The sequence below is a fragment of the Nocardia sp. NPDC058058 genome (assembly GCF_042885355.1).
In the GTDB taxonomy this organism is placed as follows: domain Bacteria; phylum Actinomycetota; class Actinomycetes; order Mycobacteriales; family Mycobacteriaceae; genus Nocardia.
Window position 1 is genome coordinate 1 of the sequence record NZ_JBHVSA010000003.1, and the last position, 56,992, is coordinate 56,992.

Genomic DNA, 56,992 nt, shown 5'->3' on the forward strand with positions numbered 1-56,992 from the left:
GTTTCCGAGGCCACCGCGACCGGTATCGACATCTTCCGCATCTTCGACGCGCTCAACAATGTCGACCAGATGCGCCCGGCCATCGACGCGGTGTGTGAAACCGGCACCGCCGTAGCCGAAGTCGCGCTCAGCTACACCGGGGATCTGTCCAACCCGAACGAAGACCTCTACACCCTGGACTACTATCTCGAGCTCGCCGAGCAGATCGTGCACGCCGGTGCCCATGTGCTGGCCATCAAGGATATGGCCGGACTGTTGCGTCCCCCGGCCGCGCACACCCTGGTTTCCGCACTGCGCCGCGAATTCGATCTCCCGGTACACGTGCACACCCATGACACCCCCGGCGGGCAGCTCGCCACCTACCTGGCCGCCTGGCAGGCCGGTGCCGACGCCGTCGACGGTGCGAGCGCACCCATGGCGGGCACCACCAGCCAGCCCGCGCTGTCGGCAATCGTTGCCGCAGCGGCACATTCGCCGCACGACACCGGCTTGAGCCTGCGCAATGTCTGCGATCTGGAGCCGTACTGGGAAGCGCTGCGAAAGGTGTACGGGCCCTTCGAATCCGGGCTGCCCGGCCCGACGGGTCGCGTCTACCACCACGAGATCCCGGGCGGCCAGCTCTCGAATCTGCGCCAGCAGGCCATAGCTCTGGGCTTGGGCGATCAGTTCGAAGAAGTCGAAGCGAAATATGCTGCGGCGGATCGGCTCCTGGGCCGCCTGGTCAAGGTCACACCCTCGTCGAAGGTGGTTGGCGATCTGGCCCTCGCCTTGGTCGGCAAGGGCGTGGACATCGACGAATTCGCCGCCGACCCAGCTCGATTCGACGTTCCCGACTCGGTGATCGGCTTCCTGCGCGGCGAACTCGGCACCCCCGCCGGCGGCTGGCCCGAACCCTTCCGCACCCGCGCCCTGGCCGGTCGCGGTCCCGACAAACCCGAAGCCACCCTCACCGCCGAGGACGAGGCCGCCCTCCTCGGCGACTCCGCCACCCGCCGAAACACGCTGAACCGCTTGCTGTTCCCCGGCCCCACCGCCGAATTCCAGGCGCACCGTGACAAATACGGCGACCTATCCCGCCTGTCCGCGAACCAGTTCTTCTACGGTCTGCGCCACGACGAGGAACACCGCGTCCAACTCGACAAGGGCGTCACCCTCCTGATCGGCCTGGAAGCCATTTCCGAGCCGGATGAGCGCGGCATGCGCACCGTCGTCTGTCTGCTCAACGGCCAACTCCGCCAGGTCGTTGTCCGCGATCGCGGCATTGCCGACCACACCCCACTCGCGGAGAAGGCGAACCCGGCCGATCCCACCCACCTCGCGGCCCCATTCTCCGGTGTCGTCACTGTTGCCGCCGCACTCGGCGACCAGGTGGACGCGGGGGACACCATCGCCACCATCGAAGCCATGAAGATGGAAGCCGCGATCACCGCCCCCCGCGCCGGAACCATCGACCGCATCGCCATCGGCACGATCCAACAGGTCGACGGAGGTGACCTCTTGCTGGTCATCACCTAGCCGGGCGCGTCCCCGAGGCCCGCACTGCCGCACCCGTCCACGAGGGGGACGGGTGCGGCACCGTGCCTACGGTCCGGCCAAGTCGAGCAGTTGTGCGCCGATGGCGATCAGCGCGGGTTCCAGGCGATGGCGCGGCCAGCCGTGCGGGGTGAGGCCCGCGTCATTGATCATGGTCAGGGTTGCCTGGACTCGGATGCGGGTGCTGATCGCATCCCAGTCGGGGTGCACCTGGTGCACCAGGTGCACCCATTCGCTGATGTAGGTGTGTTGTGCGGCTCTGGTGCGGTGGCGGTCGGCGTCGAGAAGGTGGGCGGTTTCGGAGATCAGGACCTGCATCAAACGCGGATTATCCTGTGCGACAGCGCAATAACCGGCGAGCAGGCCGGTCAAGCCGGTGCGGGGGTCGCCGGTGCTCGCGAACGTGCGATACATGTCGATGCGGAGCCATTCATCGCCTCGGATGATGGCGGCGGCGAGGATTTCGGCCTTGGAGTCGAAGTGGTTGTAGACGCTGGAGCCGGTGATGCCGATGGCCGCGCCGATATCGTCCATGCTGACCGCGGTGAAGCCCTTCATGGCGAACAGGGGGACCGCGTGGGTCAGGATCAACTCGCGCCGGGACTGCATCACTAATCGGGGAGTGTCGGTCACGGGTTCGGAATCGCCTGCGGCAGCTGGTATCTCGGCCTCGAAGGTGATCGTGATGAGCTGAGCCAGCAGCGCGATGAATTCCGGCTCGGGCAGGGTCAGACTGTGGAACGAGATGCTGTTGGCCACCGCTATCGCGCACCAGGCGAGCAGGTTACTGTCGGCTTGGCCGAGGCTCGGACGCCGGATGCGGATCAATTCGGCCATGGTGGCGGCGATTCCGCGTGCGGTGGCCCGGAACGCCGCCGCGTCCTCGGGACGCAGGTTGCGCGCCTCCCGGCGCAGCAGCACACCCACGCCGCGATGGGCGAGCATCATGGCGGCGAGTTCGGTCGCGGCGTCGCGGGTCGGATCGGCGGCGCAGGCCCGCACCACGGTCGCGAACCGGGTGAGTTCATCGTCGATGACGACCGCGAGCAGATCCTGTTTGCCGCGGAAGTGGCGATACAGCGCGGACGGGCCGATCGCGACCGCGCTCGCCACATCGCCCATGCCGATATCCGCGAAGCCGCGCTGCGTGAACAGGTCGTTGGCCGCGTCGATGATCAACTGCCGCCGATTCGACGGCCGGGTGCCACGGGCCGGACGGAGCAGTTCCGACTCGGTCGTCATCAATATCCTTTCGTGGCCGACCTCGTATGCTACCGATTCGCCGCACCCATCGCGGACTCAGGACACGCTGGTGTCCGTGCTATCCCAATAGGGTTTGCGCAGTTCGCGTTTGAGGATCTTGCCCGCGCCGGACATGGGCAGCGCGTCGACGAACTCGGCGCTGCGCGGCACCTTGTACCCGGCGATCAGCGCCTTGCAATGCTCGCGCAGTTCCTCCTCGGTGACGGTGCGACCGGGTGCCGGCACCACGACCGCGTGCACGCGTTCACCCCAGCGCGGGTCGGGCACCCCGATCACCGCGGCGGCCGCCACCGCGGGGTGCTCGAGCAATGCGTTCTCCACCTCCGCGGAGTACACGTTCTCCCCGCCGGTGATCACCATGTCCTTGATGCGATCGACGATGAACACGTAGCCGCGGCTGTCCATGTACCCGCCGTCACCGGTGTGCATCCACCCCGCGCGCACCGCGGCCGCGGTGTCCTGCGGGCGATCCCAGTAACCGAGCATGACATTGTCCCCGCGCACCACCACCTCGCCGACGGTTCCGCGCGGCACCTCGTTGTCATCGGGATCCACGATGCGGATCTCACAGTGCGGGGCCGAACGGCCCGCCGCCCGCAGCAATCGGGGTTCATGGTGATCGGCGTCGCTGAGCAGCGCCGCCACCGGTGACAGCTCGGTCATACCGTATGCCTGGGTGAATCCGGCGTTCGGGAACGCGGCACGCGCGCGCTTCAGTATGGACTCCGCGATCGGTGAAGCGCCGTACAGGACTTGGCGTACTCCGCTGACGTCGTACTCGTCGATGCGCGGGTCGTCGATGAGCATCTGCACCATGGTAGGAACCAGTAGCATGTCGGTAATGCGATGCACCGCAATGGCTTCGAGTACAGCGGCCGGGGTGAACGCGGGCACGAATGTATGAATCGCCGCACCCGCGTTGCCCAGCGACCAGTGACAGATGGCGGCCAGGTGGAACATCGGCGCCGAATGCAGCAGCCGTCCGCCGCCCGAGAGCGCGTCACCGCCGGCGAGCACACCCAGGGTCGAGGTCATCAGATTGTCATGGCTGAGCATGACCCCCTTGGGATGTCCGGTGGTGCCGCCGGTGTAGAACACCCCGAGCAGCGCGTCCCCGCCGGTGCGAGAGTCCTCGATCGGCAGGCTCTGCTCGATCAGCGTCTCGTAGTCGAGCATGCCCTCGGGATGTGCGCCGTCGCCGCAGAAGATCACCGTCTCCAGCTCCGGAAACCGCTGGCGCAGTTCGGGTATCAAGCCCGCGAACATATCGTCCACCAGCAGGGCGCGGGTATCGGATTCGCGCAGCGAGTACGCGATCTCGGTGGCGCTCCAGCGGATATTGACCGGGTTCACCACCGCCCCCAGCCACGGCACGGCCAGCAGATACTCGTGATAGCGATCGGAGTTCAAGGCCAGGATGGCAACTCGGTCACCGGGTTTCACCCCGAGCCCCGCCAGCGCACCGGCGAGCCGGGCGATGCGGTCGGCCGATTCGGCGACGGTGCGCACCCGGTCCCCGGAGATGGTCATGATCCGATCCGGATCGTGTTGCAGGCTGCGGTGCAGCGACTGTGTCACATACATTGTCGGTTCCTTGCTTGTCGCTACAGCGAGCGAGCGATGAGTTCTTTCATGACCTCGTTGGCGCCCGCGTAGATGCGCTGCACGCGCGCGTCGGCGTACATGCGGGCGATCGGATACTCGAGCATGTAGCCGTAGCCGCCGAATAGTTGCAGGCAGCGGTCCACGACCTGACCTTGGATATCGGTGCAGTACGCCTTGGCCATCGAGGCCGTCGCGCCGTCGAGCGCCCCGCGCAGGTGCAGTTCGATGCAGCTGTCCACGAATACCCGGGATACCTGGGCGAGCGTGGCGCATTCGGCGAGTTCGAAACGGGTGTTCTGCATCTCGAACAGCGGCGCGCCGAAAGCCTTGCGCTCCTTGGTGTATCGCACGGTGGCCGCGACCGCCGCCGCGGTCGCCGCGGCGGCGCACACCGCGACGATGAGGCGTTCGTGCGCGAGCTGGGTCATCAGATAGCCGAAGCCCGCGTTCTCCGCGCCGAGGCGATGTGCGACCGGAACTCGGACGTCGGTGAACGAAAGCTCGGCTGTGTCTTGGCCTTTCATGCCGAGCTTGTCGAGCAGGCGGCCCACTCGGTAACCCTCGGCGTGCGCGGTTTCCACCACGATCAGCGAGATCCCCTTCGCGCCCGCGCCCGGATCGGTCTTGCACACCACGATCACGATGTCGGCGTGCTTGCCATTGGAGATGAACGTCTTCGAGCCGTTGATCACATAGCTGTCGCCATCACGAACAGCACTGGTGCGCAACGCTTTCAGGTCCGAGCCCGCGCCAGGTTCGGTCATCGCGATCGCACCGACGATGGCGCCGCCGGCCATACCGGGCAGCCAGCGTTGCTTCTGCTCCTCGGTGCCGTACGCCAGCAGGTAGTGCGCGACCAGGCCGCTGTGCACCATATTGCCGAATCCGGAGTCCCCGAGCCCGTATTGCGCGTCGAAGACGGCGAAGTCGTGGGCCACGGTGCCGCCCCCGCCGCCGTACTCCTGCGGGATCGAGGCGCACAGCAGGCCCAATTCGCCTGCCTTGTTCCAGAATTCGCGATCGACGTACTTCTGGCTCTCGAACCGCTCCTGGTTCGGCATCAGTTCGGCCTCGAAGAATTTGGTCGCCATCTGCTTGAGCGCGGTGACCTCCTCGTCGACCCAGGGTGAGGTGTATCCGGTGATGTTCATGCCTGTCCTAACTGCTGGGTATTCACTTATCTTGCACAGCGCACATCGTCAAAGCAACATGCCGGGGCAATATCGCTGCAAAACAGATTCTTTCGGATGGGTTGCCTAGCGATGGTGACGTGGAATACATTTCTGGTCGTTCACATGTTGCGCCGGGACGGCGGTGTCGGAGAGACGCGAGCCGCACCAGTTAGAGCGCTCCAACCAGTCGGCCGGGAGGCGATCCGGGCCGCTGGCACGTTCAGAGGATGGCAATGCTCGACCCTGAAATCTCCACCGAATCCGCTCGCGCCGGCGAGCTCCGGCGGCTGCTGATCTTCCTGCTACCCGCAACGACCGCCATGTACGCCGCCTTCAACGGCGTGCAGCAGATCCTGGTGCCCGCGCAGGTAGAGGCCTTCGACCCCGGAGCCAAGGTGGGCAATCTGGCGCTGATCACCACCGTCGGCGCGCTCGCCTCGATGGTGGCGCTGCCGCTGGGCGGCGCGGTCTCGGATCGGACGCGCACCCGATTCGGGCGGCGCTCGCCCTGGATCGTGCTGATGTCGGTGCTGACGGCGGTGCTGTTGCTCGGCATGGGATTGAGCACCGGCATCGCGATGCTGGCCGTGTCCTGCGCCGCGGTGTGGTTCACCGCGAACTTCTATCAGGGGGCGTTCGCGGCGATCCTGCCCGATCGGGTGCCCGTCGCGCGCCGTGGCCTGGCCGCGTCGGTGATCGGGCTCGGCACACCCCTGGGCATCATGTTCGGGGTCAATCTGGCCAGCCGCGCCGGGCAGCAGTGGAGTTACGCGATCTTCGGGGTCATCTTCGTGGTGACCAGTGCGGTGCTGGTGCTCAGCGCCAGAGAAGAATCATCCATAGGAATCGCTGTGCCACAACGGATTCCCGGGCGCACCTCCGATACCGTGCGGGCCTTCTTCGAGGCATTCCGCAGCACCGACTTCACCCTGGCGTTCGCGAGCCGGGCGAGCCTGTCACTGGCCTACTTCACCGTGAGCGGCTACCTGTTCTATTCGATGCAGGACTACATCGGCGCGGAGCACATTCCCGGCGGCGATGTGGCGGTCGCGGTCAGCACGCTGGCCACCCTCTCGGTTCTGACCTGGTCGGTGGTGGCGACCTGCACCGGCTGGCTGGCCGACCGCCTGGACCGGCGCAAACTGTTCGTCGGCATCTCATCGGCCGGACTCGCCCTGTCGATGCTGGTACCGATCCTGAGCCCGACCTGGACCGGAATGATCGTGTACTCCTTCCTGTCCGGGGCGTTCATCGGCACCTACTTCGCGGTCGACCTCGCCGTCATGTCACTCGTGCTGCCGGACAAGGCGAATGAGGGCCGCGACTTCGGAATCCTCGCGGTCGCAACCGGTCTGCCGCAGGTGCTGTCCTCGGTGATCGCCGGGGCGCTGATCACCGTCTTCCACAGCTATATCGCCCTGTTTGCCTTCGCCGCGGTCTGCGCGTTCGCCGCCGGTTTCATCATCATGCGAATCCGCGCGATCCGCTGAGCCACCACGAAAGACAGGTCAATGCCCCACATCGACACCCCAGGCGGAGTGCGCCTGTACTACGAAACCCTCGGCGACCCGGCAGCGCCACCGCTGGTGCTGATTCAAGGTCTGGGCGGTCACCTGCTGGGCTGGCATCGGGAACTGTGCGCGGGAATCGCGGCCACCGGATTCCACGTCATTCGCTTCGACAATCGCGATGTCGGGCTGTCCCAGAAGTTCCCGGCGGGCGGATATCAGATATCGGATATGGCGGCAGATGCCGCCGGGCTGCTCGATGCGCTGGGCATCGCCTCCGCGCATATCGTCGCCCAGTCCATGGGCGGAATGATCGCGCAGGAGTTGGCGATCGGCTATCCCGGGCATGTCCGTTCCCTGGCGCTGATCTACACCGCTCCCGGCAATGCGGCATTCTTCGCGGGAGCCGATCTGATCCACGCGCGAATGGGGTTGCCGGAGGCGCGAAACCGCGCCGAGGCTGTTGAGCTCTACCTGCGCAACGAGGCTTCCTGTTCTTCGCCCGGGTACCCCGCCGATCTGAACTGGCTGCGTGAACTCGGCGGACTCATGTACGACCGGGGCTACGACCCGAGCGGAACCGCGCGGCAACTGGCCGCCCTGCTGGCGTACCCCGATCGCGCCGAATCGCTTGCGTGCCTGGATATTCCGACCACGATTCTGCACGGCGACAGTGACCAGCTGATCGATCCGGCGGCCGCCCGCGCACTGCACCGGGCGATCCCCGACTCCACCCTCACCGTTTTCGCGGGGATGGGACATGAACTGCCACGTCCGCTCTGGCGCGACATCGTGGCCCTGATCCAGGAAAACACCTGCGGCGCATAGGCGCCGGGACATCACAAACGAATCGGAGTTCAACGATGAACCGTTCCCTCATTCGCTGCCTGTTGATCACGGCCGCGCTCGCCACGCCGATCTCACTCCCCGGTGCCGTATCAGCCGAACCCGTTGTGGCGCAACCGGTATTGACTCCCGACAAGGATCCGTTCTACGCGGCACCGCCTGATCTGGGCGGGTACGCCAACGGGGCGATTCTGGGCTCACGGCCCTCGGCCGTGTACGGACTGCCGCTGCCGATCAAGGTGTGGCAGGTCCAATACAAATCGACCGATGCCGCGAACCGGCCCACCACCGGTGTCACCACCGTGATCGTGCCCGATACCCCGTGGACCGGCCCCGGCACCAGGCCGGTGGTCAGCTATCAGATGGCCGAGGACGGACTCGGCATCCAATGCGCGTCCTCCTTTGTCATGCGTGCGGGTGTGCAGGCCGGGTTGCAGAACGGCCAGGACCAGGAGACTCCACTCACAGCGCTACTCGTGCAACGCAATTGGGCCGTGGTGGTGTCGGACTACGAGGGTCCGCAGGAGCGGTTCTACGACCGAGACCAGGCCGCGCACAGCGCGCTGGACGGAATTCGCGCGGCGCTGGCCTTCGGACCCGCCGGACTCTCCCCATCCTCCCCGGTGGCCGCGTTCGGCTACTCCGGCGGCGCGTTCGCCACCGTCGCGACCATGCAGCGCCAGCCCCGCTACGCTCCGGAACTCAATTTCACCGGCTTCGCCGCCGGGGGCATCCCGGCCGATATGCTCGCCGCCTTCACCATGGACAACGGCACCGACAACAGCGGGCTGGGAGTGTTCGGCCTCGCCGCCCTCAATCGCCTGAACCCCGAAGCCGATATCCTCGCCCAATTCGACGAACCGAGCCGAGCCGCCATCGCCACCGCCGGAACCCAATGCGTGCAAACCGTGGTGAACGCGAACAAGGGCCGTCTGCTGCGTGACGCCTCCGGAAACCCCGACATCGCAAGCAATCCCGTGATTGCGGCGGCCGCCGACAAACAGAAACTCGGCGGCGAAGTACCCGGCGTGCCCATGTACGCCTGGCACAGCAGCCGCGACGACGCCCTGCCGCAACCCCCGACCGACGCTCTTATCGACCGCTACTGCGCCGCCGGGGCGACCGTCACCTATCACCGCACCGAGGTGGCCGGGCACGCTCCGGCGGCAATCGCCGAACTCCCCGCCATGTTCGACTACCTGGGCGATCGCCTGGCCGGGGTACCGGTCCAAACCGGCTGCCACAATCTGTGATTCGTTTTGTCGCGGTCAGGCCGGGGTTGCGCCGAGCTGCGCCAGAACCGCGGGAAGGGCGCGGCGCAGGGCGGCGCGGGTGTCGGTGTCGAGCTGCGCGAAGGCTGCGGATTCGGCTGTGGCGGTGAGCTGTTTGGCTTGTCGCAGTAGGTCGTGTCCGGCCGGGGTGAGCTCGAGCCGGGCGCGTTGGCCCTTGCCGCCTGCGACGGTGGCCACCGCGCCGAGTTCCTCGAGGTGGGCGGCGGTGGCGCGCATGCTCTGGGTCGTGACCCCGGAGCGGCGGGCGAGGTCGCTGTAGGAGAGGTCGCTGCGGTGGGCGAGGTGGCCAAGGGCGCTGAAGTGGCGCATGGTGATTCCGATATCGGCGAGTGCTTCGTCGAGGCGCTCCCGCAACCGGCGGCCCACGATGACCAGCAGCAACGCGGTGCCACCGGCTTCGGGGTCGGGGCGGTCCTCGGTCGGGGAGCGTAGCGACAAGATCGATCTCCGTTCCTGCTGCGTCACCGGGGACGCATCGTTGTCAGTGCACTTCAGATAACCACCCGGAGTGCACTCAGATAACCACCCGGAGGCCGATGCGCCGCGCGCCGCCCGATCGAGTCGGGCTTTCGGCATAGGTCAGCTGAACGATCGGCGATAGCTGTTCGGGCTCACGCCGGTGGTTCGCTTGAAGCGATCGCGGAAGGCGGTCGGTGACCCGAAGCCGACCTGCGCGCCGATGCGTTCGACCGAATGCGTGGTGGATTCCAGCAGGTGTTGTGCGCGTTGGATTCTGGCGTGGTGCAGCCATTGCAGCGGGGTGGTGCCGGTCTGTTCGCGGAATCTGCGGATCAGGGTTCGTGTGCTCAGGCCCGCGTGGGCCGCGATATCGGCCAGGGAGAGTTCGGCGTGCAGGTTTTCGTGTAGCCAGGCCAGCAGCGGTTCGAGGGCGGAGCCGCTCGGGGCGGGGGCGAAGTCGTGCACGATGAATTGTGCTTGTCCGCCTTCGCGTTCCAGCGGCATCACCGACAATCTGGCCGCGTCCGCCGCGACGGCTGAGCCGTAGTCGCGGCGGATCATGTGCAGGCACAGGTCCAGGCCCGCCGCCGCACCCGCGGAGGTGAGGAATTGGCCGTTGTCGACGTACAGGACATCGGGATCGACCTCGACCCGCGGGTACGCCGCGGCCAATGCCGCCGCGGCAAGCCAATGTGTGGTGGCGCGCAGGTCGTCCAGGAGCCCGGTGCTCGCCAGGGCGAACGCACCGGTGCAGATGGAGGCGATTCTGGTGCCCGCCCGGGCCGCGGCGAGCAAAGCCGCCGTGACGGCCGGGGACAGCGCGATGGCGGGTTCGGCGGTACCGGGGATGAAGATGGTGTCCGCGCTCGCGAGCCCGTCCAATCCCCATGGCGCGCGCACGGTGAACGCGCCCGCGTCGATGTCCGGCCGCTCGGCGCAGACGCGAACTCGGTACCCGGGTCGGCCGTCGGGCAGGCGCGTGCGAGTGAAGACCTCGATCGGGGTGGACAGATCGAAGGGGATCACGTGATCCACCGCGAGAACTGCGACGGTGTGCATGGCAGGAAAGTACTTGATCGCTGGATAGCGACAGGGCTGATGCCGCGACGAATGTGCCGATCCTCACTGGTCAAGGCTGGTCGGAGACTTCTTGTCACTAATCCGTTGATTCGTGTCGCTATTGCCACTGGGGGCATGGCCGGCCGCGCCATAGCGTCTGGGGCGACCCGGTACGGACCGGGGGAGTCCGATCGAGGAGAGCACCCATGCACGTTCAGATCGTCTTGTTCGACGGCTTCGACCCGCTCGACGTCATCGCCCCGTACGAAGTGCTGTACGCGGGCGGCACCGCATCGGCGGGCGCGGTGAGCGTGGAACTCGTTGCCGCCGAGGGACCGCGCGAAGTGATCAGTGGCACAGGGGGATTGGCGCTGCACGCCACGGCGGGCCTGGATCCGGACCGTGCGGGAGTGGTCCTGGTTCCGGGTGCGTCGGGCCGCGTCGGCGAGCCCGGGGAGGTGCCCGATCAGGATGTGGGAGAGGGTGAATGGCGTCAGGATGAATTCATCCCGGTGCTCTTGGGTCGCACACTCACCACGAAATTGCCCGCGCTATTGGCGGCCGCGATGGGCAACCCCGAGGTGACCGTCGCGGCCGTATGCGGTGGATCGCTGGTTCTGGCCATGGCGGGACTCCTCGAAAACCGCTATGCCACAACCCATCACCTGGGCTTGGACATGCTCGATGCCACCGGTGCGCACGCCGTCGATGCCCGCGTCGTCGACGACGGTGACCTGGTGACCGGCGCCGGCGTCACGTCCGGACTGGATCTGGGTCTCTATCTGCTCGAACGCGAAGTGGGCCCGCGTATCGCGCACGCGGTCGAGAAACTGTTCGCGCACGAGCGCCGCGGCACCGTATGGAGTCGGCGCGGTCCCGAGCCCGCCGCGCTCTGAAACCTCTCCCATCTCGACAACTGTGAGGAAATCAAGCATGTCCATCGAAGGAATCTGGGACCTGACCATCTCGACCCCGATCGGCAGGATCAAAGCGGAGGTCGACCTGCGCCGACAGGGCGAGCTACTGTCCGGAACCGCTCGGGGTGCGGGCGAACAGGTGCCGCTGCACGATCTCGCCCTCGACGGCGACCAGCTCACCTGGAAACAGGCGGTGACCAAACCCATGCGCTTGAACCTGGCCTTCGCGGTCACGATCGCGGGCGAGAACCTCAGCGGCACAGCGAAAGCCGGACGTCTTCCTGCATCGAAAGTGATCGGTCAGCGGCGTGTGCTTCCCGCATGACAAGCAGCTTGTAGTGAATCATGTTCAGGCGATGGCGGTTTCGGGGCCGAGCCGTTTCATGATCTCGGCGGCGATCTCATCCAGGGATGTCCTCGCCTCCCGGATGACGCCCGGCAGTACCAGGAAGCCGTGCGGCATATTGTCGTAATGGCGGTGCCGCGTCGGTACTCCGGCCGCGCTCAATGCCTCGGCATAGCGAATGCTGTCGGTGCGCAACGGATCGTGTTCGCAGGAGATCACCATCGCCGGCGGCAGACCGGTCAGATCCGCGCGCAGCAGGTCGATCAGTGGGTTGTCCTTCTCGGGGCCCGCGTATAGCCGCACCATCAATTCCCCTGCGCTGCGGTCGGTTCCGGGCATACCCGAGGTATCCCAATCGGTCGACGCGAGCGTGGTGTCGGTGAACGGATACACGATCGTCTGATGCAGGATGCTGTGCCGCGCACCGTCCCGGTTCGCGATCACCACCGCGGCGGCAAGGTTCGCGCCCGCGCTCTCCCCGGCGATCGCGAGCCGCCGCGGATCCAATCCCCGGGGCTGTTCCTCGGCCATCCACCGCAGCACATCCTGGCAATCCTCGAACGCGGCCGGGAACGGATGCTCGGGGGCGAGGCGGTACGACGCGCCGACCACGACGTATCCGGTGCGCGCGGCGAGTGCGCGCTGTAGGTGGTCGGTGTGGTCGAGACCGCCCTGGATGAAGCCGCCGCCGTGCAGGAACAGGATCGCCGGTGCGCCGGGCTGGGAATCAGGGCGGGCGTAGACCCGCACGGGAATCGGGCCACCGCGGCCTTTCACGGTGTCGTCCCAGGTCCGGATATCGGTGTCGACCTTGCCGACCATGAAGCCCGGGGGTTTGCCCGCGAGGCGTTCGGCCTGCGGGACCTCGACCGCCGCGGCTGGACCGGGCATCAGGCGCGTTTTGATCAGCACCCGGTAAATGCCGAAAATCGTGCGAATCGGTTGGGGGAGAGGGCGTGCCACGGGCGCTCCTTCGTCGAGTCGGTGTAGCGTGCCAGCCGACAGGCTAATTGGTCAACATAGACTAGTTTTCTGTGTCTATTATGAGGGGATGTCGACGAACAACTCCGGGGCCGGGGTATCGCTCCCGGTCCAGGAGCGCGCCTGGAACACCCGCGTCCGCATCCTCGATGCCGCCCTGTCCTGCCTGGTCGAGCTCGGCTACGCGGCGACGACGGTCGCTCAGATCCAGGCTCGCGCGGGTGTGTCCCGCGGCAGCGTGCTGCATCAATTCCCCTCCCGGGACGCGCTGCTGGTCGCCGCTGTCCAGCACGTGGCGGCGAAGGCAACGACCGAAATCGCCGCACAGCCCGAGTTCGCGCCGGGGCCCGATGCGATCGATTCGGGCGTGGAGCGACTGTGGGCGACCATGCAGGGGCCGTTGTTCGCCGCCACCACCGAACTGTGGGTCGCTGCGCGCACCTCGCCCGAATTGCAGGCGGTGCTGGAACCGCAAGAGCGCCAACTCGGCCGGGCCATTCGGGAGCCGATCGCGCGAATGTTCGGGACCGAGATCAGTTCCTCGCCGCACTTCGGCGAACTGCGCACGCTGCTGGTGTCGAGCATGCGCGGAATCTCGCTGACCTATGCCTTCGCTCCGCGCGATCCGAGCACGGAGCCGCACTTGGAAATCTGGAAGCGCTTGGCGCGCCGCTACGTTCAGTCCGGAGGGTGATGCTGTCCAGGAAGGCGACACCATGAGTGCGATCGTGCAAGCTCCGCAGAAGTCCGGAATTCGGCCGCACCCGATTGCCGGTGTCATGCTGATCGTCGCGCCGGTGCTGTGGTTCTGCCTGGAGGCGCTCGTGGCCTCGCGGTTCCGTCCGCCATATAGCTACGCGCACAACTACATCAGCGATCTCGGGGTGCCCGATCCGGGCACCTTCGAAGGGCGTGCGATGGACTCGCCGCTGGCGGGTGTCGCGAATTTCATGTTTGTCTCGCAGGGCATTCTGTTCCTGCTGGCGGCGCTGCTGCTCACGCGCGCCGTTCCGCCCAGCCCGAGTCGCCGGGCATTTCGGTTGCTCGCGATCGGTTATGCCGTCGGGTACGCGTTGATCGCCACCTTCCACGGTTCCGAGCAGGCGGCCGCGAATGGGACGGCGAAGTTTCACGTGCTCGGTGGCGCGATCGCCGCGATCTGTGGAAACGGGGCGCTGATCGTGGCGGGGTCTCACCTTCGTAAGACGCACGGGCACAGAATATTTGGTCTATTCACCGCGAGCGCGGGTGTCGTGGGGATCCTCGCGCTGGTGCTGCTGCTGATCGACCGGTCGAGCAGCTCGTTCAATCTGCTGCCGGATGGAGTCTGGGAACGCGGCGGCTGCTACCCGATCCTGATTTGGGAGTTCGTCACCGGCGCGCTGGTGCTCATGATCGCTCGACAACGGCGAGCCGGTGAGCCTCAACACAACTGACAGTCAGACTGTCACTTCTCGCTATGCTTCAGTCGAACTGAAGGGCGGAAGGGAAGCGATGCAGAAAGCGCTGCTGTCGATACATGTGCTGGCCGGGATCATCTTCGTCGGAGGGTCCGCCGTCGCGGCGAGCCTGTTCCCGCGTTATGCGCCGCTGGCGTCCACTGCCGGGGATGGGGAGCGAAATATCAATGTGGCCAAGGCATTTCACCGCATCACCGGACGTTATGCGGTACTGGCCCTGATCGTTCCCGTCGTGGGCATCATCCTGGCGTTCCTCCAGGGCCGCTCGGGCGAAATCTGGATCACGGTGGCGATGGCGCTCACCTTCTCCGCCGGTGTACTGCTCGCTGCCTTCATCCATCCCATCCAGCGCGAGGCGCTGAACAAGCCCGATGACGGGCAGCGCCTGCGCACGCTGGGCATGCTGGCGGGAATCTACAACCTGATGTGGACGGTCGTCGTGGTGCTGATGATCGTGCGACCCGGCGCGCATTGAGCGGCTGGGCTCTTCACGATCAGCGGTAGAGCGTCGGCTCGATCACCAGATCGAAGATCGGGGTATCCACCCGAACAGGTGCGAGCGCCGTCGCGTCCAGTGCCGCGGGGTCGGTGCCCGGCCCGGCGAACACGCAGTGCCCATTGGGATTGATCACCAGCGAACGGCCCACGCCACCACCGGCATCGGGAATCTGCACCCGCACCGCACCTCGCAGCTCCACCGCCGTGCCGGACGGCACCGGAACCACCTCGTGCACCCACGGCGCGATGAACGGATGGGCGATGATCGCGGTCGCACCCGGAGTGTTCTCCACCGCGACCTGCGGCACCTGAATCGGTGAGAAGCCCGGGGTCAGTAGCTCACCCGGCGTGTATCCCTGGCCGTTGGCCACCTGGGAGTAGTCGGGCTGAAAGGTGTCCGCGGCGGCATTGCCCGCCGCGAGCACCAGTGTTGCCGTGCCGAGCCCAACGATCCCACCGGCGATGATTGCTCGTCTCATGGTCCCGATTCTGCGGAACCGCCCGCCGCCGGCACAGACTTGGACTCGAGACGATTTATCCTCTCGAGAACGGGCGGATCCGAGGCGCGCTACGCCAGTCGGGTCGGGAGCGGGGCGAGGGTGTAGTTCTGCCAGATGTAGTTGTCCATCTGGTGTTGATCGCCCGAGAGGTTCACGACGCGATCGACCTTGCCGTCGGAGTTGAAGTGCCACACCAGCGCCCAGATGGTGTCGACCGCGCCCTCACCCGCCGTGGAATACCCGCGGTGGATGTCGACGACGTATTCGTCATTGGCTTCGAGGAAGAAGGTCTCGGCTTTCATTCCGGCCGTTGACAATTCGTTGAAGAAGGCGACGACCTCGTCGATGCCGTGTTTGGTGCCCGAGAGCGCGTGGTGGCCGGGGATGGTCCAGGCGATGTCATCGGTCAGTACCGCGCGCATGCCGTCCAGGTCGTATTCGGCGTAGGCGGCGAAGAAGGCGGAGATGGCGGCGATCTTCGGATCTTGTTCGGTCACAACGTATCTCGATCTATTCAGTGCGCCATGGCGCGGAATTCGGTGTGCAGTGCGTCCTGGAGCCGCTCGAAGGTCTCATCGACCGATTCGGGGAGGCCGAAGCCGCCCGCGGATTCCAGGGTGACCATGCCGTGGCAGAGGGTGCGCACCATGCGCACGGCGTGGACGAGGTTGGCGTCGGACAGGTGGTAGCCGCGCAGCGCCGAGGTGAGGACTTGGTAAGCGCGAGTGGCGGTTTGGATGTAGGCATCGTCGCCGGTGGCGGGTGCGACGATGCCCGCGGTGTAGCGGCCGGGGTGAGTGCGCGCGTAGTCGCGGTAGGCGGTGCAGATCGCGCGCAGGGCGTCACGGCCGGACAGGCCCGCGGTGGCATCGGCCAGTACGGTGGCCAATTCGCCGACCGACAGGACCGCGAGGTCACGTTTCACGGCCTCGAGATTGTCGATGTGTTTGTACAGCCCCGGTAGGGAAACGCCGCAGCGCTGGGCCACCGCCGCCAAGGTGAGCCGTTCCAGGCCCACCTCGTCCGCGACGAGCGCGGCTTCGGCGATGATTCGGTCGGGGGTGAGACCGGCGCGCGGCATGGGGCTACCGGTCCTTCCGGCTCAGGGCCACACCGGTACCGGTGATGAAAACGAGCAGCAGGGGTCCGGACACGTAGGCAAGAGTAGCCAGCGGCTGAATCAGGAACAGATACCCGATCCCCGAAGCCACGATGGTCACCGCCATCGCGATCGCGATCCAGTTGAGCCAGCGCGGCAACAGCCCGCTGCGCACCGCCGCGACCCCGAGCCCGGCCAGCAGGAACATCTTCACCCCGTCGAACCGGCTCACCAGCTCGAACAGCAGATGCGCGGAATCCGGCGATCCGGTACCGGCCAGTGCCATGCCGAGCAGGAACTGCGTGAACGAAATCACCGCCGCCGCAATGCCGCTCACCGCGGCGAGCCGAGCGATCAACGGGGAGTGCGCGGCCCGCGCCAGTGCGAGCGACACCACTGCCAATCCGATCGCGGGCAGTCCTTCGGTCAGTAGGAATTGTGCGCTGAAAGCGGTGGTGTGACCGGACAACTCGCGGATGATCTCGCTGCCCGAGTCGGCGAACACCGGCGCGGGGGCGCCGACGCAGAGTCCGGCGATCCAGGAGGCGGAGTAGGCGATGCCGATGACGGCCGGAAGGTGGGTCAGGACGTGGCGGGGATGGGTGACGGTGGCGGTCATGGTGGGCAACTCCCGTGTGGTTAATGCGACTAACTAGAAGTTAATACACTTAACTTCAACGCGCAAGGGTCCGGCCGGGATGGATGCGTGTGGCCGGTGCAACCGCGCCGTAAGCGAGGTACCAGAGCGGTGCAAGGGGCATCGAAAAGGCTTGATCCATGAGCGAATTCGATGTTGTGATCGTGGGCGCGGGGCCGGTCGGACTACTCCTGGCCTGTGAGCTGGGGCTGGCGGGATGCTCGGTGCTGGTGCTCGAACGTGAGATCGCGCCGCATTCCCCTTGGCGCGCCGAACCACTCGGGAATCGGGGTCTGTTCTCCACCTCGATCGGGGCTTTCGACCGCAGGGGGCTATTGCCCGCGTTACGCAAGGTGTCGGGCCTGCCCGGCGGAGTCGATCGCGACGAGCCCGCACGGGTGCGGTTCGCGGGTCACTTCGCGGGCATCGGGATCGATCCGGCGAATATCGACTTCGATGCCCTGTCGTTCCGATTGCCCAGCCCCACACCGGATTCCATGATGACCAGCCTGGATGCCATCGAGACGGTGCTGTCCGAGCGGGCGAGCGAACTCGGCGTTCAGGTTCGCTATGGCGTCGCGGTTTCGGGCATTGCCCAGGACAGCCGGGGCGTGAGCGTGCACGGTGGGGATCGCGAGTTCCGGGCACGCTGGGTGGTCGGGTGCGACGGCGGGCGCAGTACGGTCCGCAAGCTCGGCGAATTCGAATTCGTCGGTACCGAACCACAATTCACCGGCTACAGTCTGCTCGCCTCGCTCGTCGAACCGCATGAGCTGAGATTCGGGTTCACGTTGACTCCGACGGGGATGTATCTGCTGCGGCCGGGTGGGCTCATCAGCATGATGGACTTCGATGGTGGCGCATTCGACCGCGCTCAACAACCGACAGTGGACCAGCTGACCACGGTGCTGCGTCGGGTATCGGGCACCGAGGTGACCGTGAATGAGGTTCGCCACGCCTCGACGTTCACCGATCGGGCGATGCAGGCGAGCACCTACCGGCGCGGGCGGATCCTGCTCGCGGGCGACGCCGCCCACATCCATTCGCCGCTGGGCGGGCAGGGCCTCAACACCGGTTTGGGTGATGCGATGAATTTGGGCTGGAAGCTCGCGGCGACCGTGCACGGTGACGCGCCCGACGGACTCCTCGACACCTATACGGCCGAACGCCATCCCATCGGCGCGCATGTGCTCGACTGGTCACGCGCGCAGGTGACGGCCATGCGCCCGGACCCTTCCAGCCAAGCGATCCAAGCGGTGATCCGGGACTTCATCGCGACCCGCGACGGATCGACCTATGTTTTCGAGACAATCACGGGGCTGGCGACACGCTACGACCTCGGCGGCGCGCACCCGCTGATCGGGCGCAACGCCCCCGACTTCCGCCTCGACGACGGCAGCCGCCTAGCGGATCTGATGTACGACGGTCTCGGCGTCGCACTGGATTTCAGCGACGATCACCGCCTGCGAGGTTCTGCCGCGCACTGGCACAACAGGATTCGATACACGGCCGGTCCGGTGCACGACGACCTCGGTCTGGCTGCCGTGCTCATTCGCCCCGACGGCATTGTCGCGTGGGCCTGTGACGATGACATCGACCCGACCGCGTTCGAGCACGCGGCCACGCGCTGGTTCGGCAGCGTGGATTAGCCCCTACCTGAATCATCGACCGTGCCAACACAAGTAGTGCGCGTACCGGTCCGGAGGGGGTTCAGCCTGGCAGGAATGACAGGCGGACCTGCCGGACCGGGTTGTCGATATTGAGGTCGACGAGCGCAACCGATTGCCATGTGCCCAAGGCCATTTCGCCACCCAGCACCGGAATGCTCGCGAACGGGGCGATGAGTGCGGGCATGACGTGCGAACGGCCGTGCCCGGGGGAGCCGTGGGCGTGGCGCCAGCGGTCATCGGCGGGCAGCAGATCGCGCAGGGCCGCGAGCAGATCGTGGTCGCTGCCCGCGCCGAGTTCGATCAGCGCGATGCCGGCGGTGGCGTGCGGCACGAACACGTGCAGCAATCCATCGCGGGTGGCGGCCGCTTCCCGCAGAAAGGCCGCGCACTGCGGGGTGAGGTCGTGCACGACTTCGGCCCGGCCGGTCTTCACATCGATCAGGGTGCTCTGCATGAGTTCGATTGTCCTACCGCCCATCCCCGCGCGTCGCGCACACCGCGCCCGATTGTCGGCCGGGGGCCGAACATGGCGGCTGCCTTCGGCCGCTCCGGGAAGGAGCGGCCGTCCTTCTCGAATATCGAGAAGCGTGCTGAGGCCGCTATGCGACGGCGGTGCCGTCGAGCTCGACGAGCTGGCCGGGGATCGCCAGGCGGGTCACTCCCAGCATGGTCGTGGTGGGCGCGACGCCTGCGGCTCCGAGCCGTCCGGCGAGTATGCCGTAGTGGGGGAACAGTGCGTCCACGTTGGTGGTGTAGACGTTCAGACGAACCAGGTTCGCCAGCGACATACCGGCTTCGCTGAGCACGGCCTCGAGGTTGTCCGCGGCCAGCGCGAGCTGTGCCGCGATATCTCTCTCGTGCTCGGGGCGACCGTCCTTGCTCATCGCGGTCTGCCCCGAGATGTACAGGGTCCGCGATTCTCCGGATACGATCTCGCCCTGGTTGAAGCCCATCTCCTGCGACCAGGTCACCGGGTTGACTGCGATGCGTTCCATTGCCACTCCAATCGTTGCCACTGCGAGCGCCCGGGCCCGATGGCCACCGTCGTCGACGCTCGAGACAAGAGATTTCCAGCAATACCTGACATCCTGTGTCAGGTATTTCCGAGAGAATGGAAGTCATGCGCGCCGATCGGTTGGTCTCGCTGGTATTGCTGCTGCGCCAGCGCGGACGGATGACCGCGGACCAACTGGCCACCGAGCTGGAAGTGTCCGTTCGCACCGTGCTGCGCGATATCGAGGCGCTGTCCACGGCGGGCGTGCCGGTCTACGCCGATCGTGGTCGGCACGGCGGCTTCTCGCTGCTCCCGGGCTTCCGCACCGAACTGACCGGCCTCAACCACCACGAAGCCCTCGCCCTGCTCACCGCCGGATCGGGACGCGGCGAGAAGGCCTTCGGACTCAGCTCGGCGCTCGCCTCGGCGATGCGCAAGGTGGTCGACGCGCTACCCGAAGGCCACCGCGCCACCCTGGACGACGCCGCCAAGCGCTTCCTGGTCGAGCCGGAGACCGACCTGCTCTCGCGGCGACCGGACCGAGAGGATGTGGCGAGCGGGGTGATGGACGAAGTCCGTCGCGCAGTACTCGCCGGACGCAAACTCCGGTTCCACTACGCCGCCCCCGACAAGGTAACTCGTTGGCACACAGTCGATCCGCTCGGACTCGTCACCGTCCGAGACCGCACCTACCTACTCGCCACGAAGTCCGGGGAAGACCGCACATACCGCCTATCGCGAATATTGGTCGCCGAAGAGCTTCCCGACCAAGCCGACCGCCCCGCACAGGTGGACCTCGACCGAATCTGGGCCGAACGCACCGCACTCTTCCTCTCCGACAACCACATCCCCGTCCTGGTCCGAGTCAAATCCACCCGCCGCGAAGAACTCCTCAACACCGCCCGAGGCGTCCGCACCGAGCACCCCGAACCCGACGGCTGGGTCCGCCTCGAAGTGACATTCGAGGACCTGCGCCACGCCATCTGGGCAATCTGGCAACTCGACACCGCCGCAGAAGTACTGACCCCCAACGAACTCCGCACCGCCCTCCACAACCGCGCCGAAGCAATCGCCGCCCGCTACAGACCCGAATCACTCACTGAGCCAACTCAGGTCGTCCCCGGCTAGTACGCCTGGCCCGACATGTTAGGCCTGCGCGAGGTCACGTTCGACGAGAGAGCGGATATACGCGGCTTTCGACAGTCCGAGACTCACGGCCCGGGCAACGACTCGCCGATCCAAGTCGTCGGACATTTTCACGGAGCGCGGCTTCAACGCGGGATCGGCGTCCTGCCCCAATTCGACAGGCAACTCAACCTCGGTGTCAGTGAACTTCAAGCGATCCATCAGTTCGTTCACTTCGTCCCGGGTAGTGGGGTCGAGTGGACCAGTCATCGGTGTTCTCCCGTGGGCTGATGTTGATCCCAGCTATACCGAGCAGTTGGCCAATGCGGAATGCCAGTGAAAGCCGCGCTCAGAATCCTAAGGGAACTACCGGGAACTACCCAGGAGTTGTTGCATTTCAGGCGATGGATGCTTTGGCTGGCGCGTGATACCGACTCTGTGAGTGTCGGTGAGCGTTGCCTTGGTGCGGCGTCATACGCTGCGCTGATGACCGAGGATTCCGGGGTGCCAGGGCATATCGAGGTCGGGTATTCGCATCTGTTCGCTGGGTTGGAGTTGCGGCCGGATCGTGTTGCTGCCGAGTATGAGGTCGAGTTCGTGGATGGGGCGGTGACGCGGGCCGAGATGGTTGAGGGTGCGGGTGGGGATGCGGCGTTGCGGGTTGAGGCGTATCGCACGGCTGCGGGCACCGATATCGCGGAACGGGTGTGGGCGTTGCGGGATAGTGCGGTAGGGGGATTCAAACTTGGGCGGGCGCTGTGACGGGTGTGCGGAGCGCCAGGGCTTGGGATAGGTAGGGGGCGGTTCGGCTTTGGGGGGTGTGGGCGACGGTGGTGGGGGTGCCTTGGGCTACTACTCTGCCGCCGGAGTTGCCGCCGCCGGGGCCGAGGTCGATTATGTGGTCGGATTGGGCGGCTACGGTCATGTCGTGTTCGGCGATTATGACGGTTGCGCCGCTGTCGACGAGGGAATGTAGTTGGTGGACAAGGACTTCGGTGTCGGCGGGGTGTAGGCCGGTGGTGGGTTCGTCGAGGAGGTAGAGGGTGGCGGCGCGTTTGGTGCGTTGGAGTTCGGAGGCGAGTTTTACGCGTTGGGCTTCGCCGCCGGAGAGTTCGGTGGCGGGTTGGCCCAGGCGGAGGTAGCCGAGACCCACCTGTTGCAGGGTGGTCAGGGCGCGGTGGGCGGCGGGGGTGTCGGAGAGGAAGTCGGTGGCTTCGTCGACGGTGAGGTCGAGTACCTGGGCGATGTTGTGGTCGCGGTAGGTGATTTCCAGGGTTTCGGGGTTGTAGCGGGCACCGTGGCAGGTGGGGCAGGGGGTGTAGGTGCTTGGCAGGAAAAGCAATTCGACGGTGACGTAGCCCTCGCCCTGGCAGGTTTCGCAGCGGCCGCCCGCGACATTGAAGGAGAATCGGCCCGCCGTGTAGTGCCGCTGTTTGGCTTCGGGGGTGGCGGCGAAGAGTTTTCGGACCGTGTCGAACAGACCGGTGTAGGTGGCCAGGTTCGAGCGGGGTGTGCGGCCGATCGGCTGCTGATCGACCGCTACGACTCGGTCGATCTCCGGGTCCGAGCTTGCCTGCCTCGAAATCGCATGCAGCAGTGTCGATTTACCAGATCCGGAGACGCCGGTGACAACGGTGAGCACGCCCAGTGGCAGCTCGATATCCAGCGATTGCAGATTGTGTTCGGTCAGGTTACTCAGTTTCAGAGCTCCTGAAGACTTGCGCGGGACGCGCTGTGGCTCAGCGGAATCCGCGAACAGGTACCGGCGGGTGGCAGACTCCGGGACCTCTGCGAGCGCTTCGAGCGGTCCGCTGTACAGCACGTGCCCGCCCGCGGTTCCCGCGCCCGGACCCACATCGACGATCCAATCCGCCTGGCGCACCACATCCATATCGTGTTCGACCAGGAAGACGCTGTTGCCGGAGTCGCGCAGCCGCATCAGCACCGAGGTCAGTGCCGCGGTATCGGCGGGATGCAGCCCTGCCGAGGGCTCGTCCAGCACGTAGACCACTCCGAAAAGCCCTGAACGCAACTGGGTTCCGAGCCGCAACCGCTGGAGTTCGCCACCGGACAGGGTCGGGCTCTCCCGTGACATGCTCAGATAGCCGAGTCCGAGTTCGACCGGCACGTCGATCCGGGCGATCAGATCGCGGCTCAGGACGGCCGCAGCGTCGTCGCCCGAGGCGTGCGGCCGCAGCACCTCCGCGAGTTCGGCCAGTGGCAGACTCGCCAACTCGGTGATGGTTCGACCGGCGAACGTCACCGCCAGCGCTTCGGGCCGCAGCCGCTCGCCGTGGCAGAGCGGACAGGTGCGCGTGGTCAGGAACTGCGCGGCGCTCTTGCGTCGAGCCTCGCTCTTGGATTCGGAGAAAGCGCGCAGCACAAGGTCTTTCGCGCTGGTGTAGATCCCTTCGTAGGATCGCTGGATGCGCCCGGCCTCGCGCTGCGGTCGCACCGTCACCACCGGGCGTTCCTCGGTGAACAGGATCCACTGCCGCGTCTCGCCGGGCAGATCGCGCCACGGGATGTCGATGTCGTACCCGAGCGTCGCGAGGATGTCCCGCAGGTTCTTTCCGTGCCAAGCCCCCGGCCAGGACGCGATCGCGCCGTCGCGAATGCTCAGTCCGGGGTCCGGCACCATCGACTTCTCGGTCGCCTCGTACAGGGTGCCCATACCGTGGCACTGCGGGCACGCCCCCTCAACGGTGTTGGGCGAGAACGCATTCGAATCCAAGTGCGCCGCACCTTCGGGATACCGCCCCGCCCGGGACAGCAGCATGCGCAGATAATTCGACATGGCCGTGACGGTGCCCACGCTCGACCGTGACGACGGCACCGCCCGCCGCTGTCCCAGCGCCACCGCGGGCGGCAGGCCGGTGACCTCGTCGACATCGGGTGTTTCGACCTGTTGCAGCAGTCGCCTCGCATAGGGGGCGACGGATTCGAGATAGCGGCGCTGCGAATCGGCGTACAACGTCCCGAACGCGAGCGACGATTTACCCGACCCGGAGACGCCGGTGAACGCGACCAGCGCGTCACGCGGCAGCATGACATCGACCCCGCGCAGATTGTGCACGCGCGCACCGCGTACCCGGACATACGGATCGACCTCGGGCGACCTCATGGCAGCAAACGCTACCGAGCCCTCCGTGAGCGTGCTCGCGGCGCTCCGGGTCGAGTGCCGGATCGATGCGGGCCGGTCCGATCGTCGCGTGCGTGTCGCATATGCGACAGAAGTCTGAAAAGTAGATGTTTATGTTCGCGCGATGCTATCAATGAAGCGATAGTTCCGCATGGCAAGAGAATTTCACATTTCCTGTCGTGATAGTATCGATATGAAGCGAATATACAAATCGAAGGTGGAGATAATCGGTGACTGCCGGAATTCGAGCAGCCCGCCGGTCCCGGAAGCCGCGTGATCACAGCGCGCGTGCTCGTACACTTCCTCAACTGCTGGCAACCGCGGTGGAATGCAAACCCGACGGCCAGGCGCTGGTATCCGGGTCGCGGACGCTGACATACGCGGAGCTGGATCAATGGTCCACACAATGGGCCCGGATGCTGATCGCCCGGGGGCTGGGACCCGATGATCGGCTGGTGCTGGCCCTGCCACGCTCGATCGAGTCGGTCGTTGCGGTGTGGGCGGTCGCGAAGACGGGCGCGGCGTTCGTGCCCATCGATCCGAACTATCCACCCGAGCGGGTGGCGTACATGCTCAGCGATTCGAAAGCGGTTTATGGGCTGACGAATTCGGAAGTCCGCCCGCGACTCGGTGACACGCTCGAATGGCTCGACTTGGACTCGCCTTCTTTCGCGGCCGAATTCGCGGGAATTTCGAGCGATCCTTTCTGTTTCGACGAGCGTAAACGCCGAATCCACCTCGCCGATATCGCGTATCTGATCTACACGTCCGGTTCGACCGGAACCCCCAAGGGCGTGTCCGTCACGCACGCCGGCTTGGCCGCGCTGTGCGCGGAACAGGTTCGGCGCTTCGACGTGCGGGACGAGTCGCGGACATTGCACTTCGCCTCCCCGAGTTTCGATGCCGCCGTCCTGGAATTGCTGCTCGCGGCCGGCGCGAGCGCGACGATGGTGATCGCACCCGCCGATTGCTACGGCGGCGAGGAACTCGCCGAGGTGCTGCGCACGGGCCGGGTGAGCCACGCCTTCATCACCCCGGCGGCCCTGGCCGGTCTCGATCCCGCGAATCTGCCCGAGCTGGGCACGGTGGTCGCGGGCGGCGAAGCCTGCCCGCCGGAGTTGGTGGCGCGCTGGTCCCCGGGCCGGGACTTCTTCAATCTGTACGGCCCCACCGAAACCACCATCGCGGCCACCATCAGCGATGCGTTGATGACCGGCGATGCCGTCACAATCGGCGGTCCCATCGCGGGGATGACGGCGCTGGTGCTTGATGCGAGCCTGCGCCCGACCCCCGGGGGCGGCATCGGCGAGCTGTACCTGGCCGGGCCCGGGTTGGCGCGGGGCTATCACGATCGGCCGGGCCTGACCGCCGCACGATTCGTCGCCCACCCGAGCGGCAGCGGCGAGCGCGTCTATCGCACAGGCGATGTCGTGCGGCCGATGGCGGGCACCCCCGCCTTGCGATTCCTGGGTCGCAGCGACGCACAGCTCAAGATCCGCGGGTTCCGGGTGGAGGCCGGTGAGGTCGATGCGGTACTGGCCGCGGACGAATCCGTCTCCTTCGCAACGACTTCGGTGCGCAGGGCGCCGAGCGGAGCGGACGTCCTGGTCTCCCACGTGGTGGCCGCATCCGGGAGGGTGATCGATACCGCGGAGTTGATCGCTCGCGCACGCCGCGCTCTACCCCGTCACGCCGTACCCACCGTGATCATGGTCATCGACGAGATTCCGCTGACACCCAGCGGCAAGCTCGATCGCGCGGCGCTGCCCGAACCGCATATCACCGCACGGACCTATCGCGAACCGCGCCCGGGTACCGAGCAGATCGTGGCCGAGACCTTCGCCGACCTCTTGGGTGCCGGTCAGGTCGGCGCCGATGACGACTTCTTCGAATTGGGTGGAAATTCGCTGCTGGCAACGCGATTGGCGGCCCGCCTGCGCGCGGTCGCACATGCCCGGGTGGCGGTCCCACTGGTGTTCGAGCATCCCACGGTGGCCACGCTGGCGGCCGCCGTCGACGCAATGTCGGCGACCGCTCCACAGCTGCCGCTGATCGCGCGCGAGCGGGAAGGGCGAACACCGCTGTCCATCCCGCAGCAGCGCATGTGGTTCCTGGCACGCCTGGACCCGGATTCGCCCGCACACAATATTCCGGTCGCCTTGCGCTTGACGGGTGAATTGGACGCGGCCGCAATGGAATCGGCGATGCGAGATGTGCTCGAACGGCACGAGGTGCTGCGCACGGTGTATCCCGAATACGACGGCTCCGGGTATCAGCGCGTCCTTCCCGCGCCGGAGGTCCCGCTGGATCTCACGCCGGTCGACGTGAGCGCTACAAAGATGGCGGCGGAGCTGACGGCACTGGCGGGCAAGGGATTCGATGTCGTCCGGGAAGTACCGCTGCGCGCACGCCTGTACCGCGTCGCCGAGGGGGAGTTCGTGCTGGCGGTGGTCATCCACCACATCGCGGCGGACGGCTTCTCGCTGGCCCCGCTCACCCGCGATCTGATGACCGCCTACTGCGCGCGCCTACACGGCGGCGCACCGACCTGGACGCCGCTGCCTGTCCAGTACGCCGATTTCGCGCTGTGGCAGCGGGAATCACTCGGCGCGGCAACGGATCCGGACTCGATGCTGGCGACGCAGCTGAGATACTGGCGCGCCGCACTGGCCGCGGCCCCACCGCTGCTCGAACTGCCCACCGATCGCCCACGCCCGCCGGTCGCGAGCAATCGCGGCGCGGCCCATCGCTTCGAGCTGGACGCGGATCTGCACGACGCGCTCGAACGGCTCGCACGCGCTCACGGCGCATCGCTGTTCATGGTGGTGCACGCGGCACTGGCGGTGGTGCTGGCCCGCCTGTCTCGCGGTGACGATGTGGTGATCGGCGCACCGGTGGCCGGACGCGGCGATCAGCGCCTCGACGATCTGGTCGGCATGTTCGTCAATACCCTGGTATTGCGCACTCGCACAGCCGGTTCCGAGACCTTCGCGCAACTGCTCGCCCGCGTGCGCGAGACCGACCTGGGTGCGTTCGCACACGCCGACCTGCCATTCGAGCAGTTGGTGGCCGAACTCGATCCGCCTCGATCCCAGGCGCACCATCCGCTGTACCAGGTGGCGCTGTCGTTCCAGAACTTCGAGGGCGGGGCGCTGCGGCTGCCCGGGTTGACCATCGAGGCGGTCGACCTCGGTGACCCCGTCACCTCGCTCGATCTGCACCTGTCGGTTGTGCCGCACCAGGACTCGCACGGTCCGGCGGGATTGCGGTGTTCGTGGCGGTACGCCACCGATCTATTCGACGAAGCGACGGTCGTCGCGCTAGGGCGACGGCTGATCGCCCTGCTCACCGCCGCTGCCGCCGCACCACACCTGCCCGTGGGGGATATGCCCCTGCTCAAGGAGACGGAGCGACTCGCGGTGCGGGAAGCGGCAGCGGGACAAGGTGTTCCGCTGCCACCGCGACTGCTGCTGGACGGGTTCACCGCACGAGCGCGCCAGGAGCCGCACGCGACGGCCGTGAGCTGCGACGGACAATCAGTGTCGTACGGCGAGCTGGCCAGGCGAGTGAATCGATTGGCGCGCAAACTGATCGGCGTCGGAGTGGGCCCCGGGGACACTGTCGCGCTGGCCGTGCGATCGGCGCTGGACCGGGTGCTGGGCATGTACGCGATCGTGCAGGCCGGTGCCGCGTATGTGCCGATCGACCCCGACCAGCCCGCGGCCCGAGTGCTCAACGTCCTCGATACGGCGAACCCGATCTGCGTACTGACCACCGCCGACAACCCGATCGACGTCGGTGATCGACCGATGCTGTACGTCGACCTGCTGGTCAATTCCCTTGCACTGGAGGAGTTCTCGGATGCGCCGGTGACCGACGCCGAGCGATTGCGTCCCCTGCACGAGCATGACCTGGCCTATGTCATCTTTACGTCCGGGTCGACCGGCCGACCCAAAGGCGTCGGTATCACGCATCGGGCGATCGTCAACCAGACCGCGTTCATCACCGCGGAGTATCAGCTGAACCACACCGACGTGTACCTGCAAGTGGTGCCCTCGACGTTCGACGCCTCGCTCATGGGCTACTTCGCGCCGCTCGGTGTCGGCGCGCACCTGGTCATCGCCTCGGCCGAAGGGCGTCGTGACCCGGTCTATCTCGCGGAAACCATTGCGCGGCAACAGGTGACGGTGATAACCACCGTACCGGCGATGCTCCAGGCGCTACTCGAGGCGGCCCCGGCCCAGGCCCTATCGACGCTGCGCGCGGTATGGGTGGGCGGTGAGCCGCTACCGGAGGCGACCATCACCCGGTTCACCGCAGCGACTTCGGCGCGACTGCACAATCTGTACGGGCCTACCGAGGCCACCGTATCGATCACCGCCGCCGACGTGACCGATATCCGCGACGGTGGGGCGCCGATCGGACGTCCACACTGGAATAGTTCGGCACTGGTGCTCGACGAGCGATTACACGAGGTCCCGCCGGGCACTCCCGGTGAGCTGTACGTGGCGGGAACGCAGCTGGCCCGCGGGTATATCGGTGAGAACGCCCGCACCGCAGAGCGTTTCGTCGCCGATCCGTACGGTCCCGCGGGCACGAGAATGTACCGTACCGGCGATCTCGTCGTCCGGACCGCAGACGGTGATCTGAAGTACCTGGGGCGCACAGACTTCCAACTGAAGCTGCGCGGGCAGCGCATCGAGCCGGGCGAGGTCGAAGCGGCCCTGTGCGCACACCCCGCGGTTATGAGCGCGGTCGTGGTCGTGCGCGCCGAGCGACTGGTCGGGTATCTGCGCACCGCGTCCGGGACGATCGTGGACCTCGCGGAGGTGCTGACGACCGCGCGGAAGAGCCTGCCGGACTTCATGGTTCCCGCGCATCTGACGGTGCTCGACGAATTCCCGCTCGGCCCGACCGGAAAGGTGAATCGCGCGGCACTGCCCGATCCGCAGCTTCCGGTCCGCGAGTACCGCGCCCCGCGAACAGCCGAGGAACATCTCGTCGCCGACATATTCGCCGCCGTGCTCGGCGTTGAGAGAGTCGGCCGGGACGATGATTTCTTCGCCCTGGGCGGGACGTCCCTCTCGGCGATCCGGTGCCGGGCGGCCCTGGCGCAGCGGCTCGATTCCCCTGTCTCACTGCGGCATCTGTTCACCTACCCTGTAGTCAGCGAGCTGGCCGCAGCGCTGCGCGGTGAGATGCCCTCGGCGGCAACGGAACCGGACCTGCGAGTAGATGCGATTCTGGACGCGGATATCAACACCGCCCACAGCGCACCGCCGCGCCCGGGTGATCCCGAGTCGATACTGCTGACCGGTGCGACCGGATTCCTGGGCGCTTTTCTGCTGCGCGAACTGCTCGAACAAACGCAAGCAACCATCTACTGCCTGGTCCGAGCGGCCGACGCCGACACCGCTCATGCCCGCATCCTCGCGAACGCCCGGCGCTATCGGATCGATCTGGCCGTACACGCCACCCGAATCGTTGCCGTGCCAGGCGATCTCGCCCAGCCGCGACTAGGACTGACCCAAGACCGCTTCGACGATCTGTCCCGGCGAATGGACGTGATTTACCACAACGGCGCACAGGTGAACCACCTCGAACCGTATTCCCGAATGCGTGCCGCGAATGTCGCGGGCACCGCCGAGGTGCTCCGCTTGGCCGCGCAAGACAGGGTTAAACCCGTTCACTATGTGTCCACCGGTTCCATCCCCGATGGTCCGCCACCCACCTCCGGCCCGATGCCCGGTGTGCCCGGCTACGTCCTGACCAAGTGGATCGGCGAAGAACTGGTCCGCACCGGCGCGCAACGCGGCATTCCCACCACGATCTACCGCCCCGGCCTGATCACCGGCGATTCCCGCACCGGTGCGACCGCGACCGACGACGCCTGGTGGACGATGCTGCGCGCCATGCTGCTCCTCGGACAGGCTCCGGACCTGGGTGCCGGTGCGGTCGAGATGGTTCCGGTCGATCACGTCGCCGCGGCCATCGTGCGGTCCCTGCGGCGACCGCACGCCGTGACAACTCCCATCGAACTGACCCCGCGCAGCGCGGTCTCGGTGCGGATGATCATGGATGAGGTGCGACGGCGTGGCTACCGCATGCGGATGGTCGACCCGGCCTGCTTCGGTGAAGCCCTGACCGATATCGCCGAACGCCGTGCCGCCGCAGGGGATGAGACCCTCTCACGCGCAGCGGCTTTGAGCATCAACTACACCGCCCCGCCGCATCCCCACACCGACCACCTCCCGGGCCGCACCGATATCGCTTGCCCCCCAGTCGATTCCCACACCCTGGCCCGCTACTTCGACTTCCTGATCGACGTCGGCTTCTTCCCGCACCCCTCCGCCGAACCACTGCGCCCGACATCGGACCCGGAAACTCCCGAGCAGGTCACCGAGGAAGCCTGCTGATCACCGGTGGTCACTCCGCCGAGACCACCGTGCCCTGGTGATAGAGGATCGTCCAATCATTCGCGCCGCGTTGCCAGACGGTCAGGCGACGGGTCACCCGGTCCTGCTGTCGCAGCGTGTAGGTGAGCAGATAGGTATCCGAGGCGATCTCGCGTAGTTGGAATTCGCTCGCCTGCCACGACTCGTCCGGCTGAGGTTCCCGCTCGGCGGCGAGCCGCCGCTGTTCGAGGGTGGCCCACACGAACTCCCGGCTATACCGCTGTCCCGAGGCCCCGGTCTCCCAGAAGTCCGGTGCCGTGGACCGCTCGAAGTCTTCGCGTGAGGTCCCGAATTCGGGATGGTGGAAGATCGGCTCGCGCCGTTCCAGCTCGGCGAGCACGTCATGCAGGTGGGCGGCGGTGCGCCGATCGGGTTCCGATGTCGGGAGTTCCACGACGACCATCTTGCCAACCGTCTTGCCCTATCGCGGACCAGCGCCGCAGCGGAATTCCCACGCGACCGCGGCCGATGAGGGGTTATGAGTCCGCGCCAAACCAGCGCGCCCGCCCTGTCGAATTCACCAGGTGGGCATAGTCGAAGAAGCACCCCGGTCCTTCCGGGTACTGGTCCTGCCTGGCGGACAGGTGAGCAGTCGAGCGCCGAGCCGGTGCTGGCAACTCGCTCGCGTGCGCACCGCCCTGCTAACCCGCGGTCTGCGACGTCGGCTCGGCCCCGACTTCGTGGTCGAGCCGGTCCAATATCGGTATCGCGGGTGGAACGCGCCCGATCTCGACCCGGTCACCGATGCCGATCGAGCGCTGTCCGCAGTGCCCGCGTCATCGGGTCCGATCATCCTGGTCGGTCACTCGATGGGTGGGCGGGTCGCCGCCCACGTCGCCGCGAGGCACACCATCGCGGGCATCGTCGCCCTCGCCCCCTGGTGGCCGAATGATGACGCCGCCCTGATTCCCGCCGCCACCCGACTCCGTGTACTCCACGGCATCGATGACAGTTGGACCGATCCCGAATCCTCCCGCCGCCAAACGGTTTCCGCCCGCGACCGCGGCGTGGACGCCGAATGGTCCGCCCTCACCCGAGCGGGCCACTTCATGGTGCGCCGCTGGCGCGTATGGCACACCCGCACAACCCAACTCGTCCTCGATGTGGCCGAACGCGTTCCAGCCGCTCGCGGAGAACGGTAAGCACCTCGCCCCGCGTATCCGCACGCGGCTATTGACTAATTGGGCGACCAATATAATAGTGATTTGAGTCATACCGGAAGCGAATCCGGTTGTCGGAGAGTGCAGTCCGTTTGGAGGACCTCATGACAGACCTTCGTGCGTCCAATGGGCTCGAGCCGGGGCAGGCGCGGTCGCCGGGGCCGTCGGTGCAGGGCCTGCTGTCGACCGATTCCCGGGAGGTGCCGCCGCCGCTATTGGAGGAGCACTACGAATATCTGGGGTCGGAGGATATCGACAAGGAGCGCTACCTCAGTGCCGACTTCCATCGCCGCGAGGTGGAGAAGCTCTGGAAGAAGGTGTGGCAGTTGGCGTGCCGGGAGGAGGACATCCCCGAGCCGGGGGACTTCATCGTTTACGACATCGCCGATATCTCACTGATCGTGTTGCGCGACAAGGCAGGTGCGATCCGGGCGTATCACAACGCGTGCCTGCATCGCGGTACCCGGCTGTGCGAGGACACCGGCCACGTGGGCCAGTTGCGTTGCCCTTTCCACGGATTCACCTGGAGTCTCGAGGGCGCGCTGACCGATGTGCCGTCTCGATGGGACTTCCCGCATATCGAGGATGCGGCATTCACGTTGCCGCAGGCGAGAACCGGAGTGTGGGCCGGATACGTCTTCGTCAACGTCGATCCCGCGGCCCCGGCGCTGGCGGACTACCTCGGTGATGTCGACAAGCACCTGTCGTACTTCGCCCTGGAGGAACGGTTCAAGGCGGTGCACGTCGCCAAGGTGATCGACTGCAATTGGAAGGTCGCGCTGGAGGCGTTCATCGAGTCCTACCATGTGATCTCCACGCATCCGCAGCTGCTGGAATACCTGGGGGACAGCAATACCCAGTACGACGTCTATCGGGGCCGGGACGGGCTGCCGGGGTTCAATCGCATGATCACCCCGCAGGCCACCAGCAGCCCGCAGCTGGGCGAACCGCTGGAACCGCAGGACGTGCTCGACGCGATGTTCCGGGACTTCTATCCCGAAGGTGTCGGCGTCATCAAGGTGCCCGAGGGGCAGGACGCGCGGCCGGTGGTGGCCGAGGCGCTGCGGCAACGGCTGATGGCGCAGTCCGGAGCCGATCTATCGGACACCAGCGACTCCGAGATCGTCGATGCCATCGAGTATTTCGTCTTCCCGAATATGGCGCCCTGGGCCGGCATCGGCGCACCGCTGACCTACCGGTTCCGCCCCTACGGCAATAGTCCGGACCGCTGCGTTTTCGACATCATGCTGCTGGTCGCGCTACCACCGGGGGTGCCCAAGCCCAAGGCCGGTCCGATTCACTGGCTGGGTCCGGAGGAGGACTTCAGCGCCGCACCCGAATTGGGCGGGCTGGCTTCGGTTTTCAATCAGGATCTGTCGAATCTGCCGCGCGTGCAGCGCGGTCTCGCGGCCATGACCAAACCCGGTGTGACGCTGGCGAACTATCAAGAAGTCCGGATTCGGCAGTTCCATCAGGACCTGGACGCCTACCTGGGCGACTAGCCCGCGAACCGGATGCAGAATAATCGGACTGTGACTCAGAGCAGGCAAGCCAAGGTCGGCCCGGGCCGACCGGCGGGGATCGACAGCGTCGAGACTCGGCAGCGAGTGGTCGACGCCGCGATCCGGTGCTTCGCTCAGCACGGGTACGGTCCCGCCACCAACAGCGTCATCGCCGGTATGGCCGGGGTGACCGCCGGTGCGGTGTACTACCACTTCGGCGCCAAGAGCAAATTGTTCGAGGCGGTGTGCGTGGATGTGTACGGGCGCATTCAGGAGCGCGCCGCGGTGGCGATCGGTCCGGCGCTGTCGGTGCGGGGGCTGTTGCAGGCCCTGCTCGCGGTGTCGATGCGGATCAATCACGAATTCCCGGAGCTGGCCGGATTCGTCGCGACCGCGCCGATCGACGCGCGCCGCCATCCGGAGCTGACCGAGGCCTTCGCCTCGGTCAGCGGTGGAATGGTGCAGGGTTTGGCCGAAGCGGTGCAGCGTGGTCAGGAGGCCGGATTGATTCCGGCGGAACTGGATTCGGTGCAGGTGGCGCGGCTGATTCTCGCGGTGGTCGACGGGTTCGCCCATGCGGCGGCGGCGAACGATCCGATCGAGATGGATGTGCTCGACAAGCTGTTCGAGCGACTACTGCTGGACACGACCGAATAGCAACCGGTTACGACGGGGCAGGCGCGCCTGCCCCGTCGACGGGTTACGCGGGATGCGCGACCCGGGGAGTGAAGGTGCCGTGGAAGGTGAGCGGCATATGGTGGCGCAGACGACCCCGATACACCGGTCCGGCCTCCGGATCTCGGGCATCGAGCACCAGCATGGCGGCCGGATCACCGAATCGGTTCTGCGTCACCGCCAGCAGCCAGCCGTCGTCCTCGGCGGCGGCGTCGGGCCGAGGCACGAAGATCGGTTCGTGGGCGAAGGTGTCCTCGGGCAACCGGTGTAGAGACTCCTTGCCGTTCTCATTGTCTATCTTGGCGATCGCGTTCGGATAGGCGGTGCCGTCGGCACTCGCCGCGAGGTAGACGAACCGATTCCGGCGGCTGGTGTACGCCCGGTTGTAGCCGGGGAAATCGCCGGTGAGGTCGGAGACGTTCTCGTGGATGACCCGATCGGTCGGCGTGATGCGCAACCGGGTGAGCTTGCCGCCGTACGGTGAACCCTCCTGCGCCAGGCCGTCCTGGACATTGCTGAGCTGACCGTTGAGCTGTTCCCAGCTCGCCTCGTAATTGACCAGCTCCACAACCGTATCCGCGCCGTCCTCATAGGTATTGGCCAGGTGCAGATGCATGAGGGGATCGGTGTGCAGAATGCGGGGTCGGCCGCCGTCGCGGGGAACCAGGCCGATCATGGTGCCGCGGCGCGCGTCGTAGTCGATGGCGTCGATGAAATTGCGCAGCGCGAATCCGGCCCCGAGAAATTTGCCGATCGGGAAGACCAGCGGGGCGATCACGAACACCAGATGCCGATCGGTCAGGCCCATATCGTGATTGAACATGGGCGAGGGCAGATCCAGGCGGCCCATACCACTGAGCCGTCCCGCCCGGTCCACGCGATAGCAGGCCAGTCCGGGACGCGGGAACATGGCGAGCCCGAAGTTGAACATCTCGCCGGTTCGGTTGTCCCACTTGGGATGTGCCGAGAACGCGCCTATCCATTTGAGACCGCCGTCGAAATCGTGCACGCCGACCGTCTCGAGGGTGTCGGGGTCGAGTTCGGTGGGCCGCCCGCCTTCCCACAGCGCCAGGAGCTTGCCCGCGTGCATGGTGACGCTGGTGTTGGCCACATTGGCGGGAAATTGCAGGGCATTGGTGAGCAGGCCACCCGGGCGCATGGTGCCCAGCGCGCGATAGGGCGCGCCGCCGGAGCCGAGGGAGTTGCGATAGTGCTTGGTGCGGACGAACCGATTGCGGAAGCGCATGGTGCCGTCGCTGATCGCGTACATGGACAGCATGCCGTCACCGTCGAACAGGTGCCCGAGCGCCTGCCCGCCGGCTTCCATTTTGCCGGGGCCGTTGCGGTACATGGTGCCTCGCAACCCCTCGGGTAGCGCTCCCTCGAATTCGTCGACGGTGTAGTCGAATTCGTCGTACAGCGGAATGTAATCGCGTGCGGGCAGGGTGCCGGGATCGGACATGGCCATCTCCTCAGAGGGTGCGGGCGGCTGCCGGGCGCACGCGCAGGGTGCAGGACAGGCCGGGCAGGTGGGGATCGAATTCGAGGGGCATGGCCGAGTCGGCGTCGAATACCCGCTCGCACGCGGCTTTACATCCCATCAGGCAGGAATTGCGTTGTGCCGCGGGTGCAGAGACCGAGGTGTGCATGGCGCATTCGGGGATCTCGTAGACCAGGGTGCCGTCGGATTCGATGCCGGTGCGGTGAATCGGACCAACCAGAAACGTCGCGACGCTCACGCCGACGTCCATGACCGGCGGGCGCATGCCCTTGGGAACCATTCGAACCGCCTCGAACGCGGGCAGCACGCGTCGCAGCCAGCGGCGCAGGCGCAGCGATATCGCGTCCGCGACCAGTTCGGTGACCTGCTCCGCGGGCAGCTGTTCGGTCAATGCGGTTGTGGTCCATTCGAGTTCGCGGACGAACTGGCCGTAGCGGCGCTTCCAGGCCCAGCGCGGCGATTCGAACAGGCGATTGCCGGTTCGCTTGGATACGATCGCCGCCCATCCTTCGTCGACGGCGGCCCGGTCCTCGGCGGTCACCCGCAGCACGGGCAGCAGTACCGCCTCGGGGACATCCCCGACACGGGCGAGCATGGATCGCAGCACCCATTCGTCACGAAAGGCGGTCAGAGTTCCGGATCGATTGTGGTTGTTCATTTTTCACCTCTCAGGGGATGTCGACCTTGGCCGCCTTCCAGCGGCCGTCGACCTGGCGCATGGTCATGGCGATCCGGCTGCGATCCACGCGTGGATCGGGCATCTCGGTATTGGTGACGGTCTGGTCCACGAACAGCAGCACCACCACCTCGTCGGTGGAGGCGGATTGGACCGCCGATTGCAGCACCACGCCGTGGCCGGTGGCCTTGTGATCGATCAGCAGCTGACGCAGTTGTGCGCTGGATTTGGTGTAGGTATCGCGGAAGTCGCCGGTCGAACCATCCAGCACCGCTTGGAAATTGGCGTCGAGGTTGGCGGTGTCCACCGAGGTGAGGGTGACCGCGTAGCTGGTGGCGGCGCGCTGCGCCGCCTCGCCCGCCGCGTCCACAGCTCGGACCCGGTGGTACTGCCAGCCCAGATAGACTGTCGCACCGGTCAATCCGATGATCAGCAACGCGAGCGCGGTGGGCAGCGCGCGCCGGATGGCGGTGCGCGGTCGGCCGGAAATGCGCGGTAGCCGGGAAATACGCGGTACAGCTCTCCGCGCGGACGTCGGCGTGGTCGCGGGGTGCGGATCGCCGGAGGAGGGGGTCGACTCGGCGACATCGCCTTCGGTCGGGTCCGCATCGGCCGATTCCGTTGCGGTGGTCTCACTTTCGCTGATCGTGCCCGCGGTGTCGTCGTCGATGACCTTGCCGGTGGTGGTGCTCATGGATCTCCTCGGGTGGAGCTAGTTGCCGCCCCGTCGTGTCGGCTCGGATTCGGGTGGCATGACGGGGCCGCCGTAGGGCAGCGGAATGGTGTGCGGCCCCTGGGGTGTGGGATCGGTGCGGCGCATGGGGTCATAACCCGGTGGTGGTGCGGCCGTGTCGTCGCCGGGCGGGCGGGGCGCGTTGCGCGCGCCCCGGATGAGCATGGCGGGAGCGGAATCGGGGCAGTACGTGTACATGTACGGCTCGGGATAGTTCGGCGCGAAGGGGACGTCGCGGGGATGCGGGTAATCGCAGTAGTGCCGGAAGTAGATATTGGCGACCGCCCAGACACCGCCGTCGTGCATGACCGAGGCGACCGCGTCGAGCACCGATCCGCGGTCCTTGCGCAGCAATTGGGTCAGCGCGGGCACCCGCACATACGACAGCTGCGCCACGGTGGCCAGATTGCCGAGCAACTGCACCATGGTGGGGGAGTTGTCCGCGATCACGGTATCCATGGCCCGCAGCGCCTGCGGGGTGATGTCGAGCAGCTGCCGAAATCCGGCGTCGGAGGCACCGATCCCATTCAGTGTGGCGGTGAGATCGGTTGTGGTGGCACGCAATCCGTCCGCGCTCTGGTTCACCAGCTCGAATACCGGTCGGCTGCTGCGCAACAGGGTCATGGCCTGCGGGAGCACCCCGTCCAGGGTCGAGATCAGCAATTCGGTGCCCGAGAACAGATCTCGCAGTTTGTCCGGTCCCTGCGGTCCCACACCCAATTCGTCGACGATGGCGCGCAGCTCGGCCGGATCGGTCTGCGCCAGCACCCCGTCGACATTGCCCAGTACCCGCCACAGCGGTACCGGGATGGTGGTGCGGTCCTGGGGGATCACGCTGCCCTCGCTCAGCATCGGGCCGAACATCGAGGTGGGTGCGAAGTCCAGATACTGTTCTCCGGCCGGGGACAGCCCGGAGACGCGCACCGCGGTGCCGTCGCGGGGAATGCGCACCGATCCGTCGATTCGCGCCACCGCCCGGACCCCGGTGGCGGTGAGCTCGACCGAACGCACCCGCCCGATGGGCACCCCACGCAGGGTGACGTCCTGCCCCGCGAGCAGGCCGCCGGACTCGGAAAGCTCGACCCGCACGGTGATTTCGGTGGCGAAGGGATCACTCCGGAGTGCGCCGAACAGGATGTAGCAGCCCGCGACCGCGAGCAATGCCACCTGGGCCAGCGCGGAGAGCGCCAGCCGATGCGCGGTAGCCGCGCGGGCGGTGCCGACGAGCACGCGAGCGGGTGATTCGAGCACGGTCATCGGCCGGGTCCCAGCACGCGTGCGCCCAACTGCGTCAGCACGAAGGTGAGCGAACCGATGAGGTTCTGCCAATCGGCGGGTTCGGGTGCGCGGAACGCCGGATCGGCCAGATGCGCCGGATCATCGACCGGACCCAGCACCACCTGCCGCAGCTCCACATCGGCGTGAGCGGCATTGGCGCTGAAGAACTTCAACGTGGGCGGCAGCACACGCAGCAGGTTGGCCAGGGTCACGCGTGGATCGACGGCGGATTCGTTGAAAGCGCGCGCCAGAACGTTCATATCGTGAATGACGCTTCGGGTATCGGTGCCCTGGATCGAGGGGAACCGTTCGAGTTGGCGGGTGATGGCGGCGAGCCGATCGGCGACGCCGACGATCTGCGAGGTATTCCCCGCGATGACCGACAGCGCCGGCGCCGCGGACCGCAGTATGTCGTCGATCGCGGTGCGGCGCGCGCCCAAGGCATCGGCCAGATCCGCGGTTCGGATCAGCGCGCCACGAATGTCTTCCGAGCGAGTTGCCAAGGTGGCCAGAAGATCCCGGGAATCGTGGATGAGCGCGGTGAGGCGATTCCCGCCGTCGCCCATCGCATCGCCCATACCGTTGAGCACCCGGGTCAGATTGCGGATCACCCCGCCGTTGACCAGCAGGGTGGTCGAGGCCAGGACGTCCTCGACGGTCGCGGCGGCCCGGGTGGCGGCCAATTCGATGGTGTCCCCGTCCCGCAGGGTCGCTCCGGAGTCGCCGCCCGCGGGCGGCACCAGGGAGACAAACAGATCGCCCAGCGGTGTGGCGGAACGCAATTCGGCGCGGGTGCCGGTGGGCAACCGCACCGAGTTCAGTACCCGCAGGGTCACCACGGCGGTGTAGTCCTGCGCGCGCATGGATTCGACCTCGCCCACATCGGCTCCGCCGACCCGCACCTTCGCCCGGCTGGGCAGATTCAGGGCATTGGAGAACACCGCGCGCAGGTGATAGCCCGGGCCGCTGAGTCCGGGTGCGGGCAGCGGCAGATCTTCCACCGTCACCGCGCATCCGGTGAGCAGGGCCAGCGCGCACAGCAGCGGGGCCAGCGGGTGCGGTCGCCGCGTCATCGGTTCATCCTCGTCATGGCCTCGAGTACCGAGGTGATCCCGAAGTCCGGTCCCATATCGGTGACATTGCCGGTGCTGCAACCCAATTGGCGGAGCCCGAGGATATTGCAGACCTCTTTGGTCATGGAACTGTCGAAGAACACCGAATCGAAATGCGCCCCGACGCGCAGATATCCGTTGCGCTGATCGATGGCGTCGACCACGTTGTCCACCGCCAGCGGTGCCACATCGAACACCTCGGCGAGTTCGCGCCGGTAGTCCACCAGTGCGCGGGTGAAGTCGGTGCTGCTGCGCACGGTGGCCGCCAGATCCGCGCGGTGATCGGTGAGCAGGTCGGTGATCCGGTTCAGCACCTCGTTGAGCCGATGCCCGGTTTCGCCCTGTCCGAGTTGTTCCTGTCGCAGCAGATCGCCGAGTTGACTTACGCCCGAACCGAATTCGTGCAACGTCTGCTGATTGCGGGCGGCCGCGTCGGTGAGGGCGCTGAGGTTGGTGACAATGGTGGACAGTGACTCGCGGGTGGTCGCGCCGCCGTCGGCACCGGTGCGCAGCGCCTCGGCGAGCGCCGACAGCGCGGTGCGCAGTGGTTCGCCACCGGCGGTGGCGATCGCGGCGGTGGAATCGAGCACATCGGCCATCGGGCCGCCGCCCTTACCGTCTCCGCGCAGCGAATTGCCGAGCTTGTCCACCATTTTCAGCACCCGATCGAATTCGATCGGCGTCTTGGTGCGGTTCAGCCCGAGTACCGATCCGTCGGCGAGGGTCGCGCCGCCGGTGTACGCCGGGATCAGTTCCACATGCCGGTCGGTGAGAATCGAGGTGCCGACCGTGACCGCCTGCACGGTGTCGGGAATCCGGACCCCGGCATCGACGTGCAGGATCACCTCAACGTAATCGCCTCTGTTGGTGATCTTTTCGACCGTCCCCACCGGCATGCCGAGTACGGCGACGGCATTGCCCCGGTACAGGCCGATGGCGTTGTCGAATTGCGCGACGATCGTGGTGCCGCGAGCGCCGCCGGGCAGCATGCGGTAGCCGCCGACGGCGACCGCGAGCAGCACCGCCACGATCAGGATCAGGCGCAGGGGATGTCGGGTCATCGGCAATCCTTGAAGTACTCGAAATGCTCGGGCAGTCCGGACCGCTGGGCATCGGCGCTGATCGCGCACATCCAGGAATCCATCATCAGCCCGCCGGGCAGCAGGAAGTCCAGGAACGGGCCGGTACCGGTGGCATTGGCGAGGTTGCGGACCGCGATCGGCATGGCCTGGAACATATTGCGCAGCAGGGCATCATGGTCGCCGACCATGGACGTCATGACCCGGATATCGCCGAGCAGACGGTCGATATCGGTGCGATCGCCGACCGAGATATCGCGAGCCGTGCCGACCAGTGCGGTGGCGGCGTCGAGCAGTCGCACCATGCTGTCGCGCCGGGTCACCACCTCGCGCAGCAGGTTTCGGCCCTGGGTGATCAGCTCGGACAGATCCGATTGCTGATCGTGCAGAATGGTGGTCACCTGCGCGGTATTGCGCAGCAGCGCGCCGATCTGATCGCGGCGGTCTGAGATCATCCGCGCGAGATCGCGCACGTTGGCCAGTGCGTCGGGCAGCACCGAGGGCAGATCGCGCAGCTGAGCCGACAGCAATTGCATGGACCGGGCGAATTTGTCGGCGTCGACCTGTTCGAACGTACCGGTCGAATCCTGGAGCAGCTTTTGCAGGTCGTAGGGAACCGTGGTGTGCGCCAAGGTGATCCGGTGATCCGGCAGTGCGCCCGAGCCTCCCGGTGCCAGGGCGATCGAGCGTGCGCCGAGCACCGTGGTGAGCATGATGGCCGCCCGGGTGTCCGCGCCCAGGGCCACATCGCTGTGGATCTTCATGCGAATCACCACCCGATCCCCGCTCAGCGCGGTGGCGGCCACGGTGCCGACCGGCACCCCGGCGACGGTGACCTGATCACCGGCCCGGATCCCCGCTGCCTGACCGAATTCGCCCGTGTATTCGACCTGTCCGATATGGAGTTCGGTCACCAGGGTGGTCGCGGCGACCGCCACGACGAGCACCAGCAGCGACAGGATTCCGAGCCGGGTCCGGCTGTACGACTCCAGGGTTCGGCCACGAAAGGTGCTGAAAGAGAACCGCATTGCTTATCACCTGCACATTGCCGAGTACTTGCGGTGCCCGCCGGGTGTCGCGCTGTCGACGATCGCAGGCACCACCGGGCTCAATAGATCGAGAATGGTGAAATTGAAATCGCACGCCTGCGCGCTCATCGCGGTGCTGTCGCCGGTAATGCGGGCCAGCCCCTTGAATACCGCGGGCAGATTCGCGCCCAGCGTGGCGACCCCGCCGGGATTGCCGGTCAGCGTGGCCAGGAATCCCGGTTGCCGGGCCAGCAGTTCGTCCAGATCCGGTGCGGCGCCGGTCAATACGGCCGCGAGTCGGCCCGCAACGCGGGAGATGTCACCGACCGAGGACACCAACTCATCGCGGTGGCTCGCCAGACCGTCGATCACGGTGCGCACCTGGGCGAGGGTGGTCTGCAATCGGTCGCCCTGTGCGGCGATATCGCCGACGACACTGTTCAGGCTGACGATCACTCGGCCCAGCAGCTCATCGGGCCCGGCCACGGTCTGCGCCAGCCGCGAGGTCTCGGTGATCAGGGTGACCGTGGCCTGGGTATCGCCCTGCATGGCTTGGATGAGTGCGGTGGACAGATTGCCGCGGTCATCGGGGTTCAACAGGGTGAACAGCGGTTCGAAACCGTTGAGCAGATTGGTGATATCGAAGGACGGTTCGGTGTGCTCCACCAGAATGGTGCTGCCGTCGGCAAGCCTGCCGGGCTGCCCGAAGTCGGCCTTGGTCAGTCCGAGATAGCGCTGGCCGACAATATTCTGATAGACGATCGACACTCGGGTATCGCCGTATACGGGCTGATCGCGTTGCACGCGGAAGCGCACCCGTGCCCGCGTCCCGTCCAGATCGACCGCGTCCACCCGCCCCACCCGCACGCCCGCGATCCGCACATCGGATCCGGCGCGCAGCCCCGACGCATCGGTGAAGTACGCGGTATAGGAATCGGTCGGCCCGGTCACACCGTGGCGCAGGGTGCCGAAGATCGTCCACGTGGTGGCGAAGCACACCAGTAGGAAGCTGATCAGCCAGAGCACTTGGCGGGTCACGGTGTGCCCTCCGGAGCCGGGTTGGGCATGAATACCGGTGGTAGCGCGGGTATTTCGAGTGGTCCGAGCAGAATTCGATCGGCGGTGTTCGCCGCCGGCGGCAGCGTCACTCCCGGGGGTGGCACGTAGGCGCGCGCGTCGGGGATGCCGAGGGTGTTCGGAATCGGAGTGGTCTCGGGCGCGGAATCGCAACTGGGGCCCCGCATTTGGCCATACATCGGACAGTCGGCGCGGGTGTAGAGCCGCAGCGGGGTCAGTGACACCACCAGTTTGAAGCTGAAGGCCAGTTTGTCGCCCGTGCGGGTCCACAGCTCGCCGAAGAACTTGTCGATGACATTGTTCAATCGCAGCATGACCGCCGGATACTCGTCCGCGCCGTCGGCGAGGACGCCGACCACCGGCGTCAGCTGGGTGGTGATGTCGATCAGCTGATCGAGATGATGGTCCAGCGCGGTCCCGGTCGTGGCCATCGTATTGTCCGCTCCGAGTAGCAGATTGGTCAGATCCGGGCCGCGTTCGGCGATGGTGCGCATGGGCGCGACCGTGCTGTGCAGGGCGTCCACCAGTTCGGGTGCGGTGTCGCCGAGGGTGCCGATGGCCTGTTCCCAGGTGTGCAGGGTCGCGGGGCCGGTGTCCTCGGTGCTGAGCCGGTTCATCTCCTCGACCAGGCGATTGATCCCGTCGACGGTGGCGGTCAGGGTGGCGCCCTTTCCGGCGGTGGCATCGGCGAGCGTGCGAATCAAGCCCAGCGTGCGGTCGGCCCCGGGACGGCCGATCGCGCCGAGCAATTCGCGCACCCGGGCCAGGGTGGATTGGAAGAGCTGGGTCGGCAGCGTGTGGTCCTCGCCGATTCGGTCTCCGGGGGTCAGCGGTGCGGCCGGGCCATGGTCGACCAATTGCACGGCGGAGACCGCGAACGCGTTGCTGGGCACGATCCGCGCGGTGACGGTGTTCGGAATCCCTGACGCGTACTGCGGTTTCAGATCGATGTGCACGATATTGGGCGCACCAGGTCGCGCCGGGGTGACCGCGTGCACCGCGCCGACCAGCAGCCCGCGGAACTTCACATCCGATTTCTCCGGCAGTCCGTCTCCGACGCTGCTCAGTTCGGCGATGACCGAGACCTTGCGGTCCAGGCTCCCATTGGATTTCGCCAGCAGCAGATGTGTCGATAGCGCGCACACCACCAGGAACAGCACCCCGATGCCGATCAGCGGACCGGTGGACGGGCCGCGCCCGTCGAGTTCGAAATCATTGCCCATGCCTCAGCCCCCGAGCCGTCCACCGGAGTCGATACCCCAGAACGCCATGGTGAGCAGCATGTTCAGCACCGCCATGATGGTGATGCTGGCCCGCATGGCGCGCCCGGCGGCGATGCCGACCCCGCGCGGTCCGCCGGTGGCGTAGAAGCCGTAGTAGCACTGGATGGTCGACATGACCGCTACGAAGGCGCACACCTTGACGACCGCGTACATGATGTCCCGGCCGTTGAGCATGAGCGAGAAGTAGTGCAGGTAAGTGCCTGAGCCCTGTCCGCTGGCCACGTAGACCACGATCTGGCAGACCAGGAAATTCAGCGCCAGACAGGCGACGAACAGGGGCAGGATGGCCAGTGCCGACGCCAGTACCCGAGTGCTCACCAGGTACGGAATCGGCCGAATGGCAACCGATTCCAGGGCATCGATCTCCTCGGAGATGCGCATCGCGCCCAGTTGCGCGGTGCAGCGGCAGCCCGCTTGAATAGCGAAGGCGAGCGCCGCCATCAACGGGGCCAGTTCGCGCACCGCCGCCAGCGAGGTGATGAGACCGGTCGCGGGCCCGAGTCCGAGCAGGTTCAGCGCGTTGTACCCCTCGATGCCGACGATCGCGCCCGCCGCCCCGCCCACGATCAGCACCACCCCGGCGGTGCCACCGCCGACCACTACCGAGCCATTGCCCCAGGTGACATCCGAGAGCGCGCGCATGAACTCACGGGGATAGCGGCGCAGCGTGATCGGGATTCCGGCCAGTGCGCGAAAGAAGAACGCCACCATATGACCCAGCCGGGCGAAATGCCGCCGTCCCGCGCCCGCGCCGAGCAGTAGCGGTCGCAGCGCCAGGGGCGTGTAGGTCGCCGCCATGGTCAGAAACTCGCTTTGGGGAACAGAATCAGGTACATCTGACTCAGCAGCACGTTCACCACCATGAGCAGCAGAATCGATTGCACCACTGCGGCATTGACCGCATTGGCCACTCCCGAGGCCCCATGCCTGGCGTCAAGTCCCTTGTAGCAGGCCACGATCGCCACGATCACCCCGAACAGGGTGGCCTTGATCAGGGTGAGCACCAGATCGGCGACGGTGGCGAAGGACGAGAACGAGGCGGTGTAACTGCCCGGCGTCCCGCCCTGGAGGGTGACGGTGAAGGCGTATCCGGCGAGAAAGCCGATGAAGCAGGTGAATCCGGTCAGTGCTACGGCCACCACCACCGCGGCTGCCAGCCGCGGCACCACCAGCCGCCGGATCACCGATACGCCCATCACCTCCATTGCCGCGATCTCGTCCCGGATGGTGCGCGATCCGAGATCCGCGCTGATGGCGGAGCCGACGGCCGCGGCCATGAGAATGGCCGCCACCAGCGGCGCACCCTGCCGGATCACCGCCAGCCCGTTGGCCGCGCCCGCCATCGATGTCGCGCCGAGTTGTCCGGCCAGCAAACCGAATTGGATCGAGAGCGTCACCGCGATCGGCACCGTGACGAACAGCGTGGGCACCACCGCGGTGCGCGCCATGAACCCGGCCTGTTCCACGAATTCGCCGAAGGGGAAGCGCCGCCGCACGATATCGGTGACCAGGTATTGGCCCGCGCGTACGCCGAGGACGAATTGTCCACCGACGGTACGCAATGCGGCCAGTGGATGGCGTTCGGCATAGCCCCGGGTCCACCGGGCCACCTCCGCGCGGGCGGAGGGCGCGCCGCCCGGTGGCGCGGATCTGACTGCTGTCATCGGAGTCCTATCGGGTGGCCGCGGCCGAGACCGACCGATCCGCCGGGGGAGTGCCCGCCGGATCGAATATCAGGGACAGCCGCTCGAGCCCGCGCAGCATGAAGCTCGGGGTGTAGGTGAAATCGTTGTCCGGTGCGAAGCGGACCGATCCGAATCGAATCGCCAATTCCTCCAGCATGATTCGGCTCTCCAGCCGGGCCAGCGGGGCGCCCAGGCAGGCGTGTATGCCCGCGCCGAACGCGAGATGGGATTTCGCGTCCGCGCGTTCGGGATCGAAGTCCCCGGGCCGCTCGAACGCGCTCTCGTCGCGATTGGCCGAACCGAAGACCAGCACCACGAGCTGTCCGGCGGGAATCGTCTGACCGCCGAGGACGGTCTCGGACTTGGTGATTCGGAACATGCTCTGCACCGGGGCCAGAAAGCGCAGACCCTCTTCGATCATGAGCCCGCTGCGCTCGGTGGTGTCCGCGCGCAACCAATCCCACCAATGCGGGGCCGTCGCGATCTGTTCGAGAATGCCGGTGAGCAGTTTGGTGGTGGTCTCGTTCCCGGCGATCAGCAACTGTTGAATGATGCTCAAACACGCTGCGGTGCTGAGTGGTTCGTCTCCGTCAGCGCTGTGCGCGGCCACCAACCCGGTGAGCAGGTCTGCGCGCGGATGGCTGCGGCGGTCGTCGAGTTCGGCGGCGAAGTAGCGCTGATACTCGAGCATGCTCCGGGCCTGCTCCAGGCGTCCGGACGTGTCGAGCTCGGCTCCGACGGTCGCGGTGAACTGATCGGACCAGCGCTTGAAATCGTCGATCCGTTCCCCGGGCACATTGAGCACCTGCGCGATCACTCGCAGCGGGAAGGTGGAGGCGATGGTTCGCACGAATTCCACCGGGCTGCTTGCGGTCAGCTCGTTCGCCAGGGTGTGGGCGAGCTCGCGGATCTGTGGCTCGAGCTGTGCGATGAGCCGGGGCGTGAACGCCTTGGCCAGCATGCGGCGGTAGTAATGATGTTCCGGCGGATCGGCGGTGAGCAGTGTCGGTACCGGCGGCCACCCCTGCGCCTCGATCTCGGCCACCTGCTCCTTGATCTCGTCGGGCGCCGGCAACTGCGGTAGACCGAAGTTGGAGGAGAACACCGCGTGATCGGCGAGGGCCTTGGCCACCAGTTCGCGCGAGGTGACGAACCACATGCCGCGTGCGGCGACGAAATGCACCGGCGCGTGCTCGCGCAGGGCGCGATGCCAGGGGTAAGGGCATTGCAGCGCATCGGGATTCAGGGGATCGAACTCGGCTACCGGATGGGATGAGGTCTCGGTCAAAGCCGCCTCCAGCCTGTCTTGACTAATTATCTGGCCAATATAATAGTGAGGTGGGTCATAGGCAAGGGGTGGTCGCGACGCCGAACGCCCGGAACGAAGGACGAATATGCCGAGAGCCCTGGTAACCGGAGCGGGAAACGGCATCGGCCGTGCCATCGCACGACAGTTGGCGGACAACGGATTCGAGGTCGCCGCGGTCGATATCGACGGTGCGGCCGCCGAATCCACGGCAGCCGATGTCGGCGGAACGGCGTACGGCTGCGATGTCGCCGATGAGCGAGCCGTCGCCGCGCTGGCCGAATCGGTGGGAGCACTGGACGTGGTGGTCAGCAACGCCGGCATCTGGCGTTCGAAATCGCTCGCCGACAGCACCCTGGCCGAGGTCGAGGATGTGCTGCGCACCAATGTCGTCGGCAGCTGGTTGATCGCCCGTGCGCTGACGCCCAACTTTCCCGAAACCGGTGGCGCGATAGTCAATCTCACCTCGACGCTGGCCGAGATGCCCGGCGTCGGGCGGGGGATCTACCCGGCCTCCAAGGCGGCGATCGTGGCGCTGACCAAACAGCTGGCCAGCGAGTACGCCCCGCGCCGGATTCGGGTGAACGCGGTGGGGCCGGGTCTGGTCCTGACCGAGGGCACGCGCGGTGAATTCGCCGACCCGGGCCTGGCGCGCGCGATAGGGGAGTCCATGCCGCTCGGGCGACTCGGCGAACCGTCCGATATCGCCGCGGCCGTTGGCTTTCTGGCCTCACCGGCGGCGGGGTACATCACCGGGCAGGTGCTGTTCGTCGATGGCGGCTGGACGGTCAACGGATCGGCGTTCATCGGTCTGGCGGTACAGGACTACTTCCGGCAGCCGGTCCAATAGTCCACCGCGCCATCGGGTCTGGACATGCGGATGTGACCCGTGCTACTAAATAATTATCGGACCAACTAATAGATGGGACCGCCGTGCCGGACACCGCATCTCCCGCCGATATCAGCGCCGAAGCGCTCATCGACATCTTCACCAAAGCCACTCGAATCAAGCTGTGCGATGAGAAGTTCCGGGCACTTGTGCTGGCCGGACAGGTCAGCGCGCAGTACTACTCACCGCGCGGCCAGGAAATCGTCTCCGCCTCGATCGGCGCGCTGCTGCACCGGGACGACTACGCCGTGACGACCTATCGCGGACTGCACGACCAGCTCGCCAAAGGTGTTCCGCTGCGCGAACTCTGGGCCGAATTCATGGGTAAGGCCACCGGAACCTGCAAGGGCAAGGGCGGTCCCATGCACATTACCCACCCGGCCTCGGGGCTGATGGTCACCACCGGCATCGTGGGCGGCGGATTGCCGATCGCCACCGGGCTGGCGCTGGCCGCGCAACTGCGCGGCAGCGATCAGGTGACAGTGGTGAACTTCGGTGACGGGGCGAGCAATATCGGGGCCTTCCACGAAGCCTGCAATCTGGCCGGAATCTGGCGGCTGCCGGTCGTATTCTGTTGCCACAACAATCTTTACGCCGAGCACACCGCGTACGAGGACGGCACGAGCGTCGCGCGCATCGCCGACCGGGCCGCCTCCTACAACTTCCCGGGGGTGCGGGTGGACGGCAACGATCCGATCGCGATGTATCAGGCGGCACGCACCGCGATCGACCGGGCGCGCGCCGGGGACGGCCCAACCCTGCTCGAGGCCATGACATTCCGATTCCACGGACATCAGATGTCCGATCAGAACGAGTACATGAAACCCGGGGAGCTGGCCGCCGCGCGGGCCGCCGATCCGGTGCTCGCATTCCGTGAATGGCTGCTGGATCACGGGATCGCAAGTGCCGCAGCGTTATCGGCGATAGAGGCGGAAGAGGCGGAAGCGATCGCGGACGCGGTGCGTTTCGCCACCGAGAGCCCGGTGCCGGATGCGGCCGAGCTCGTCACCGACGTGTACGAGGAGGCGCTGATATGAGCGCGATAACCGTCGAAACCCAGCCCATGACCGGATTTCAGGCGCTGGGTAGCGCATTGGACGACGCGCTCGGGCGCGATCCGTCGGTCTTCCTGCTCGGCGAGGACATCGCCGATCCAGGTGGCGGAGTCTTCATGGTCTCGCGCGGGCTGTCCACCAAATACGGCCGGGATCGGGTGCGCGCCACACCGATCAGCGAACAGGCGATCATGGGGGCGGCCATCGGTGCGGCCGTGGCGGGCATGCGGCCGGTCGCGGAGATCATGCTGATGGACTTCCTCGCCGTGTGCATGGACCAGCTGTCCAATCATGCCGCCAAGCTCCGCTATATGTCGGGCGGGCAGACCACCGTTCCGATCACGGTGCGGTGTGCGGCGGGGGCCGGAATGCAGTTCGGCGCACAGCATTCGGAGATGCTCGAAGCGTGGCTCACCCATATTCCGGGGCTCAAGGTGGTGGTGCCGAGCAATCCCGCCGACGCCAAGGGTCTGCTCACCGCATGCATCGAGGATCCCGATCCGTGCGTGGTCGTCGAGCAGAGTCTGCTGTATTTCGGGCCACCGCAACCCGTTCCGGTTGGACGGCACTATGTACCGCTCGGGGTGGCGGCGACACTGCGACCCGGCAGCGATATCACACTGCTGTCCTACGGCCGCCAGGTGCACGACGCGATGGCCGCGGCGCAGCGTTTGGCCGAGGAAGGGGTGCAGGCCGAGGTCATCGATCTACGGTCGCTGGTGCCATTGGATGAGGAGACCATCCTGGAATCGGTCGGCCGCACCCGGCACGCCGTGGTGATCCATGAAGCCGTGCGGCGCAGTGGATTCGGCGCGGAGCTGGCCGCGTTCATCGGCGAGCGGCTGTTCGATGAACTGGCCGCTCCGGTGGCGCGGGTGACGGGAGCCAACACCCCGATCCCGTACGCCAAGGCGCTCGAGGACGCCTTCGTACCCACCGCGGATGCCATCCTGGTCGCCGCCCGGGCCACGCTGGCGCGCTCGCGCACTCGTATCGGGGGCTGAGGGTGGCGTACGGTCTGGCGGCACACGCGTGGCGCACCCCGGACGAGCTCGCGGTCGGCGATGGCGAGCTCGAATGGACATGGGCGCAGCTCAATTCGATGGTCAATCGCACCGTGGGCTGGTTGCTGTCGCTGGGTGTGGGCGCGGGGCAGCGGGTGGGCATCATGGCCGAGAACGGAGTGCACACCGCGCTCGCACATCTGGCCACCACCTATGCCGGGCTGTCGGTCGTACCCATCAACTCCCAGCTCACCTCCGGCGAGGTGGGTTACATCCTCGATGACGCGGCGGTGCACACCGTGTTGTGCTCGGCGCGGACCGCCGCCACCGTCCGAGCTGCGGGCATCGGTGTTCGCGTAGTCGCTTGGGGCACAGCCGGATCCGGGGACGTCGAAGCATTCGAGTCGGTTATTCGCGACTTCCCGGACACCGAACCCGCCGCCACGATGGTGCCCGCCGCACCGCTGTACTACACCTCCGGCACGACCGGTCGTCCCAAGGGCGTGCGGTTGCCCGATCAGATGTATCCGGTGGGGGAAACGGTCGCCGACCATGTGCGACGCATCGAACAGTCGCCGGTGCGCCCGAAAGGACGGCATCTGATTGTCGGGCCGATGCACCACACCGGTCCGATCGGCGGTGTGCGCGGACTGACGGTGGGCAATCCGCTGATCATACTGCGCAAATTCGACGCCGAACAGGTGCTGCGCCTGATCGACGAGCATCGGATCGAGAGTTCGATGATGGTGCCGACACATTTCGCCCGAATGCTCGCGCTCCCGCCGACTGTGCGAAAACGATACGACGTCAGCAGTATTCGCTCGATCGTGCACACCGGGGCGAGCTGTCCGGTACACATCAAATCCGCCATGATCGATTGGTTCGGGCCGGTGCTGTTCGAGGCGTACGGATCCACCGAGGTGGGCACGGTCACCTTCATCGACTCGGCGGACTGGCTGGCCCACCCGGGCTCGGTGGGCCGTGCCATGCCGGGGTACGAACTGAACATTCGTGACGACGGCGGTGAACTGCTCGCCGCGGGTGAGCCGGGTCTGGTGTGCGTACGCTCCACCGACGGCGTCCGCCCGCGGTATCACAATGACCCGGACAAGACCGCGCGCAGCTATGTCCACGGCGACGAATTCGTCATCGGCGAGGTCGGCTACCTCGACGCGGCCGGCTACCTGTATCTCACCGATCGGATCTCCGACATGGTCGTCAGCGGCGGGGTCAATCTGTACCCCGCCGAATCCGAGGCGGTACTGCGCGCACATCCCGGGGTTTTCGACGTCGCGGTGATCGGCATCCCGCACCCGGATATGGGTGAGCAACTGTGCGCGCTCGTGCTCCCCGCCGAAAACCCGCCCGCCGCCGAAGAACTCATCACCTGGTGTCGCGATCGGATCGCGCACCACAAGTGCCCCGGAGTAATCGACTTCCTCGACGAGGACGTGCGTACCGCGATGGGGAAACTCGACAAACGCGCGCTGCGCGCACGGTATCTGGCGACGCACCGAACCGCGATGACCGAAGGGGCACCGTGAGCGCACTCGAAATACCCACGGCCACACACCTCCCCTTGCTCTTCGAGTTCACCGCCGAGCACACAGCGCTGCGCGAAGTGCTCCGGCGGTTCTTCCAAGCCGACACCTCCGACACGGAAACCGGGAACTGGCAACGACTTCTGGTCGATGTCGGAGCCCGGGACATCCTGATGGGGAGCGCGGACGGCGAATCATCGAGCACCCCCGTCGATCTGGCGATCATGGCCGAGGAAGCGGGCGCGGCTCTCTACCCCGGCCCGATAGTCCCCACCGCCGTCCTCGGCGCACTGCCCACCTACCGTTCCGAAGGCAACTCGGAGCAGTTCGTTCCCACGCCGCAGACCGACTCCCCGCCATCCCGGCGTGCCTTTGGCCGGGATCCACATTTCGCGCAGGGAGTTTCGTATACGGCGCTCGGCACATCGCTACTGGGCGATCCGCGTCCGGAACTGACCGGGCGAAACCACAACGGCTGCTACCGCCTCAATGGCGTCGTCGAACCGGTCTGGAATATCGAGCATGCCGGTTGGCTCATCTGCGAGGCTATGGTCGACGGCGCACTCGCTGTCGTGCTGCTGAACATCGGTGCACCGGGGGTGCATATGTCCACGCTGCACGCTCTCGACCCCTCCCGCCCGCTCGGCCGAGTCGAATGCCGCGACGCGCCTGCGGAATCGGTGTACACCGACCCCGCGATCGCCGTCGCGCTGCGCCGTCGTGGTGATCTCGTGATCGCCGCCGAACTTCTCGGCGTCGCCCAGTGTGCCTTCGACCGCACCATCGACCATGTCGCACACCGGATTCAATTCGGCCGAACCCTCGGCTCCTTCCAGGCGATCAAACATCGCCTCGCGGATCTGCTGACTCGGGTCGAACTAACGCGCTCGGCCGTATACGGCGCGGCCTGGCACCTGGCCACCGCGCCCGAGGACATTCAGACCGATATCGATCTCGCGGTGGCGGCAGCCCTGGCCATCGACACCGCCACCGATGTCACCAGGGCCGCGGTGCAGTTGCACGGCGGCATGGCGATCACCTGGGAGCACTGGGCACACCGGTATCTGCGCCGCGCGCATGCGACCGCCGTGCTGATCGGGGGCGCGGTGCGGTACCGGCGTCGGCTCGCCGACTACGCGGACCTACGGGAGGAACGACGATGACCGAAGCCGTCGAGGGCCACCACTTCGTCGCCCGGACTCTGATCGGTCCCACGATCGAGACCTGGGGCACCGGGGATCAGCGCGCGCGCTTCCTGCCGGGTATCGAGGCGGCGAAGCAGATCTGGTGTCAGCTATTCAGCGAGCCGGGAGCCGGATCGGACCTGGCGAGCCTGGCAACCCGCGCGGTCCGGCGGGATGCGGATCACTGGACGGTCACCGGCCAGAAGGTATGGAGTTCCTTCGCGAATCTCGCCGACTACGGCATGCTGCTCGCCCGCACCGATCCGGATAAGCCCAAACACGCGGGGATCACATGCTTTCTGCTCGATATGCGCGCACGCGGGGTCACCGTGCGCCCACTGCGCCAGCTCACCGGTGAGGAGCATTTCTGCGAGGTGTTCCTGGACGAGGTGCAGGTGCCGGATACCGACCGCCTGGGCCCGATCGATGCGGGCTGGCGGGTGGCACTGTCCACCCTGAGCGCCGAAAGATCCGGCCTGTCAGGCACTTCCGATGCCTCGGGCGTATCGCTGGCCCCGGTCCTTGCGGCCGCGCGCGTGAATGGCACCTGGCAGGAGCCGATCATGCGCGATCGGCTGGCCGGACTACTCGCCATGGAGCGGGCACTGGAGCTGACCAATCAGCGGGCTGCGAAATCCCGGACCGACGCAGGCGGATCGATCACCAAGCTCGCGCAGTCCGAGCTGTCCCAGCGGATCGCCGAGATCGGATTCGAGATTGCCGGTGCGCACGGTGCGTATTGCGTGGCGGATCCGCTCTGCCCGGAGGCGTACGCGCTGTTGGACAGTCGCAGACTCACAATTGCGGGCGGCACCTCGGAGATCCAGCGCACCATCATCGCCGAACGGGTGCTCGGGCTGGATCGGGAACCCGATCCCGATCGCGGCCGACCCTGGCGTGCGGTGCGGCGAGGGTGAGGCGCGATGTCCGGCAAGCCCGCGCCCGCGGCGCTGGTGACGGTGCGACCCTCGGGAATCGAATTCGCCGCCGCGCCCGGGCAAACCATCATGTCCGCCGCCCTGGCCGCCGGATACCGGTGGCCAACCATCTGCGGCGGTATGGGGGACTGCCTGGTCTGCCATGTCGAGGTGCTCGCCCACGCCGACCACCTGTCCGAACCGGCCGAGTCCGAATTGCGCGCGGTGCGCGAATTGCGGTCGCGCAGCGGAACGATCGTGCGCCTGGCCTGTCAGGCGGGCGTACACGGCGAAGTGGCGGTACTCAAACGCGGTGTGCGCCTGCGTGCGCGGCCGACCGGCCAGGAGAGGCACGAACTGTAATGGACACACCGATGGATCCACACCTGATGGACATCACGGACGGCCGGCCGCGATTGCGCGGCGGGCGCTGCGCGAACTGCGCCGATCATCATTTCCCGGCGGGCACGTCCTGCCCACGGTGCGGTTCGGCGGATATCGCGATCGTTCCGCTGGCGGAGCGGGGCGTGCTGTGGAGTTGGACGGTGCAGCGCTTCGCCCCGCCGAGTCCACCCTATGTGCCTGGCGTGGAACCGTTCTCGCCATTCGGGCTGGGTTATGTCGAACTGCCCGGTCAGCTGATCGTGGAAGCGCGATTGCTCGAGTGCGATCCGGCGCGACTGCGCATCGGGATGCCGATGCGGCTGGTTCTGCTCTCGGTGCCCGGTGATCTCTCGGTGCCCGGTGATATGGGCTCGAACACAGTCACTTTCGCCTTCACGTCGGCAGAGCCGAGGTTGGGCTGATGTCGAACGAGGTTGCCATTATCGGAATAGGCTGTCGCCCGTTCGGCCGTTTCAGCGATACCACCGCTCGCGCCGAGGCGGCGCACGCGGTCCGGCAGGCGCTGTGCGATGCCGGGGTCGGTTGGCCGCAGATCGATTACGCGGTCGGCGGCAGTCTCTCCGGTGGTTCGGCCGACACCCTGGTCACCGAACTCGGTTTGACGGGTGTGCCGTTCATCAATGTCCTGAACGGTTGTGCGACAGGGAGCAGTTCGCTGTTGTCCGCCGTGCACGCCATCGCCTCGGGTGCGGCGGAGTTGGCGGTCGTGGTCGGCTTCGACGCGCATCCGCGCGGGGCGTTCTCGATCTCCACCGCGCATATGGGGCTCGGTGACTGGTACGGATCGACCGGGCTGGCGGTGACCGCGCAGTTCTTCGCCTTGAAGATCCAGCGGTACCTGTACGAACATGAGCTGCCCGCGAGTCTGTTGACCACGGTGGCGGCCAAGGCATTCCACAATGGCTCGCTGAATCCGAACGCCTGGCGGCGCAAGGCGCTGAGTCCCGGCGATATCGACACCTCGCCGATGCTGGTGGACCCGCTGCGGCAGTACATGCTGTGCTCACCGGGCGACGGCGCGACCGCGCTCGTCCTGTGTAATGCCAAGGCCGCCAAAGAGTATCGATCCGATCCGGTATTCGTCTCCGGCGTCGCGGTCCGCACCCGTACGCCCGGATCGTTCGAGGTGCTGAGCCCGTCGCTGTCGATTCGACGTGGTGACAGCCCCACGGTCGACGCCGCCCGTGCGGTATTCGAATACGCGGGTATCGGACCCGGTGAGATCGGCATAGCCCAATTGCAAGACACCGACGCGGGCGCGGAGATCATCCACATGGCCGAGACCGGGCTCTGCGAGCACGGTGCGCAGGCCGCGCTGATCGACAGCGGCGCAACGGGTCTCGGCGGCGCACTGCCGATCAATACCGATGGCGGCTGCCTGGCCAACGGTGAGCCGATCGGGGCATCGGGGCTGCGTCAGATCCATGAGAACGTCCTGCAATTGCGCGGTGCGGCCGGTGCGCGGCAGGTCGCGCACTCTCCTCGGGTGGCGCTGTCCCATGTGTACGGCGCGCCCGGGTCCAGCGGCTGCACGGTGCTCACCCGATGAGCGGGAGGAACGCGCGATGCGAGTGGTGGTGAATCCGGACCTGTGCGTCGGGAACGGACTGTGCGAGGTGGTCGCGCCCGCACTGTTCGAAGTGGGCGATGACGGTGTGGCGCGAGTGCTGTCTCCCGAGATAGCCGACAGTGCAATCGATCTCGCCGAACGGGCGGTCATCGCCTGTCCGGCGCGGGCACTGCGCGTCGAGTAGGCCGTGAGTTCTGGCGAAGAAAGCGGAATCGAATGGAAATCAAGATGCCCAAACTCGATGTCTCGATGACCGAGGGGACTTTTCTGGGCTGGTTGGTGCCCGACGGCAGCGCGGTCGCCGAGGGCGAACCGCTCTACACCGTCGGCACCGACAAGGTGGAGACCGAAATACCCGCCCCCGAGCACGGCGTGCTGCGCTACGGAGCGGTCGAAGTCGAGGGCGAGTATCCGGTGGGCACCACCCTGGGCCGACTCGAACTGGAGCACTGAGGCAGCCATGGCGACCACGACCTATCGCGAAAGCCCTTTCCTCACCGGACATCACCGGCCCACCCGCATGGAGGTGGACGCACCGGATCTGTTCATCCATGGCGAATTGCCCGCCGATCTCGCGGGAGTGTTCTACCGCAATGGAGCCGAACCGCTCTATCCACCGGTGGACGAGGACTATCACTGGTTCGACGGCGACGGCATGGTCTACGCCTTCTTCTTCGAGGACGGACGCGTCTCCATGCGTAATCGGTGGGTTCGCACCGATAAGCTGATGCTCGAAATCAAGGCGGGCAGAAGGCTTTTCGGTGTGCATGGCAATCCGCTCACCACCGATCCGCTGGCGCTGGGCACCCGGTACAACACCGCGAACACCAATATCATCCTGCATGGCGGAAAGCTGCTGGCCCTCATGGAGGGCGCACCGCCGGTCGAATTGGATCCGCGCACTCTGGACACCCTGGGCGAGGAGCACTACGGCGGTGTGGTCACCACGACGTTCAGCGCGCACCCCACCATCGACTACGCGACCGGTGAGCTGATCAATATCGGCTCGATCGCGCGCCGCAAGGGCACCGCACCGGAATTGCGTTACGACATCATCGATTTCGATGGACGGCCGATCAAGACCGAGACCATCCCGGTCCCGCATCAGAGCATGCTGCACACCTTCTTCGTCACCGAGAACCACGTGGTGTTCCCGGTGACGCCGCTGGACATCAGCATCACCCGCGCGGCGGCGGGCGGTCCGCTGGTGGCCTGGGATCCGGGGCGGCCCACCAAACTCGGCGTGATGCCGCGCACCGGCACCGCGGCTCAGGTGCGCTGGTTCGAGGCCGCGCCACGCCAAATGATGCATCAGGCGAATGTGTGGGAACAGGACGGCCGCATCATCGCCGATGTGGCTGCCGCCGAAGGAACTTCGCTGTTTCCCGATATCGACGGCACCCGGCGCACGCATCGGGAGACTCGGCAGAGCCTGCGGCGCTGGACGATCGATCCCGGCGCCGGCACCGATATCGTGCGCGAGGAGATTCTCAATGATCGCGATATCCAATTCCCGCGCCCGGACGATCGGCTCATGACCCGGCCCAGCCGCTATGCCTTCGCCAACAGCAATCAGCGTTCGGTGGATGGGCGAGTCGACGGGATGGATTCGGTGGTGTGCGTGGATACCCGCACGGGGGCCGAGGACAGCTATCACTTCGGTACGGGAGCGGCGGCGGGCGAGCTCATCTTCGCTCCGCGCGTGGGCGGGGCGGACGAACTCGACGGCTACGCCCTGACCCTCGTGCATCGGGCCGGGGCCGCCGAGACC

The 56,992-nt window shown here is 66.5% G+C and carries 55 protein-coding genes (1 of these 55 cut by a window edge); 28 read left to right on the top strand and 27 right to left on the bottom strand.

Annotated elements, in window-relative coordinates; translation table 11 throughout:
- Positions 1-1,515 (top strand): biotin/lipoyl-containing protein (locus ACFVUS_RS23545; RefSeq protein WP_387770199.1); only part of this gene is annotated, 1,515 nt, incomplete at its 5' end.
- Between the two features lie 66 nt (positions 1,516-1,581).
- Here the strand turns inward: ACFVUS_RS23545 and ACFVUS_RS23550 are convergent.
- From ACFVUS_RS23550 to ACFVUS_RS23560, 3 genes are read right to left on the bottom strand one after another with little or no spacing between them, the layout of a single operon-like run.
- A complete protein-coding gene (locus ACFVUS_RS23550) occupies positions 1,582-2,775 on the bottom strand; it encodes a TetR/AcrR family transcriptional regulator (protein ID WP_387770202.1) in 1,194 nt (397 codons plus the stop codon).
- Between the two features lie 57 nt (positions 2,776-2,832).
- On the bottom strand, positions 2,833-4,380 hold the full coding sequence (locus ACFVUS_RS23555; protein WP_387770204.1) for a long-chain fatty acid--CoA ligase: 1,548 nt from the start codon (positions 4,378-4,380) through the stop codon (positions 2,833-2,835).
- A 20-nt stretch (positions 4,381-4,400) separates the two neighbouring features.
- The gene (locus tag ACFVUS_RS23560; protein ID WP_387770207.1) at positions 4,401-5,552 is read right to left on the bottom strand and encodes an acyl-CoA dehydrogenase family protein; all 1,152 of its coding nucleotides are present in this window, start codon (positions 5,550-5,552) and stop codon (positions 4,401-4,403) included.
- A gap of 254 nt (positions 5,553-5,806) precedes the next feature.
- Here ACFVUS_RS23560 and ACFVUS_RS23565 point away from each other — a divergent pair, with 254 nt between their 5' ends.
- From ACFVUS_RS23565 to ACFVUS_RS23575, 3 genes are read left to right on the top strand one after another with little or no spacing between them, the layout of a single operon-like run.
- A complete protein-coding gene (locus ACFVUS_RS23565; protein WP_387770210.1) occupies positions 5,807-7,063 on the top strand; it encodes an MFS transporter in 1,257 nt (418 codons plus the stop codon).
- 21 nt (positions 7,064-7,084) lie between these two features.
- Positions 7,085-7,909: an alpha/beta fold hydrolase gene (locus ACFVUS_RS23570; protein ID WP_387770213.1), complete on the top strand. Its 825-nt coding sequence runs from the start codon at positions 7,085-7,087 to the stop codon at positions 7,907-7,909.
- Positions 7,910-7,944: 35 nt separating this feature from the next.
- Positions 7,945-9,180: a lipase family protein gene (locus ACFVUS_RS23575; protein WP_387770216.1), complete on the top strand. Its 1,236-nt coding sequence runs from the start codon at positions 7,945-7,947 to the stop codon at positions 9,178-9,180.
- Between the two features lie 15 nt (positions 9,181-9,195).
- Here the strand turns inward: ACFVUS_RS23575 and ACFVUS_RS23580 are convergent, their stop codons facing one another.
- Both ACFVUS_RS23580 and ACFVUS_RS23585 read right to left on the bottom strand, forming a co-directional pair.
- Entirely contained in the window at positions 9,196-9,657 is a 462-nt protein-coding gene (locus ACFVUS_RS23580; RefSeq protein WP_387770219.1) for a MarR family winged helix-turn-helix transcriptional regulator, read from the bottom strand.
- A gap of 141 nt (positions 9,658-9,798) precedes the next feature.
- Positions 9,799-10,737: a GlxA family transcriptional regulator gene (locus tag ACFVUS_RS23585; RefSeq protein WP_387770222.1), complete on the bottom strand. Its 939-nt coding sequence runs from the start codon at positions 10,735-10,737 to the stop codon at positions 9,799-9,801.
- A 206-nt stretch (positions 10,738-10,943) separates the two neighbouring features.
- Between ACFVUS_RS23585 and ACFVUS_RS23590 the strand changes: the two genes are divergently transcribed.
- Both ACFVUS_RS23590 and ACFVUS_RS23595 read left to right on the top strand, forming a co-directional pair.
- Positions 10,944-11,633 (top strand): DJ-1/PfpI family protein, encoded by a 690-nt coding sequence (locus ACFVUS_RS23590; RefSeq protein ID WP_387770225.1) that lies wholly within the window; start codon positions 10,944-10,946, stop codon positions 11,631-11,633.
- A gap of 37 nt (positions 11,634-11,670) precedes the next feature.
- Complete coding sequence (locus tag ACFVUS_RS23595) at positions 11,671-11,979, top strand: hypothetical protein (protein ID WP_387770228.1); 309 nt, start codon at positions 11,671-11,673, stop codon at positions 11,977-11,979.
- Positions 11,980-12,003: 24 nt separating this feature from the next.
- Here the strand turns inward: ACFVUS_RS23595 and ACFVUS_RS23600 are convergent, their stop codons facing one another.
- The gene (locus ACFVUS_RS23600; protein WP_387770231.1) at positions 12,004-12,963 is read right to left on the bottom strand and encodes an alpha/beta hydrolase; all 960 of its coding nucleotides are present in this window, start codon (positions 12,961-12,963) and stop codon (positions 12,004-12,006) included.
- A gap of 88 nt (positions 12,964-13,051) precedes the next feature.
- Between ACFVUS_RS23600 and ACFVUS_RS23605 the strand changes: the two genes are divergently transcribed.
- From ACFVUS_RS23605 to ACFVUS_RS23615, 3 genes are all read left to right on the top strand, one after another.
- A complete protein-coding gene (locus ACFVUS_RS23605) occupies positions 13,052-13,675 on the top strand; it encodes a TetR/AcrR family transcriptional regulator (RefSeq protein WP_387770234.1) in 624 nt (207 codons plus the stop codon).
- Between the two features lie 85 nt (positions 13,676-13,760).
- On the top strand, positions 13,761-14,417 hold the full coding sequence (locus tag ACFVUS_RS23610) for a DUF998 domain-containing protein (protein WP_387770237.1): 657 nt from the start codon (positions 13,761-13,763) through the stop codon (positions 14,415-14,417).
- Positions 14,418-14,475: 58 nt separating this feature from the next.
- Positions 14,476-14,916, top strand: a complete 441-nt coding sequence (locus tag ACFVUS_RS23615) for a hypothetical protein (RefSeq protein WP_387770240.1) — start codon at positions 14,476-14,478, stop codon at positions 14,914-14,916.
- Positions 14,917-14,935: 19 nt separating this feature from the next.
- Here ACFVUS_RS23615 and ACFVUS_RS23620 read toward each other — a convergent pair whose 3' ends face one another.
- The 4 genes from ACFVUS_RS23620 to ACFVUS_RS23635 all read right to left on the bottom strand — a co-directional run bounded on the left by ACFVUS_RS23620 (position 14,936) and on the right by ACFVUS_RS23635 (position 17,157).
- Positions 14,936-15,418 (bottom strand): hypothetical protein, encoded by a 483-nt coding sequence (locus ACFVUS_RS23620; RefSeq protein WP_387770243.1) that lies wholly within the window; start codon positions 15,416-15,418, stop codon positions 14,936-14,938.
- A gap of 89 nt (positions 15,419-15,507) precedes the next feature.
- Positions 15,508-15,936 carry a nuclear transport factor 2 family protein gene (locus ACFVUS_RS23625; RefSeq protein ID WP_387770246.1) on the bottom strand — a complete coding sequence of 143 codons (429 nt, stop codon included), beginning with the start codon at positions 15,934-15,936 and terminating at the stop codon, positions 15,508-15,510.
- Positions 15,937-15,953: 17 nt separating this feature from the next.
- Positions 15,954-16,520 carry a TetR/AcrR family transcriptional regulator gene (locus tag ACFVUS_RS23630; protein WP_387770249.1) on the bottom strand — a complete coding sequence of 189 codons (567 nt, stop codon included), beginning with the start codon at positions 16,518-16,520 and terminating at the stop codon, positions 15,954-15,956.
- A gap of 4 nt (positions 16,521-16,524) precedes the next feature.
- Positions 16,525-17,157 (bottom strand): hypothetical protein, encoded by a 633-nt coding sequence (locus tag ACFVUS_RS23635; protein WP_387770252.1) that lies wholly within the window; start codon positions 17,155-17,157, stop codon positions 16,525-16,527.
- A gap of 158 nt (positions 17,158-17,315) precedes the next feature.
- Between ACFVUS_RS23635 and ACFVUS_RS23640 the strand changes: the two genes are divergently transcribed.
- Positions 17,316-18,824, top strand: coding sequence for an FAD-dependent monooxygenase (locus tag ACFVUS_RS23640; protein ID WP_387770255.1), 1,509 nt, complete (start codon positions 17,316-17,318; stop codon positions 18,822-18,824).
- A 61-nt stretch (positions 18,825-18,885) separates the two neighbouring features.
- Here the strand turns inward: ACFVUS_RS23640 and ACFVUS_RS23645 are convergent, their stop codons facing one another.
- Together ACFVUS_RS23645 and ACFVUS_RS23650 are read right to left on the bottom strand one after the other, a co-directional pair.
- Positions 18,886-19,299, bottom strand: a complete 414-nt coding sequence (locus tag ACFVUS_RS23645) for a secondary thiamine-phosphate synthase enzyme YjbQ (protein ID WP_387770258.1) — start codon at positions 19,297-19,299, stop codon at positions 18,886-18,888.
- A 145-nt stretch (positions 19,300-19,444) separates the two neighbouring features.
- The gene (locus ACFVUS_RS23650) at positions 19,445-19,840 is read right to left on the bottom strand and encodes a RidA family protein (RefSeq protein ID WP_387770261.1); all 396 of its coding nucleotides are present in this window, start codon (positions 19,838-19,840) and stop codon (positions 19,445-19,447) included.
- 125 nt (positions 19,841-19,965) lie between these two features.
- Here ACFVUS_RS23650 and ACFVUS_RS23655 point away from each other — a divergent pair, with 125 nt between their 5' ends.
- Positions 19,966-20,967 carry a helix-turn-helix transcriptional regulator gene (locus ACFVUS_RS23655; RefSeq protein ID WP_387770268.1) on the top strand — a complete coding sequence of 334 codons (1,002 nt, stop codon included), beginning with the start codon at positions 19,966-19,968 and terminating at the stop codon, positions 20,965-20,967.
- Between the two features lie 18 nt (positions 20,968-20,985).
- Here ACFVUS_RS23655 and ACFVUS_RS23660 read toward each other — a convergent pair whose 3' ends face one another.
- A complete protein-coding gene (locus tag ACFVUS_RS23660) occupies positions 20,986-21,198 on the bottom strand; it encodes a hypothetical protein (protein ID WP_387770271.1) in 213 nt (70 codons plus the stop codon).
- Positions 21,199-21,450: 252 nt separating this feature from the next.
- Between ACFVUS_RS23660 and ACFVUS_RS23665 the strand changes: the two genes are divergently transcribed.
- Positions 21,451-21,726 carry a hypothetical protein gene (locus tag ACFVUS_RS23665; RefSeq protein WP_387770274.1) on the top strand — a complete coding sequence of 92 codons (276 nt, stop codon included), beginning with the start codon at positions 21,451-21,453 and terminating at the stop codon, positions 21,724-21,726.
- Here the strand turns inward: ACFVUS_RS23665 and ACFVUS_RS23670 are convergent.
- The gene (locus ACFVUS_RS23670) at positions 21,704-24,088 is read right to left on the bottom strand and encodes an ATP-binding cassette domain-containing protein (protein WP_387770277.1); all 2,385 of its coding nucleotides are present in this window, start codon (positions 24,086-24,088) and stop codon (positions 21,704-21,706) included. The genes ACFVUS_RS23665 and ACFVUS_RS23670 overlap by 23 nt on opposite strands.
- A 341-nt stretch (positions 24,089-24,429) precedes the next feature.
- Between ACFVUS_RS23670 and ACFVUS_RS23675 the strand changes: the two genes are divergently transcribed.
- Positions 24,430-30,522, top strand: a complete 6,093-nt coding sequence (locus ACFVUS_RS23675) for an amino acid adenylation domain-containing protein (protein ID WP_387770280.1) — start codon at positions 24,430-24,432, stop codon at positions 30,520-30,522.
- A gap of 10 nt (positions 30,523-30,532) precedes the next feature.
- On the opposite strand, the gene ACFVUS_RS23680 is transcribed toward ACFVUS_RS23675, so the two are convergent.
- On the bottom strand, positions 30,533-30,955 hold the full coding sequence (locus ACFVUS_RS23680) for a DUF4440 domain-containing protein (RefSeq protein WP_387770283.1): 423 nt from the start codon (positions 30,953-30,955) through the stop codon (positions 30,533-30,535).
- Between the two features lie 130 nt (positions 30,956-31,085).
- On the opposite strand from ACFVUS_RS23680, the gene ACFVUS_RS23685 reads away from it, so the two are divergent.
- The 3 genes from ACFVUS_RS23685 (at position 31,086) to ACFVUS_RS23695 (ending at position 33,880) form a co-directional block, all read left to right on the top strand.
- Entirely contained in the window at positions 31,086-31,703 is a 618-nt protein-coding gene (locus ACFVUS_RS23685; protein ID WP_387770286.1) for an alpha/beta fold hydrolase, read from the top strand.
- A 122-nt stretch (positions 31,704-31,825) separates the two neighbouring features.
- Complete coding sequence (locus tag ACFVUS_RS23690) at positions 31,826-33,223, top strand: SRPBCC family protein (RefSeq protein WP_387770289.1); 1,398 nt, start codon at positions 31,826-31,828, stop codon at positions 33,221-33,223.
- 30 nt (positions 33,224-33,253) lie between these two features.
- Complete coding sequence (locus ACFVUS_RS23695; RefSeq protein ID WP_387770292.1) at positions 33,254-33,880, top strand: TetR/AcrR family transcriptional regulator; 627 nt, start codon at positions 33,254-33,256, stop codon at positions 33,878-33,880.
- A gap of 43 nt (positions 33,881-33,923) precedes the next feature.
- On the opposite strand, the gene ACFVUS_RS23700 is transcribed toward ACFVUS_RS23695, so the two are convergent.
- From ACFVUS_RS23700 to ACFVUS_RS23755, 12 genes are read right to left on the bottom strand one after another with little or no spacing between them, the layout of a single operon-like run.
- Entirely contained in the window at positions 33,924-35,360 is a 1,437-nt protein-coding gene (locus tag ACFVUS_RS23700; protein ID WP_387770295.1) for a carotenoid oxygenase family protein, read from the bottom strand.
- 10 nt (positions 35,361-35,370) lie between these two features.
- On the bottom strand, positions 35,371-36,057 hold the full coding sequence (locus tag ACFVUS_RS23705; protein WP_387770298.1) for a hypothetical protein: 687 nt from the start codon (positions 36,055-36,057) through the stop codon (positions 35,371-35,373).
- A 10-nt stretch (positions 36,058-36,067) separates the two neighbouring features.
- Positions 36,068-36,769 (bottom strand): DUF3329 domain-containing protein, encoded by a 702-nt coding sequence (locus ACFVUS_RS23710; RefSeq protein ID WP_387770301.1) that lies wholly within the window; start codon positions 36,767-36,769, stop codon positions 36,068-36,070.
- An 18-nt stretch (positions 36,770-36,787) separates the two neighbouring features.
- Complete coding sequence (locus ACFVUS_RS23715) at positions 36,788-38,065, bottom strand: MlaD family protein (protein ID WP_387770304.1); 1,278 nt, start codon at positions 38,063-38,065, stop codon at positions 36,788-36,790.
- A complete protein-coding gene (locus tag ACFVUS_RS23720) occupies positions 38,062-39,159 on the bottom strand; it encodes an MlaD family protein (RefSeq protein WP_387770307.1) in 1,098 nt (365 codons plus the stop codon). Before ACFVUS_RS23720 ends, ACFVUS_RS23715 begins: the two co-directional genes overlap by 4 nt.
- Positions 39,156-40,259 (bottom strand): MCE family protein, encoded by a 1,104-nt coding sequence (locus ACFVUS_RS23725; RefSeq protein ID WP_387770310.1) that lies wholly within the window; start codon positions 40,257-40,259, stop codon positions 39,156-39,158. Before ACFVUS_RS23725 ends, ACFVUS_RS23720 begins: the two co-directional genes overlap by 4 nt.
- Entirely contained in the window at positions 40,256-41,305 is a 1,050-nt protein-coding gene (locus ACFVUS_RS23730) for an MCE family protein (RefSeq protein ID WP_387770313.1), read from the bottom strand. Before ACFVUS_RS23730 ends, ACFVUS_RS23725 begins: the two co-directional genes overlap by 4 nt.
- A gap of 6 nt (positions 41,306-41,311) precedes the next feature.
- Complete coding sequence (locus ACFVUS_RS23735; RefSeq protein ID WP_387770315.1) at positions 41,312-42,343, bottom strand: MCE family protein; 1,032 nt, start codon at positions 42,341-42,343, stop codon at positions 41,312-41,314.
- Entirely contained in the window at positions 42,340-43,605 is a 1,266-nt protein-coding gene (locus ACFVUS_RS23740) for an MlaD family protein (protein ID WP_387770317.1), read from the bottom strand. The genes ACFVUS_RS23735 and ACFVUS_RS23740 overlap by 4 nt, the downstream gene beginning before the upstream one ends.
- A gap of 3 nt (positions 43,606-43,608) precedes the next feature.
- Positions 43,609-44,463 carry an MlaE family ABC transporter permease gene (locus ACFVUS_RS23745; RefSeq protein ID WP_387770319.1) on the bottom strand — a complete coding sequence of 285 codons (855 nt, stop codon included), beginning with the start codon at positions 44,461-44,463 and terminating at the stop codon, positions 43,609-43,611.
- 2 nt (positions 44,464-44,465) lie between these two features.
- Entirely contained in the window at positions 44,466-45,329 is an 864-nt protein-coding gene (locus ACFVUS_RS23750; protein WP_387770322.1) for an MlaE family ABC transporter permease, read from the bottom strand.
- Positions 45,330-45,336: 7 nt separating this feature from the next.
- Positions 45,337-46,638 (bottom strand): cytochrome P450, encoded by a 1,302-nt coding sequence (locus ACFVUS_RS23755; protein WP_387770325.1) that lies wholly within the window; start codon positions 46,636-46,638, stop codon positions 45,337-45,339.
- Between the two features lie 106 nt (positions 46,639-46,744).
- Here ACFVUS_RS23755 and ACFVUS_RS23760 point away from each other — a divergent pair, with 106 nt between their 5' ends.
- From ACFVUS_RS23760 to ACFVUS_RS23815, 12 genes are all read left to right on the top strand, one after another.
- Positions 46,745-47,506, top strand: coding sequence for an SDR family NAD(P)-dependent oxidoreductase (locus ACFVUS_RS23760; protein ID WP_387770328.1), 762 nt, complete (start codon positions 46,745-46,747; stop codon positions 47,504-47,506).
- Between the two features lie 83 nt (positions 47,507-47,589).
- Positions 47,590-48,582, top strand: a complete 993-nt coding sequence (locus ACFVUS_RS23765; RefSeq protein ID WP_387770331.1) for a thiamine pyrophosphate-dependent dehydrogenase E1 component subunit alpha — start codon at positions 47,590-47,592, stop codon at positions 48,580-48,582.
- The gene (locus ACFVUS_RS23770) at positions 48,579-49,604 is read left to right on the top strand and encodes an alpha-ketoacid dehydrogenase subunit beta (RefSeq protein WP_387770334.1); all 1,026 of its coding nucleotides are present in this window, start codon (positions 48,579-48,581) and stop codon (positions 49,602-49,604) included. Before ACFVUS_RS23765 ends, ACFVUS_RS23770 begins: the two co-directional genes overlap by 4 nt.
- A 2-nt stretch (positions 49,605-49,606) precedes the next feature.
- Complete coding sequence (locus ACFVUS_RS23775; RefSeq protein WP_387770337.1) at positions 49,607-51,148, top strand: AMP-binding protein; 1,542 nt, start codon at positions 49,607-49,609, stop codon at positions 51,146-51,148.
- The gene (locus tag ACFVUS_RS23780) at positions 51,145-52,308 is read left to right on the top strand and encodes an acyl-CoA dehydrogenase family protein (RefSeq protein WP_387770340.1); all 1,164 of its coding nucleotides are present in this window, start codon (positions 51,145-51,147) and stop codon (positions 52,306-52,308) included. The genes ACFVUS_RS23775 and ACFVUS_RS23780 overlap by 4 nt, the downstream gene beginning before the upstream one ends.
- Complete coding sequence (locus ACFVUS_RS23785) at positions 52,305-53,246, top strand: acyl-CoA dehydrogenase family protein (protein WP_387770342.1); 942 nt, start codon at positions 52,305-52,307, stop codon at positions 53,244-53,246. Before ACFVUS_RS23780 ends, ACFVUS_RS23785 begins: the two co-directional genes overlap by 4 nt.
- Positions 53,247-53,252: 6 nt before the next feature.
- On the top strand, positions 53,253-53,609 hold the full coding sequence (locus ACFVUS_RS23790; RefSeq protein WP_387770345.1) for a 2Fe-2S iron-sulfur cluster-binding protein: 357 nt from the start codon (positions 53,253-53,255) through the stop codon (positions 53,607-53,609).
- A gap of 11 nt (positions 53,610-53,620) precedes the next feature.
- Complete coding sequence (locus ACFVUS_RS23795) at positions 53,621-54,052, top strand: Zn-ribbon domain-containing OB-fold protein (RefSeq protein ID WP_387770348.1); 432 nt, start codon at positions 53,621-53,623, stop codon at positions 54,050-54,052.
- Entirely contained in the window at positions 54,052-55,200 is a 1,149-nt protein-coding gene (locus tag ACFVUS_RS23800) for a thiolase family protein (RefSeq protein WP_387770351.1), read from the top strand. The genes ACFVUS_RS23795 and ACFVUS_RS23800 overlap by 1 nt, the downstream gene beginning before the upstream one ends.
- Positions 55,201-55,216: 16 nt before the next feature.
- Entirely contained in the window at positions 55,217-55,405 is a 189-nt protein-coding gene (locus ACFVUS_RS23805; RefSeq protein WP_387770354.1) for a ferredoxin, read from the top strand.
- Between the two features lie 44 nt (positions 55,406-55,449).
- A complete protein-coding gene (locus tag ACFVUS_RS23810; RefSeq protein WP_387770357.1) occupies positions 55,450-55,674 on the top strand; it encodes a lipoyl domain-containing protein in 225 nt (74 codons plus the stop codon).
- A gap of 7 nt (positions 55,675-55,681) precedes the next feature.
- A protein-coding gene (locus ACFVUS_RS23815) for a carotenoid oxygenase family protein (protein WP_387770360.1) crosses the window boundary here: on the top strand, positions 55,682-56,992 show its 5' portion. 156 nt of this gene lie beyond the right edge of the window; 1,311 of the gene's 1,467 nt are visible here — the first part of the coding sequence; the start codon lies at positions 55,682-55,684; its stop codon lies off the right edge, out of view.

Coding starts and splice junctions, on each gene's coding strand:
- ACFVUS_RS23555 (WP_387770204.1), bottom strand. CDS start 4,380: ATGTATGTGACACAGTCGCTGCACCGCAGCCTGCAACACGATCCGGAT.
- ACFVUS_RS23760 (WP_387770328.1), top strand. CDS start 46,745: ATGCCGAGAGCCCTGGTAACCGGAGCGGGAAACGGCATCGGCCGTGCC.
- ACFVUS_RS23705 (WP_387770298.1), bottom strand. CDS start 36,057: ATGAACAACCACAATCGATCCGGAACTCTGACCGCCTTTCGTGACGAA.
- ACFVUS_RS23560 (WP_387770207.1), bottom strand. CDS start 5,552: ATGAACATCACCGGATACACCTCACCCTGGGTCGACGAGGAGGTCACC.
- ACFVUS_RS23665 (WP_387770274.1), top strand. CDS start 21,451: ATGACCGAGGATTCCGGGGTGCCAGGGCATATCGAGGTCGGGTATTCG.
- ACFVUS_RS23730 (WP_387770313.1), bottom strand. CDS start 41,305: ATGCGGTTCTCTTTCAGCACCTTTCGTGGCCGAACCCTGGAGTCGTAC.
- ACFVUS_RS23800 (WP_387770351.1), top strand. CDS start 54,052: ATGTCGAACGAGGTTGCCATTATCGGAATAGGCTGTCGCCCGTTCGGC.
- ACFVUS_RS23740 (WP_387770317.1), bottom strand. CDS start 43,605: ATGGGCAATGATTTCGAACTCGACGGGCGCGGCCCGTCCACCGGTCCG.
- ACFVUS_RS23635 (WP_387770252.1), bottom strand. CDS start 17,157: ATGACCGCCACCGTCACCCATCCCCGCCACGTCCTGACCCACCTTCCG.
- ACFVUS_RS23745 (WP_387770319.1), bottom strand. CDS start 44,463: ATGGCGGCGACCTACACGCCCCTGGCGCTGCGACCGCTACTGCTCGGC.
- ACFVUS_RS23650 (WP_387770261.1), bottom strand. CDS start 19,840: ATGGAACGCATCGCAGTCAACCCGGTGACCTGGTCGCAGGAGATGGGC.
- ACFVUS_RS23550 (WP_387770202.1), bottom strand. CDS start 2,775: ATGACGACCGAGTCGGAACTGCTCCGTCCGGCCCGTGGCACCCGGCCG.
- ACFVUS_RS23750 (WP_387770322.1), bottom strand. CDS start 45,329: ATGACAGCAGTCAGATCCGCGCCACCGGGCGGCGCGCCCTCCGCCCGC.
- ACFVUS_RS23620 (WP_387770243.1), bottom strand. CDS start 15,418: ATGAGACGAGCAATCATCGCCGGTGGGATCGTTGGGCTCGGCACGGCA.
- ACFVUS_RS23640 (WP_387770255.1), top strand. CDS start 17,316: ATGAGCGAATTCGATGTTGTGATCGTGGGCGCGGGGCCGGTCGGACTA.
- ACFVUS_RS23590 (WP_387770225.1), top strand. CDS start 10,944: ATGCACGTTCAGATCGTCTTGTTCGACGGCTTCGACCCGCTCGACGTC.
- ACFVUS_RS23605 (WP_387770234.1), top strand. CDS start 13,052: ATGTCGACGAACAACTCCGGGGCCGGGGTATCGCTCCCGGTCCAGGAG.
- ACFVUS_RS23715 (WP_387770304.1), bottom strand. CDS start 38,065: ATGACCGTGCTCGAATCACCCGCTCGCGTGCTCGTCGGCACCGCCCGC.
- ACFVUS_RS23795 (WP_387770348.1), top strand. CDS start 53,621: ATGGATCCACACCTGATGGACATCACGGACGGCCGGCCGCGATTGCGC.
- ACFVUS_RS23805 (WP_387770354.1), top strand. CDS start 55,217: ATGCGAGTGGTGGTGAATCCGGACCTGTGCGTCGGGAACGGACTGTGC.
- ACFVUS_RS23720 (WP_387770307.1), bottom strand. CDS start 39,159: ATGACGCGGCGACCGCACCCGCTGGCCCCGCTGCTGTGCGCGCTGGCC.
- ACFVUS_RS23790 (WP_387770345.1), top strand. CDS start 53,253: ATGTCCGGCAAGCCCGCGCCCGCGGCGCTGGTGACGGTGCGACCCTCG.
- ACFVUS_RS23670 (WP_387770277.1), bottom strand. CDS start 24,088: ATGAGGTCGCCCGAGGTCGATCCGTATGTCCGGGTACGCGGTGCGCGC.
- ACFVUS_RS23690 (WP_387770289.1), top strand. CDS start 31,826: ATGACAGACCTTCGTGCGTCCAATGGGCTCGAGCCGGGGCAGGCGCGG.
- ACFVUS_RS23595 (WP_387770228.1), top strand. CDS start 11,671: ATGTCCATCGAAGGAATCTGGGACCTGACCATCTCGACCCCGATCGGC.
- ACFVUS_RS23615 (WP_387770240.1), top strand. CDS start 14,476: ATGCAGAAAGCGCTGCTGTCGATACATGTGCTGGCCGGGATCATCTTC.
- ACFVUS_RS23610 (WP_387770237.1), top strand. CDS start 13,761: ATGCTGATCGTCGCGCCGGTGCTGTGGTTCTGCCTGGAGGCGCTCGTG.
- ACFVUS_RS23770 (WP_387770334.1), top strand. CDS start 48,579: ATGAGCGCGATAACCGTCGAAACCCAGCCCATGACCGGATTTCAGGCG.
- ACFVUS_RS23700 (WP_387770295.1), bottom strand. CDS start 35,360: ATGTCCGATCCCGGCACCCTGCCCGCACGCGATTACATTCCGCTGTAC.
- ACFVUS_RS23810 (WP_387770357.1), top strand. CDS start 55,450: ATGCCCAAACTCGATGTCTCGATGACCGAGGGGACTTTTCTGGGCTGG.
- ACFVUS_RS23570 (WP_387770213.1), top strand. CDS start 7,085: ATGCCCCACATCGACACCCCAGGCGGAGTGCGCCTGTACTACGAAACC.
- ACFVUS_RS23645 (WP_387770258.1), bottom strand. CDS start 19,299: ATGCAGAGCACCCTGATCGATGTGAAGACCGGCCGGGCCGAAGTCGTG.
- ACFVUS_RS23785 (WP_387770342.1), top strand. CDS start 52,305: ATGACCGAAGCCGTCGAGGGCCACCACTTCGTCGCCCGGACTCTGATC.
- ACFVUS_RS23725 (WP_387770310.1), bottom strand. CDS start 40,259: ATGACCCGACATCCCCTGCGCCTGATCCTGATCGTGGCGGTGCTGCTC.
- ACFVUS_RS23710 (WP_387770301.1), bottom strand. CDS start 36,769: ATGAGCACCACCACCGGCAAGGTCATCGACGACGACACCGCGGGCACG.
- ACFVUS_RS23585 (WP_387770222.1), bottom strand. CDS start 10,737: ATGCACACCGTCGCAGTTCTCGCGGTGGATCACGTGATCCCCTTCGAT.
- ACFVUS_RS23575 (WP_387770216.1), top strand. CDS start 7,945: ATGAACCGTTCCCTCATTCGCTGCCTGTTGATCACGGCCGCGCTCGCC.
- ACFVUS_RS23655 (WP_387770268.1), top strand. CDS start 19,966: ATGCGCGCCGATCGGTTGGTCTCGCTGGTATTGCTGCTGCGCCAGCGC.
- ACFVUS_RS23565 (WP_387770210.1), top strand. CDS start 5,807: ATGCTCGACCCTGAAATCTCCACCGAATCCGCTCGCGCCGGCGAGCTC.
- ACFVUS_RS23630 (WP_387770249.1), bottom strand. CDS start 16,520: ATGCCGCGCGCCGGTCTCACCCCCGACCGAATCATCGCCGAAGCCGCG.